This is a genomic window from Xylanivirga thermophila, assembly GCF_004138105.1.
In the GTDB taxonomy this organism is placed as follows: domain Bacteria; phylum Bacillota; class Clostridia; order Caldicoprobacterales; family Xylanivirgaceae; genus Xylanivirga; species Xylanivirga thermophila.
This window is the reverse complement of record NZ_RXHQ01000008.1, coordinates 57,672-107,698: the sequence shown is the minus strand read 5'-3', so window position 1 is coordinate 107,698 and position 50,027 is coordinate 57,672. Positions and strand designations below refer to the sequence as shown.

Annotated in this window: 41 protein-coding genes and 1 riboswitch (1 of these 42 only partly in view); of the genes, 30 read left to right on the top strand and 11 right to left on the bottom strand. The window is 35.1% G+C overall.

Features of this window, described 5'->3' with window-relative positions:
• Positions 1-152: 152 nt before the first annotated feature.
• Complete coding sequence (locus tag EJN67_RS06210; RefSeq protein ID WP_129723482.1) at positions 153-410, top strand: AbrB/MazE/SpoVT family DNA-binding domain-containing protein; 258 nt, start codon at positions 153-155, stop codon at positions 408-410.
• Between the two features lie 6 nt (positions 411-416).
• Positions 417-791 (top strand): type II toxin-antitoxin system PemK/MazF family toxin, encoded by a 375-nt coding sequence (locus tag EJN67_RS06205; RefSeq protein ID WP_129723481.1) that lies wholly within the window; start codon positions 417-419, stop codon positions 789-791.
• A 112-nt stretch (positions 792-903) separates the two neighbouring features.
• Here EJN67_RS06205 and EJN67_RS06200 read toward each other — a convergent pair whose 3' ends face one another.
• Positions 904-1,905 (bottom strand): nucleoid-associated protein, encoded by a 1,002-nt coding sequence (locus EJN67_RS06200; protein ID WP_165000770.1) that lies wholly within the window; start codon positions 1,903-1,905, stop codon positions 904-906.
• A 176-nt stretch (positions 1,906-2,081) separates the two neighbouring features.
• Positions 2,082-2,963, bottom strand: a complete 882-nt coding sequence (locus EJN67_RS06195) for a hypothetical protein (protein WP_129723479.1) — start codon at positions 2,961-2,963, stop codon at positions 2,082-2,084.
• Between the two features lie 180 nt (positions 2,964-3,143).
• On the opposite strand from EJN67_RS06195, the gene EJN67_RS06190 reads away from it, so the two are divergent.
• The gene (locus tag EJN67_RS06190) at positions 3,144-4,577 is read left to right on the top strand and encodes a phospholipase D-like domain-containing protein (protein ID WP_129723478.1); all 1,434 of its coding nucleotides are present in this window, start codon (positions 3,144-3,146) and stop codon (positions 4,575-4,577) included.
• Here the strand turns inward: EJN67_RS06190 and EJN67_RS06185 are convergent.
• Positions 4,549-5,010 carry a YaiI/YqxD family protein gene (locus tag EJN67_RS06185; protein ID WP_129723477.1) on the bottom strand — a complete coding sequence of 154 codons (462 nt, stop codon included), beginning with the start codon at positions 5,008-5,010 and terminating at the stop codon, positions 4,549-4,551. The genes EJN67_RS06190 and EJN67_RS06185 overlap by 29 nt on opposite strands.
• A gap of 71 nt (positions 5,011-5,081) precedes the next feature.
• Positions 5,082-5,163: riboswitch (ZMP/ZTP riboswitch) on the top strand.
• Between the two features lie 57 nt (positions 5,164-5,220).
• On the opposite strand from EJN67_RS06185, the gene pflB reads away from it, so the two are divergent.
• The 15 genes from pflB (at position 5,221) to EJN67_RS06110 (ending at position 27,647) form a co-directional block, all read left to right on the top strand.
• A complete protein-coding gene (pflB, locus tag EJN67_RS06180; protein WP_129723476.1) occupies positions 5,221-7,446 on the top strand; it encodes a formate C-acetyltransferase in 2,226 nt (741 codons plus the stop codon).
• Positions 7,447-7,465: 19 nt separating this feature from the next.
• Entirely contained in the window at positions 7,466-8,173 is a 708-nt protein-coding gene (pflA, locus tag EJN67_RS06175) for a pyruvate formate-lyase-activating protein (RefSeq protein ID WP_165000769.1), read from the top strand.
• A gap of 130 nt (positions 8,174-8,303) precedes the next feature.
• The gene (locus EJN67_RS06170; RefSeq protein ID WP_129723475.1) at positions 8,304-9,056 is read left to right on the top strand and encodes an exodeoxyribonuclease III; all 753 of its coding nucleotides are present in this window, start codon (positions 8,304-8,306) and stop codon (positions 9,054-9,056) included.
• 231 nt (positions 9,057-9,287) lie between these two features.
• Entirely contained in the window at positions 9,288-9,737 is a 450-nt protein-coding gene (locus EJN67_RS06165) for a MarR family winged helix-turn-helix transcriptional regulator (RefSeq protein ID WP_129723474.1), read from the top strand.
• Between the two features lie 20 nt (positions 9,738-9,757).
• The gene (locus EJN67_RS06160; protein ID WP_129723473.1) at positions 9,758-11,485 is read left to right on the top strand and encodes an ABC transporter ATP-binding protein; all 1,728 of its coding nucleotides are present in this window, start codon (positions 9,758-9,760) and stop codon (positions 11,483-11,485) included.
• Positions 11,482-13,362 (top strand): ABC transporter ATP-binding protein, encoded by a 1,881-nt coding sequence (locus EJN67_RS06155; RefSeq protein ID WP_129723472.1) that lies wholly within the window; start codon positions 11,482-11,484, stop codon positions 13,360-13,362. The genes EJN67_RS06160 and EJN67_RS06155 overlap by 4 nt, the downstream gene beginning before the upstream one ends.
• 167 nt (positions 13,363-13,529) lie before the next feature.
• Positions 13,530-13,799, top strand: a complete 270-nt coding sequence (locus tag EJN67_RS06150; RefSeq protein WP_129723471.1) for an ACT domain-containing protein — start codon at positions 13,530-13,532, stop codon at positions 13,797-13,799.
• A gap of 15 nt (positions 13,800-13,814) precedes the next feature.
• Positions 13,815-15,170 carry a PFL family protein gene (locus tag EJN67_RS06145; protein WP_207207977.1) on the top strand — a complete coding sequence of 452 codons (1,356 nt, stop codon included), beginning with the start codon at positions 13,815-13,817 and terminating at the stop codon, positions 15,168-15,170.
• A 105-nt stretch (positions 15,171-15,275) separates the two neighbouring features.
• Positions 15,276-17,630 carry an ATP-dependent DNA helicase gene (locus EJN67_RS06140; protein WP_129723469.1) on the top strand — a complete coding sequence of 785 codons (2,355 nt, stop codon included), beginning with the start codon at positions 15,276-15,278 and terminating at the stop codon, positions 17,628-17,630.
• 83 nt (positions 17,631-17,713) lie between these two features.
• A complete protein-coding gene (locus EJN67_RS06135; RefSeq protein ID WP_129723468.1) occupies positions 17,714-18,253 on the top strand; it encodes a DUF6512 family protein in 540 nt (179 codons plus the stop codon).
• An 81-nt stretch (positions 18,254-18,334) separates the two neighbouring features.
• Complete coding sequence (locus tag EJN67_RS06130; RefSeq protein ID WP_129723467.1) at positions 18,335-19,372, top strand: DUF2804 family protein; 1,038 nt, start codon at positions 18,335-18,337, stop codon at positions 19,370-19,372.
• Between the two features lie 119 nt (positions 19,373-19,491).
• Positions 19,492-21,024: a glycoside hydrolase family 31 protein gene (locus EJN67_RS06125; RefSeq protein ID WP_129723466.1), complete on the top strand. Its 1,533-nt coding sequence runs from the start codon at positions 19,492-19,494 to the stop codon at positions 21,022-21,024.
• Positions 21,025-21,374: 350 nt separating this feature from the next.
• Positions 21,375-24,065, top strand: coding sequence for a calcium-transporting P-type ATPase, PMR1-type (locus EJN67_RS06120; RefSeq protein WP_129723465.1), 2,691 nt, complete (start codon positions 21,375-21,377; stop codon positions 24,063-24,065).
• A 111-nt stretch (positions 24,066-24,176) separates the two neighbouring features.
• The gene (locus EJN67_RS06115; protein ID WP_129723464.1) at positions 24,177-25,205 is read left to right on the top strand and encodes a Gfo/Idh/MocA family protein; all 1,029 of its coding nucleotides are present in this window, start codon (positions 24,177-24,179) and stop codon (positions 25,203-25,205) included.
• A 66-nt stretch (positions 25,206-25,271) separates the two neighbouring features.
• Complete coding sequence (locus tag EJN67_RS06110) at positions 25,272-27,647, top strand: DNA internalization-related competence protein ComEC/Rec2 (protein ID WP_165000768.1); 2,376 nt, start codon at positions 25,272-25,274, stop codon at positions 27,645-27,647.
• 2 nt (positions 27,648-27,649) lie between these two features.
• Here the strand turns inward: EJN67_RS06110 and EJN67_RS06105 are convergent, their stop codons facing one another.
• Together EJN67_RS06105 and EJN67_RS06100 are read right to left on the bottom strand one after the other, a co-directional pair.
• Positions 27,650-28,183: a DUF4358 domain-containing protein gene (locus tag EJN67_RS06105; protein ID WP_129723462.1), complete on the bottom strand. Its 534-nt coding sequence runs from the start codon at positions 28,181-28,183 to the stop codon at positions 27,650-27,652.
• Between the two features lie 50 nt (positions 28,184-28,233).
• On the bottom strand, positions 28,234-29,505 hold the full coding sequence (locus EJN67_RS06100; RefSeq protein ID WP_129723461.1) for an HlyC/CorC family transporter: 1,272 nt from the start codon (positions 29,503-29,505) through the stop codon (positions 28,234-28,236).
• 283 nt (positions 29,506-29,788) lie between these two features.
• Here EJN67_RS06100 and EJN67_RS06095 point away from each other — a divergent pair, with 283 nt between their 5' ends.
• The 4 genes from EJN67_RS06095 to EJN67_RS06080 all read left to right on the top strand — a co-directional run bounded on the left by EJN67_RS06095 (position 29,789) and on the right by EJN67_RS06080 (position 34,709).
• Complete coding sequence (locus EJN67_RS06095; RefSeq protein WP_129723460.1) at positions 29,789-30,778, top strand: LacI family DNA-binding transcriptional regulator; 990 nt, start codon at positions 29,789-29,791, stop codon at positions 30,776-30,778.
• A gap of 22 nt (positions 30,779-30,800) precedes the next feature.
• Complete coding sequence (locus tag EJN67_RS06090) at positions 30,801-32,048, top strand: glucuronate isomerase (RefSeq protein WP_129723459.1); 1,248 nt, start codon at positions 30,801-30,803, stop codon at positions 32,046-32,048.
• A 283-nt stretch (positions 32,049-32,331) separates the two neighbouring features.
• Positions 32,332-34,047, top strand: coding sequence for an ABC transporter ATP-binding protein (locus EJN67_RS06085; RefSeq protein ID WP_129723458.1), 1,716 nt, complete (start codon positions 32,332-32,334; stop codon positions 34,045-34,047).
• A 14-nt stretch (positions 34,048-34,061) separates the two neighbouring features.
• Positions 34,062-34,709, top strand: a complete 648-nt coding sequence (locus EJN67_RS06080) for a carbohydrate-binding family 9-like protein (protein ID WP_165000767.1) — start codon at positions 34,062-34,064, stop codon at positions 34,707-34,709.
• A 39-nt stretch (positions 34,710-34,748) separates the two neighbouring features.
• On the opposite strand, the gene cls is transcribed toward EJN67_RS06080, so the two are convergent.
• From cls to EJN67_RS06065, 3 genes are read right to left on the bottom strand one after another with little or no spacing between them, the layout of a single operon-like run.
• On the bottom strand, positions 34,749-36,218 hold the full coding sequence (gene cls, locus EJN67_RS06075) for a cardiolipin synthase (RefSeq protein ID WP_129723456.1): 1,470 nt from the start codon (positions 36,216-36,218) through the stop codon (positions 34,749-34,751).
• Positions 36,219-36,230: 12 nt separating this feature from the next.
• Positions 36,231-36,824: a class I SAM-dependent methyltransferase gene (locus tag EJN67_RS06070; RefSeq protein WP_129723455.1), complete on the bottom strand. Its 594-nt coding sequence runs from the start codon at positions 36,822-36,824 to the stop codon at positions 36,231-36,233.
• Between the two features lie 19 nt (positions 36,825-36,843).
• Entirely contained in the window at positions 36,844-37,563 is a 720-nt protein-coding gene (locus EJN67_RS06065; protein WP_129723454.1) for a pseudouridine synthase, read from the bottom strand.
• 96 nt (positions 37,564-37,659) lie between these two features.
• Here EJN67_RS06065 and rpiB point away from each other — a divergent pair, with 96 nt between their 5' ends.
• Positions 37,660-38,115, top strand: coding sequence for a ribose 5-phosphate isomerase B (gene rpiB, locus EJN67_RS06060; protein ID WP_129723453.1), 456 nt, complete (start codon positions 37,660-37,662; stop codon positions 38,113-38,115).
• On the opposite strand, the gene EJN67_RS06055 is transcribed toward rpiB, so the two are convergent.
• Positions 38,116-39,261 carry an aldo/keto reductase gene (locus tag EJN67_RS06055; RefSeq protein WP_129723452.1) on the bottom strand — a complete coding sequence of 382 codons (1,146 nt, stop codon included), beginning with the start codon at positions 39,259-39,261 and terminating at the stop codon, positions 38,116-38,118.
• Between the two features lie 185 nt (positions 39,262-39,446).
• On the opposite strand from EJN67_RS06055, the gene EJN67_RS06050 reads away from it, so the two are divergent.
• Positions 39,447-40,577: a D-alanyl-D-alanine carboxypeptidase family protein gene (locus tag EJN67_RS06050; RefSeq protein ID WP_129723451.1), complete on the top strand. Its 1,131-nt coding sequence runs from the start codon at positions 39,447-39,449 to the stop codon at positions 40,575-40,577.
• Between the two features lie 41 nt (positions 40,578-40,618).
• Here the strand turns inward: EJN67_RS06050 and EJN67_RS06045 are convergent, their stop codons facing one another.
• Together EJN67_RS06045 and EJN67_RS06040 are read right to left on the bottom strand one after the other, a co-directional pair.
• Positions 40,619-41,971, bottom strand: coding sequence for a GTP pyrophosphokinase (locus EJN67_RS06045; RefSeq protein WP_129723450.1), 1,353 nt, complete (start codon positions 41,969-41,971; stop codon positions 40,619-40,621).
• 97 nt (positions 41,972-42,068) lie between these two features.
• Positions 42,069-42,890, bottom strand: a complete 822-nt coding sequence (locus EJN67_RS06040) for an AraC family transcriptional regulator (RefSeq protein ID WP_129723449.1) — start codon at positions 42,888-42,890, stop codon at positions 42,069-42,071.
• Between the two features lie 134 nt (positions 42,891-43,024).
• Between EJN67_RS06040 and melA the strand changes: the two genes are divergently transcribed.
• The 6 genes from melA to EJN67_RS06010 form a co-directional block, all read left to right on the top strand.
• Positions 43,025-44,320 (top strand): alpha-glucosidase/alpha-galactosidase, encoded by a 1,296-nt coding sequence (melA, locus tag EJN67_RS06035; RefSeq protein ID WP_129723448.1) that lies wholly within the window; start codon positions 43,025-43,027, stop codon positions 44,318-44,320.
• A 191-nt stretch (positions 44,321-44,511) separates the two neighbouring features.
• Positions 44,512-45,609 (top strand): GntR family transcriptional regulator, encoded by a 1,098-nt coding sequence (locus EJN67_RS06030; protein ID WP_129723447.1) that lies wholly within the window; start codon positions 44,512-44,514, stop codon positions 45,607-45,609.
• A gap of 77 nt (positions 45,610-45,686) precedes the next feature.
• Positions 45,687-46,055: a hypothetical protein gene (locus EJN67_RS06025; protein ID WP_129723446.1), complete on the top strand. Its 369-nt coding sequence runs from the start codon at positions 45,687-45,689 to the stop codon at positions 46,053-46,055.
• Between the two features lie 105 nt (positions 46,056-46,160).
• The gene (locus EJN67_RS06020) at positions 46,161-48,008 is read left to right on the top strand and encodes a helix-turn-helix transcriptional regulator (protein WP_165000766.1); all 1,848 of its coding nucleotides are present in this window, start codon (positions 46,161-46,163) and stop codon (positions 48,006-48,008) included.
• 178 nt (positions 48,009-48,186) lie between these two features.
• The gene (locus tag EJN67_RS06015; RefSeq protein WP_129723444.1) at positions 48,187-49,857 is read left to right on the top strand and encodes an extracellular solute-binding protein; all 1,671 of its coding nucleotides are present in this window, start codon (positions 48,187-48,189) and stop codon (positions 49,855-49,857) included.
• A 105-nt stretch (positions 49,858-49,962) separates the two neighbouring features.
• Positions 49,963-50,027, top strand: the 5' end (the start) of a protein-coding gene (locus EJN67_RS06010; RefSeq protein WP_129723443.1) for an ABC transporter permease. The gene runs 856 nt beyond the window's last position; 65 of the gene's 921 nt are visible here — the first part of the coding sequence; its start codon is at positions 49,963-49,965; its stop codon lies off the right edge, out of view.

Sequence of the window (50,027 nt, the reverse complement as noted above, 5' to 3'; positions counted from 1 at the left end):
AAGGGAAGTAATGGTAAGTAGAATTGGAAATTTTAAAGTGAATATTAATCAAAAAGTAGGGGTGAAGCTAAAAAGCCGAACCTTGAAATAAAGTAAGATTAAGCTCTTCGAGTTTTCGAGAGCCTACTAATTTGTTAAAAGAGGTGATCTGGATGAAAATTAATTTAGCTAAATGGGGTAATAGTGCGGCTATTCGTATACCAAAGATAATATTAGAGGAATTAAATATAGACAGTAACAATTTTGAAAATATAAGTTTCAAAATTGATATAGAAGGAGAAAAATTAATATTAATAAAGAAACAAGAAAAAACGAAATTTGAACTTTTAGCTGAACAATCTAAGGGAGAAAAATTAAATCCAAAATTAGATATAGACTGGGGCAATCCTGTTGGGAAAGAAGTGTGGTAAAAAAGTATGAATGAATTAGATAAAAATAATTTCAATAATTTAGAGTTTGGAGATATAATAAAAATTAATTTTTCTCCTTCTAAGGGACATGAACAAAGAGGGTACAGACCTGGACTTGTGATATCAGATCCTATTACACAAAAAGAACTAAATGGTATAGTAACAGTAGTTCCAATAACAAATTCAACTAGCACTTTTTTTACTAGAGTAAATCTTGATGAATACAATATTGAAACTAAAGGTGATATCCTAATGGATCAAATTAAAGTATTGGATTTAAGTGAAAGACAATTTGAATTTATAGAAAAGGCACCTAAAGAAGTATTGAGTAAGTGTAATGTTATTTTTAATGCTATTTACGAAAAAATGTTAAATTCTTAATTGTTTATTTGTAATACAATAAAAAGCTAACATATAATGGGGATATTTGGCTGCATAAATACTCTTGTGTCTTTTTTTTTATAAAAGTGTTTACACAGCCTTTTCATTTATTTTATTTGCTTTTTATGTTTCTAATACTTTTAAGAAGGATGGATATGGTTCCATCAGTATTGTTCACAAATTCTATTTTATTATCATTAGTTAGATAAGACACGGGAATTTTTATTTCTATGCCGTCATCTGTCACTAATTTTTGAGTTCTGGGAATTTTTTTATTCAAATCCTCATTTACTTCTATAGTTTTTTCTGTCAAGCCTCTTTTTTTTATCTCCTCTTCATATATATCTTGTAATTCTAGATTTTTTGTGAACGCCTCTCTTTTTATATGATCTATATCTATGGTATCGGTTTTTTCAATACTTTGAACCATGGCATTTTTTATTTCTGCCATTTTTGTTATATCATCTTCATAATAATCCTGTACTATTTTTTTTGAAACTTTAGCCACTATATTTACCTTTTCCTTATCTGATAATGTATCTTTTGATTTCAGTAAATATTTAGAGATATAGTATTCCTTTTGCCCACTAATTTCGTGTTTTTTTTCTTTTAGCAATATTGAATAGTCTTCCAAATCTATTATTATAAACTCATCTATTTTTTGATTTTCATTTGGCAGAGTTGTTCTTTGCTTTATCACCTTATTAATTCTTTTATTTTGGGTTTCTTCTACATAGTGTATATAGGAAGATTTATAATTTAATATAAAGAAGCCTAAGTATTTTTTACCATCTCCATTAAAAAGTGAACAAACTAGGTCACAAGGGGGTATGGTTATATTTTCATTCATTATATTATACATAAGTTGGGCAAATTCTTTAGTTTTTTCTATAAATGTAGTATTGTCATTTGAAATATCCATACATAGATCTTGCACTGTATTTTTCCCAACATCAAAAAAGGCCTTTTTAGCATTTATATCCTTGAATGCCTTTTCGATATGCCCTTCCATAAAATCTATTATATTTTCATCATAGGGGTGTTCTTCTTCGGATAAAATAGGTACTCCTAGTGAACTATCTAAAATATGTAATATTGTTTTTTCAATATACACTTTGTCTATTGTGCTCATCTCCTTTTAGAAATTTATATACTAATTATATCTGTATTATACTCTAAAAATAGAACTCTAATATGGCTTTAGATATTAATATATAAAGAAGTTTAAAAAAGCATGAAAAAGGATGAAAATATCCCCATTTCATGCTTGTATGGAAAACAATACTGAATTTAAGCGGAGAACTTCATGCCTTTAACATTACTTGTAACAAAGCTTAAATCCTTGGCCTTATTAAAATAGCTTTCTGCATTAAAAGGACTTAGTCTGTTATAGATAACTCCCGCCATGGGATTATGCAGCCCTTTATAATAATAGTATATCTCATCAGCTAATATATCTGTAGGATATTCCCTTCCCTGGAGTTTAAAATTTGATACATAAGGTTCAAAAAGATGTATATACTCCGGTGGTATATATACAAGTTTATCCTTATTAAAATGCTTGATACAATTTACATTTGCTACTGTTTCCCTAGTACTAAACCAATGTTTTTTAGCTTCTATGCAATTATAGGCACAATAGGAGTTTGCAAGCATTACATAGTTGTATTTTTTTGGCAGCTCACTTAACCGACATAGTGCTCTATTAAAAGGAAAATGCAGTACGATCTTATCATACATTGAATAATCGGATTTGACAATATCATCTGCACTGAGGGTCTTAGTTATAGAGGCGATGATATTACAATTTGGATTTTTATTTTTTATATCCAATGCAAGTTGATCGTTATTGACTATGAAATTATCTATACCCAGTTTAAAATAATAGTCTAGTTTTTGGCTTAGTACTAAGGTAGGCTCTTGCAATAATACGGCAATATTATAGCCACTTTTTTGTATCTCTTCTAGATATTTTGTATACTCGTTCCTTGTTTCAGGCACTTTATATAGCTGCCCCCTTACTTCTACATTTTCTACATGGCTTCTAGCATTTATTCCATCTTCCTTAAAAGGGGGTATATAGATAAACTCTATCCAATTTTTATCTATATTATCATCTAAAAAGCGTAACAGATCCATATCGAAATTAAAAGGTATTTCAAACTTCTTCATTGTCATCATCCCTTTTATATTGAGTATTACAAAATAATATTTTAATGTTTTTTTATAAAACGTCAATAGTGTTTGATTTGGATTTTTAGTTATATTTGGATATATATAAGGGGTTTTGTTACTGGTAAATCTGTTTATTTATATAATGATAGTTGTTAGACAGATGCTGGGGTGGTTTGAGTGAAATCAATAAACAAGATAATGAATTCCATTTTGCAATATTATATGATATATGCATTGATATTTGGCGTTTTGATATTTGGGTTTTATGGGCATAAGAAGAATAGATACAGGGATATATATCCTTCCGAGATGTTTTATGGAGAGGATGTATGCAGTGATAGGATTGTTTTAGTAGAAGAGCGCTATAGTGCAGGGCTTGCCAGAGTTAATCTTATTGAAAATGCCAAAGAATCTTTGGAAATATCTTATCATACTATAAAGGATGGAGTGGCTGCTAATATATTCTTTGGCTGTATTTTGGATGCTGCAGATAGGGGAGTACAAGTGCGTATTATCCTTGATGGGATATTTCATAATCTGAGGGGAAATTTGAAGGATGTCATATATGCTTTTTATGCACATCCTAATATTGAACTTAAGTTCTATGAGCCTTTTAGCATAATGCGTCCATGGACATGGAACAATAGGCTTCATGATAAATTTATTATAGTGGATGATCATATTGCGATGATTGGCGGGAGAAATATAGGAGATAAGTATTTTACACCAAAAGAGTATGGGAAAAAGATAACCAATGACAGGGATGTAGTTATTATAAATACGGATGAAAATAATTTTCCGAGCAGTGTTATTTATCATTTAAAAAAGTACTTTGATGATGTATGGAATCATAGGTTTTTAAGGTATCCGATAAAAAAGTTGACGGTTTATCGGCAAAAGAGGGCTGAAAGAAAAGCACAGGTTTTAAATGAATATATAAAAGCATTAGAAAACACTAACCCAGATATATTCCATAATAAAATTGATTGGATAGGTGCGTCCATATCTGCTAGGAAAATAACATTGGTACATAATCCTATTGAACATTTTAACAAAAATCCATGGTGTTGGTATGCCATTACTAATTTAATAAATGAAGCAGATAAATCCGTATATATCCAAAGCCCTTATATTATTCCTACGAGGTCTATGCTAAGGCATTTGAATTATAATAATATTATACCTGAGAAAATGCATATATTGACAAATTCTGAGGCTGTTACTCCAAATATACCGGCATATTCAGGACATATAAGGCATATAAAGGATATGGTGGATTTTGGCATTAATGTATATGAATTTCAAGGGCCGGGATCTATACATGCCAAGTCTTTTATATTTGATGATAGGATTAGCGTTGTAGGTTCGTTTAACATTGACTCTAGGAGTACCTATCTTAGTACTGAAACTATGATTGTTGTAGATAGTGAAGATTTTGCTAGGGTTTTGAAAAGAGAAATGGGAAAAGATTTTGATAGGAGCTTGATGTTAGATAATGATTATTCATATATATATAATCCCCTAGTAGAAGAACAGGAGATCTCATTTTTAAAACATTTTGTTATAAAAATTGTATCTTTTATTACCTATTTTTTTGATTATATGCTTTAGATTTTGTCTCAATCAAAGCGCTTAGATTTTTTTTAAACTCCATATCTGATTGGGAGCTCCTTTTTTTAATTTTTGTATATTTTTTATGCTTTCTTCTGAGTTCTTGATTAAAATGTCTATATCCTAGGAGCTGATCTATATTTTTTGGAGAAATTACGAGTCCATTTTGGGTTATACATAGGGCCTCTTTAGCAAGGACCATTGCAGAAAGTCCATAATCCTGAGTAACTACAATATCTCCTTTAGTAATATTATTGGCAATATAGAAGTCAGCACTATCAGGAGATTGATCAACGGTTATAATAGTAGCATAATCATCCCATAATTCATGGGATATATCTTTAACTACAATTACCTTTATGCCATATGATTTAGCTATTTTGATGGTCAGATTAACAACTGGGCAACCATCTCCATCTATAAAAATTTTCATAACATCACCTCATATGATTATACCATAAAAATTTTATTGACAAAAATCTAATGGCTTGCTATTATGATTGTAGAAGATCACATGACTGGCGGAAATGGAATTAACCATATGGAGTGTGATTCTTACGATAAGCCGACCGCCTGGGCGATAAGTCCAGACGGCATATGTATTTTTGGCCTTCTGGACGAAAAAAGTCAAGGAGGTTTTTTTATGCGAAAAGAATGGACAGGATTCAATGCAGGAAATTGGAATGATGAAATAGATGTAAGGGACTTTATCCAAAGAAATTATGAGCCTTATCATGGTGATCATAGTTTTCTAGAAGGTCCTACTGTTCGGACTCAGAAGGTATGGGATATTTGCAATGATCTGCTTAAGGAAGAATTAAAAAAAGGCGTATTAGATATTGATACAGATACTGTTTCCGGTATTGATAGCTTTAAGCCTGGTTATATAGATAGGGATAATGAAGTTGTAGTAGGTTTACAATCAGATGCACCACTTAAAAGGACTATTAATCCATTCGGTGGAATAAGGATGGTAAAATCTGAATTGAAGGCCTATGGATATGAGCTTGATGAGGAAAAGGATAAGATATTTAATGAATATAGAAAGACACATAATCAGGGAGTTTTTGATGCATATACCGAAGATATGAGGACAGCAAGAAGCGTTGGATTACTGACTGGACTTCCAGATGGATATGGCAGGGGTAGAATAATAGGGGATTTTAGAAGGATCCCACTCTATGGTATAGAGTTTTTGATAGCCCAAAAAAAGCAAGACCTTAAGAAATTAAAAGGATTCATGGATGATGAATTGATAAGATTAAGAGAAGAGGTATCTGATCAAATAAGGGCATTGGTAAAAATGGAGAATATGGCTAATGCCTACGGCTTTGATATATCACGGCCTGCAAAGGATGCAAAGGAAGCCGTGCAGTTTTTATATTTTGGGTATCTCGCAGGGGTAAAGGAGAATAATGGAGCTGCTATGTCTTTAGGTAGGACAAGCACCTTTATAGATATATATATACAGCGGGATATAAAAAATGGCATTATAACTGAAGTTGGGGCACAAGAGCTGATAGACCAGTTTGTAATTAAGCTCAGGTTGGTAAGGCAGCTTAGGACACCTGAATATAACGAATTGTTTGCAGGGGATCCTAACTGGGTTACAGAGGCCATAGGAGGAATGGGAGAAGATGGGCGTACCCTTGTAACCAAAAATTCATTTAGATTTCTCCATACATTGAATAATCTAGGTCCAGGGCCTGAACCCAACATGACGGTATTATGGTCCGAAAGGCTTCCTGAAAACTTCAAAAAGTATTGTGCAAAGATGTCCATAATGAGTGATTCCATACAATATGAAAATGATGAGGTCATGAGGCCTATATATGGTGACGATTATGGGATTGCTTGCTGTGTATCGGCCATGGAGATGGGCAAGCAGATGCAATTCTTCGGTGCAAGATGCAATCTGGCAAAGGCACTGTTGTATGCCATAAACGGTGGCGTGGATGAAAAAAGGGGAATATTGGTAATACCGGGCATTGAAAAGATAGAAGATAATGAATTGGATTATGACAAGGTATGTAAAAATTATTTTAAAGTCCTAGAAAATATAGCCGAACTATATGTAAATACCATGAATGTTATACATTATATGCATGATAAATATGCTTATGAAGCTGGTCTTATGGCACTCCATGATACACATGTTAAGAGATCTATGGCATTTGGAGTGGCAGGACTGTCCGTAGTTGCAGATTCACTGAGTGCTATCAAATATGCAAAGGTTAGGCCCGTAAGGGAGAATGGGATAGCAGTAGATTTTGAGATCGAGGGCGATTTCCCTAAATATGGTAATGATGATGACAGGGTAGATGATATAGCAGTTGAAATATTAAAGCGATTTATAGCTGAGCTTAGAAAGCATGGGACATACAGAGGTGCTAAGCATACTCTATCTGTTCTGACCATTACATCCAATGTAGTATATGGTAAAAAGACAGGCTCAACGCCAGATGGTAGGAAGGCGGGAGAACCATTTGCACCTGGTGCCAATCCAATGCATGGCAGGGATGAGAGTGGTGCACTTGCATCCTTAAACTCCGTAGCTAAGCTGCCTTATTGTAATGTATGTGAAGATGGTATTTCAAATACATTTTCAATTGTACCAGATGCGTTAGGCAAGGATGAGATCAATAGGGAAGATAATCTATGTGCCATATTGGATGGATACTTTTCTCAAGGAGCCCATCATTTGAACGTGAATGTAATGGATAGGGAAATGCTTATTGATGCAATGAATAATCCGGAGAAATATCCTACACTGACAATTAGAGTTTCAGGATATGCTGTAAACTTTAACAGACTTACAAGGGAACAGCAGCTTGAGGTTATAAAAAGAACATTCCATGAGAATATGTAACCCATGGGGAGGCATTATTATGACTGGAAAAATTCATTCTATAGAAACTATGGGTCTTACAGATGGTCCTGGCATCAGATCTGTAGTATTTTTTCAAGGTTGTAGACTAAGATGTGCATATTGCCATAACCCTGATACATGGAGCAGAGATGGCGGGAGGGAATTTACGGCAGAAGAACTGTTAAAAAAGGTATTGCGCTTTAAACCATATTTTGAAAGGTCAGGAGGAGGTATTACCTGCTCGGGCGGTGAGCCCCTTCTTCAGCCTGAATTCCTGGTTGAATTTTTAAAATTGTGCAAGGAGAATGGTATTAATACTGCCATCGATACAGCGGGATTTGGCAATGGACAATATGAGGAAGTACTAAGATATACAGATTTGGTGCTATTGGATATAAAGCATGTAAATGACGAAGGATATGAGAGGCTTACAGGTAGAGGCTTCAGGGATTTTTGGAATTTTGTAGATGCTTTAAACAATCTGGACAAGGCTATATGGATTAGGCATGTGGTTGTACCAGGGATTACGGATAGCAAGGAGCATATAGAAAAACTAAGGAAAATGATAAAGGGGTTTAATAATGTAAAGAAGGTTGAACTTCTTCCCTATCATGTGCTTGGAGTAAATAAATATAGGGAGATGGGTATACCATATAGATTAGATGGCATACGCCCGATGAGCAAGGACAAGATAGAAAAGCTTGAACATATATTAAAAGTAAGTTAGATAAAAAGTCTTATATGGGAGATTTTCCATGTAAGACTTTTTGTTTTGATACCCTCGTAAATTTACATTTTTATAAATAAAGATGGTATGGTATTATATAGCTATTATATATTTTGCAGGGGGTTATTATATGAAACTGGTTTCTTGGAATGTAAATGGTCTTAGAGCCTGTATTAATAAAGGTTTTTTAGAATATTTTACAGAGGTAGATGCCGATATATTTTGCCTTCAGGAGATAAAGCTTCAGGAAGGTCAAATAGATTTGGATCTGGAAGGATATAATCAGTATTGGAACTATGCAGTCAAGAAGGGATATTCGGGAACAGCAATATTTACTAAAGTAAAACCCTTATCGGTAAAGTATGGAGTGGGCATTGAAGAACATGATCAGGAAGGAAGGGTCATAACACTGGAGTTTGAGGATTTTTATTTAGTGACTGCATATACTCCTAATTCTCAGCGGGGTCTTACCAGACTTGATTACAGGATGAGATGGGAAGATATGTTTAGACAGTATCTCAAAGATCTAGATAGTAAAAAACCCATAATCCTATGTGGAGATCTTAATGTGGCCCATAGAGAAATTGATTTAAAGAATCCGCAATCGAATAGGAAAAATGCAGGATTTACCGATGAAGAACGGGGGAAGATGACAGCATTATTAAATTCAGGTTTTATAGATACTTTTCGATATTTTTATCCTGATAAAGAAGGTGCATATACTTGGTGGTCATATATGGCAAAATCCAGGGATAGGAATGTAGGATGGAGGATTGACTATTTTATCATATCTGAAAGATTAAAAGATAGATTAACTGATTCACAGATTCATTCTAATATATTGGGAAGTGATCATTGTCCTATTGTTTTAGAAATAGATTAAAAATTTAAGTGCTAAATGATGGCAGTCATAAATCTATTTGATTTGTGGCTGCTTTTATTAGTACAAGTATCTATTTAGATGGCTAAAGAATATAAATATATTATTTAAATTTAATACACAAAAAAATTAGTAACATATGATTTTTAACATTAAAAATGGATTGACTGATAAATATATTGATGCTAAAATATCTAATATATTTAGACATCTAAATAGTTAGGAGGGAGATAGATGGAGCCTTTTGAGGATGAATCGTTATACCATATATTTATGGATGTAATACGTTTGCACTACTACCGCACTCATACCTTACTAGATGAGATAGGGGTTTATCCTGGCCAGCCTCCCATGTTATTTGCTTTATCGAAAAAAGATGGTCAAAGCCAAACTGAGCTATCAGAAGAATTGAACTTAAAGCCTTCTACTATCACTGTAATGTTAAAAAGGATGGAAAAGGCGGAATTGGTAGAGCGAAGGGTGGATATGGAGGATCAACGTATTTCACGAGTATATATTACTGAAAAGGGGCGGACGGTTTTTGAAGAGGTAAATAGGCTAATGGATATTATAAAATCTGAATGTTTTGATAATTTTACTATGGAAGAGCTGGTGTTATTGAGGAGATTATTGATGCAAATGAGGGATAACCTTATGAAGGCAATTGATGATAAAGATATATAAAGGGCGGGAGATGAAATTTAATGCGAAAATTATTCAAAGGTTTAAAGCCATATATAAAATATGTCATTGGAGTTTTGATATTTACGTTTATAAATGCGTTGTCAGAGTTATATTTGCCAAACATGATGTCAAAGATTGTAAATAATGGCATAGTAAAAGGAGATACCAATTATATAATGAAGATCGGTGGAATTATGCTTATTGTGGCAGCTTTTTCAGCTGTGAGCATGATTTTTGCCAGCCTTTTGTCATCAAAGGCATCTATGGGATTTGGCAGGGATCTTCGTAGGAAAGTATTTGCCCATGTAGAGGAATTTTCACTTAGGGAATTTGACAGTATAGGAACTGCTTCACTTATCACTAGGACTACAAATGATATAACACAGGTTCAGCAGGTGTCTATAATGATGCTACGTATGATGGTGAGGGCACCTATGATGTGTATTGGAGGTATAATTATGGCCTTGTCCAAAAATGCAAGGCTGTCAATAATAATGTTATTTTCAATGCCTGTGTTATTTGCAGTTATATATATAGTCGGGAAAAAAGGATTTCCATTGTTCAAAATGATACAGAAAAAGATAGACCGGGTAAACCTTGTTTTACGGGAACAGCTCACAGGTATCAGAGTCATAAGGGCGTTTGATCGTACGCGTCATGAAGAAGAACGTTTTGATACGGCAAATAAGGATCTTACCGATACTAGCATAAAAGTAAATAGAATTATGACATTATTGATGCCCCTTATAAATATCATACTGAACTTTACAATAATTGCTGTTATATGGTTTGGAAGCAAGCACATAGATAGTGGTATTATGCAGGTGGGAGATTTGATGGCATTTATTCAATATGTAATGCAGATAATGTTCTCAATGGTAATGCTTTCTATGATGTTTATAATGCTTCCAAGGGCATCTGCTTCTGCGTCTAGGATAAACGAAGTACTTGATACGGTTCCAACTATTGAAGATAAAGAAAGTTTGAGTGTTATAGGTGATAAAAAAGGTTTTCTTGAGTTTAAAGATGTGACATTTAGCTATCCTGGTGCAGAAAAACCTGTCTTAACACATATCTCATTTAGTGCAAAGCCAGGAGAAACAACTGCCATAATAGGAGGTACAGGTTCGGGAAAGTCTACCCTTATAAACCTTATACCCCGTTTTTATGATGTGGATAGTGGCGCTATTTTAGTCGATGGAATTGATGTGAGGGATCTATCACAGGAGGAGTTAAGGTCTAGGATTGGCTTTGTGCCACAAAAAGCGGTTCTTTTTACAGGTACTATTGCAGATAATATCAGATATGGCAAGGAAGATGCTACTGATGAGGAGATAGGATATGCAGCGGAAATCGCTCAAGCGGCGGATTTTATATCAAACATGGATAAAGGATTTGATTCCTTTATCGCCCAAGGTGGGACTAATGTTTCCGGAGGTCAAAAACAGCGTATATCCATTGCTAGGGCTTTAGTTAGGAAACCGGAGATATATATATTTGATGATAGCTTTTCTGCCCTCGATTTTAAGACAGATGCAAGGCTTCGTAAAGCACTTAAAAAAGAAACAAAAAATGCCACTGTAATCATTGTTGCACAAAGGGTAAGTACTGTAATGGATGCAGATAGAATCATCGTTTTGGATGAGGGTAGAATTGTCGGTATAGGGAAACATAAGGAACTTTTAGCTGGATGTGAAGTATATAGGGAAATAGTATCTTCCCAGCTTTCTGAGGAGGAGATAGCATGAGAGAAGATAAAAGTAAAACAAGGCCTAATAAGAGAACAGGAAGGGGACCGGGCGGACCGAGAATGGGTATGCCTATAGAAAAGGCGAAGGATTTTAAAGGGACGCTTAAAAGACTGGTTAAGTATTTATCGCCCTATAGGGTACAACTGATAGTAGTGCTTATAATGGCTATTCTTAGTACAGTCTTTAGTATAATAAGTCCAAAGGTTATGGGTCTTACTACGGATAAGCTTTATGAAGGTATAAAGGCTAGGATGCAAGGGGTAGCAGATGCTAAGATAGATTTTAATTATATCGGTAAGATACTAGTGATTTTAGCCGGATTATATATTGCAAGTGCACTTTTTAACTATATTCAACAATTTATCATGGCTGGAATTTCGCAGAAATTAGTATATGAGTTACGAAAAGAGGTAAACTTAAAGCTCTCCCGCCTTCCACTAAAATTTTTTGACTCAAAGACCACAGGGGAGATCTTAAGCCGGGTAACCAATGATGTGGATAATATAAGTGCTACCCTGCAGCAGAGTATTACACAGCTTATTTCAGCAGCAATAACGCTTGTAGGTATAATAGCCATGATGCTTTCAATAAGTCCTATAATGACCCTTATATGTTTTGTAACACTGCCCCTTAGCATAATTGCAACAAAGGGAATAGCCTCACGCTCCCAGAGATATTTTAAAGGGCAGCAGGAAGCACTAGGGGATATAAATGGACATATAGAGGAGATGTATACTGGGCATAAGATAATAAAGGCATTTGGTCATGAAGAAAAGGCAATAGAGGAATTTAACGAGATCAATGAAAGACTTTATGAATCAAGTTGGAAGGCGCAGTTTATATCTGGTATCATAATGCCGATTATGAACTTTATAAACAATATAGGATATGTGTTTGTCTCAGTAGTTGGAGGTATATTTGTTACTAGAAATACAGTAAGTATTGGTGATATTCAGGCTTTTATACAGTATTCAAGGCATTTCACGCAGCCTATAGTACAGACTGCTGATATTGCAAATGTTATTCAGTCTACAATCGCATCGGCTGAACGCGTATTTGAACTACTGGATGAAGAAGAGGAAATACCTGATCCTGAGGATGCAAGGGTTATTGAAGAGGCTAAAGGCAGAGTGCAGTTTCAGGGTGTGCAGTTTGGATATGATGAAGGCGAAAGGCTTATAGAGGACATGAATATATATATACAGCCTGGTCAAACCATCGCTATTGTAGGTCCTACAGGTGCAGGTAAGACTACATTGGTAAATCTCCTTATGCGTTTTTATGAAATAGATGGGGGTCAAATTACTGTAGATGGGGTGGATATAAGGGAACTTAAACGTGGAAATCTTCGCAGCATATTTGGCATGGTATTGCAGGATACATGGTTGTTTAATGGCACTATAAGGGATAATATAGCATATGGGCGGGAGGATGCCACAGATTATGAGATCATTACGGCAGCGAAACTTGCTCAGGCGGATCATTTTATTAGAACCCTTCCAGATGGATATGAAACCATGCTCAATGAGGAGGCTTCAAATATCTCCCAAGGACAAAAACAGCTTTTGACCATAGCTCGTGCATTACTTGCTGATCCTAAAATTCTTATACTGGATGAGGCTACTAGCAGCGTTGATACAAGGACTGAGCTACTCATACAAAAGGCAATGGAAGAACTTATGAAAGGGAGAACCAGTTTTGTCATTGCCCATAGACTGTCTACAATACGCAATGCAGACATGATACTGGTCATGAATGACGGCCGCATCATAGAAAAAGGCACCCATGAGGAACTCATGGACAGGGGAGATTTTTATGCGGAGCTTTATAATAGCCAGTTTATAGGGGCAGATATTGAAGAAAAGGCAGTATAGAATAGTTTGAATTTTTAATATGCATCATATTGGTATCAAACTTACACCCACTTGGAGGAGTATAGAATGGGAGTTGTTTTATTCTACATTATAATATAAAATAACTTATAAAATATATGTTACTGAATATATGTCTAAACAATATAAAAGTATGGAGGTAGTATGGCATGAAGGCTATTGTCACGGTTATAGGAAAAGATAAGGTCGGTATTATATCAAATGTAAGTACCGCCTTGGCTGAATGTGATGTGAATATATTGGATATTACCCAGACTATAATGCAAGAATACTTTACAATGATGATGCTGATAGATCTGTCCAATATGAATTTGTCATTTGATGAATTGAAGGAAAAATTAGATGTTATAGGGCAACAGATGGGTGTTTCTATAAAGACGCAACATGAAGATGTGTTTAAATCCATGCATAGGATATAAGGGGTGTATTAGATGATAAATTCTTTGGAAATCTTAGAAACGGTACAGATGATAGAAAAACAAAAGTTGGATATACGAACCATCACTATGGGTATATCACTTCGTGATTGCTGCCATAGTGACGGTAATATTGCAAGACAGAAGATTTACGATAAGATTACCCATTATGCAGAGAATTTGGTTAAGGTGGGAGAAGAGATATCCATTCAATATGGCATCCCCATAATAAATAAAAGGATCTCAGTAACTCCAATATCCATGATAGCAGAATCTAGTGATGAGGAGGATTATGTAAAGTTTGCACAGACCCTTGATAAGGCGGCAAAGGAAGTAGGGGTAAACTTCATTGGTGGGTATTCTGCCCTAGTACACAAGGGTTATACAAAGGGTGATATAAAGCTTATAGAGTCCATACCGGAAGCCCTTAGTACCACTGAGAGGGTATGTTCATCTATCAATGTAGCTACTACTAAATCTGGTATAAATATGGACGCCGTAAAGAAGATGGGTGAAATCATAAAGGAGACTGCATGGCTTACTAAAGATAAGGATGGCTTAGGATGCGCCAAGCTGGTAGTGTTTGCAAATGCTGTTGAAGATAATCCTTTTATGGCAGGGGCATTTCATGGTGTAGGTGAGTCTGAATGTGTCATAAATGTAGGTATAAGCGGTCCTGGTACTGTAAAGGCGGCACTTGAAAATGTAAAGGGTGAGAGCTTTGATGTAGTGTCTGAAACCATAAAGAAGACTGCATTTAAAATTACCAGAATGGGGCAATTGGTTGCCCATGAGGCATCAAAGAGACTTAACGTGCCATTTGGGATTGTGGATCTATCCCTTGCACCTACTCCGGATGTAGGTGATAGTGTTGCGCGAATAATTGAAGAGATGGGTATAGAAAGCTGTGGCGCTCCAGGGACAACTGCGGCAGTTGCATTATTAAACGATGCTGTTAAAAAAGGTGGTATTATGGCATCTTCACATGTAGGTGGACTAAGTGGTGCATTTATACCGGTAAGTGAGGATGAAGGCATGATTGCAGCAGTAAACAATGGCTCACTTAATATAGAAAAGCTGGAGGCCATGACATGCGTGTGCTCAGTTGGCTTGGATATGATAGCAATACCGGGCGATACTCCCGCCACTACCATATCTGCAATTATTGCCGATGAAGCGGCTATAGGTATGATAAATAGCAAGACAACGGCGGTTAGGATCATCCCGGCGCCGGGCAAAAAGGCGGGAGATACTGTAGAGTTCGGTGGGCTTTTAGGCAGGGCGCCTGTAATGGAAGTGAGTCGATTTTCAAGCAGTGATTTTGCTAATAGAGGCGGGAGGATCCCCGCTCCAATACACAGCTTCAAGAATTAACAAAGAAATCCTCGTAGGGCTTTATCCTACGGGGTTTTTTTATGCGTTTCATATGATATAATTATGTTTAGACAAATGTAAAAAACACTCTAAAGGTGGATTGCTATGGATAATCAAATGGAAGTAAAAATTTCTGTTCGCGATCTAGTGGAATTTATCTTACGTTCAGGCAGTATAGATTCTAGCTTTATAGGTAGCAATAGGGCAGTAGAAGGCACAAGGATACACCAAAAGATACAAAGGTCTTTTAAAGAGGGATATGAGTCAGAGGTTGTGCTAAAATATACAGTTAACTACAAAGATTTTCTGTTGACTGTTGAAGGACGGGCTGATGGGATTATTCATCAGAATGATATGGTAATTATAGATGAGATCAAGACTACTACGGCTCCCTTGGAGATGATAGATGAGCATTTCAATCCCCTACACTGGGCTCAAGCAAAATGTTATGCCTATATTTATGCAGAGCAATATCATATTGAGGATACAAATGTTAGACTTACGTATTATCAACTGGATTTAGATGAGATAAAATATATAGACAAATGTTTTAGCTTTGACGAGCTAAAGACTTTTTTCCAAACCATTACCGATGAATATTATAAATGGGCTAAAAAAACATTTGACTGGAACGTAGAAAAAATTGCAGCTATTAAAGATCTAAAATTTCCTTATGAAGATTATAGGAAAGGGCAGCGGGAGATGGCAGTAGCTGTATACAAGACAATTGAAAATGAGAAGAAATTATTTGCCCAGGCACCTACAGGGATTGGCAAGACAATTTCAGCCATATTCCCAGCTATAAAGGCCATGGGTGAGGGTCATACATCCAAGATCTTTTATCTAACAGCAAAGACTATAACGAGGACTGCGGCTCAGGATGCCTTTTCCATAATGAGAGAGAAGGGTCTCAAACTAAAATATATTATCCTAACTGCAAAGGAGAAAATCTGCTTTAATGATGAAACCATATGCACACCTGAAGAATGTATATATGCAAGTGGTCACTTTGATAGGGTAAATGCTGCTATAGATGATATACTCTCAAACGAGGATGAATTATCAAGGGAAATTATAGAGGAGTATGCCAAAAAGCATAGAGTATGTCCTTTTGAATTTTCCCTCGATCTCACGTTATGGGCCGATGCTATAATATGTGACTACAATTATGTTTTTGATCCCAGTGTATATCTAAAGAGATTTTTTATGGACAGGGGAGGCGACTATACCGTATTAATCGATGAAGCACATAACTTAGTGGATAGATCCAGGGAGATGTTTTCGGCGGAGTTATACAAAAGGCCTTTTCTTGATTTAAAGAGAATGATGAAGGAAGAATCGCCTAAAATATCAAAGGAACTGGGCAAGATAAATAAGTTCATGCTTGATATGGGTAAGTTGTGTGGGGAAAATGGATATTTTATAGTAAAAGAGCCTCATGAAAAGATATATGCCTTGTTAAAAACATTTATGCATTTATCGGAGGAATATCTTTTAAAGCATAAAGATGGTGAAGTATATGAAAAGCTCCTCCAATTGTATTTTGATTGTGTATCTTTTACAAGGATATGGGAGCTTTATGATGAGAGGTATACTACATATGTAGAAAAGACAGATGATGATGTAAAGATAAAATTGTTCTGTCTGGATCCGTCATATCAATTAAGAGAGGTACTAAAAAAATGCAGGGCATCTGTATTTTTCTCTGCTACGCTGTTGCCCATGGGTTATCACAGAAATATACTAGGTGGTAGTGAAGAGGATTATGGCATATACTTAGATTCTCCTTTTAGTATCGATAATAGACGTATACTTATTGCAGATAACATATCTACAAGGTATCGGGATAGGGAACAAAGCTATGGGGTGATAGCAGATTATATAAAGGCGGTTATTAGTGCAAAGGCAGGTAACTATATGGTGTTTTTTCCATCATATCAATACATGGATGCTGTATATGATGTGTTTATAGAGAGATATTCTGGGATAAATGCCTATGCCCAACTGCCGGGGATGACTGAGAAAGAGAGGGAAAAATTTTTAGAATTTTTCCGGCCTAATCCAGAAGAGAGCGGCATAGGTTTTTGCGTTTTAGGTGGTATATATTCAGAGGGTATCGATCTTAAGTATGATAGATTGATTGGTGTAATAATAGTTGGGGTGGGTTTACCTCAGATATGTCTGGAGAGAAATATAATAAGGGAGTATTTTGAGGAAAGTCAAAATCTAGGGTATGCATATGCATATATGTATCCTGGTATGAATAAGGTATTACAGGCTGCTGGAAGGCTTATAAGATCTGAAGAGGATAAGGGTATAATACTTCTAATAGATGATAGATTTAAATATCAGAGTTACCAAAGGTTGTTTCCCAAGGAGTGGTTTCCGTATATGAGGGTTAATGAATTAAATATAGATAGATGCATAAAAAATTTTTGGCGGGAGAAATTGCCAGATTAAGACTAAAACTGTTTGATATATAAAAATAGTGTATATTTGGTTATAATATATATTAGGATAATATAGAAAGGAAAAATGAGAAAATGGGAAACATAAAGAAACGGGTCTTAATCTGGGAAATTATAGGAGTGTTTTGGATTATAGGCATTGGAAGCCTACTACATTTTGTATATGAATGGTCAGGTAATTCAAATTTGGTGGCATTCATTGCCCCAGTAAATGAAAGCTTATGGGAACATCTAAAATTGGGGTATTGGTCCCTTGTGTTATTCTCTTTAATTGAGTATTGGTTTATAAGATATGATGTTACGGGATTTTTTTTAGGTAAGGCTTTAGGTATAGCTACATTGGAGCTCTTTGTAGTAGCAGTATTCTATACATATAAGGCAATAACAGGTAAGAATATTCTATGGATAGATATAGTCTCTTATGTAGTTGGTGCTATTTTATGCCAGTTAGTTAGTCTATCAATTCTTAAAAAGAAGAGTGGAAAATCAGGCGAAGTTGCAGGGGGTATAATTCTTATAGTATTTGGCATATTATTCATGGTATTTACTTTCTATACACCCCATTTGCCTATCTTTAAGGATCCTGTAACAGGGGGATATGGGGTAATTAAGTGATACTTATAGGCAGGGGTTTTGTAACCCATGTAAAGATTGGAGGAATAGTATAAAAGATAAAAATATGGGGGAGGGTCTGGTGTGGGGGTATATCATAGGGAGATAAATGAACCTATCAATTGTTTGGTAAATACAGAGGGGTTATTTAACTTTGGGACATATAATACGGCAATTCCTAAAATAAACATGTTGGATGCAAAAAATCCATTAGGCTTTTGTAATTGTAATTGGTTTAAATCCTTTAGGCTCAAAGAATGGGAGGCATTTCAGTTAGGTAACGACGAGGTATTTGTATTTGGAGTCGTGTACAATGCTAAAATAGCAGTTTTTATATTATTGATCATATATGATAAGACAAATGACCAGACATATAAATATCAAAAAATAGTTAATCCATCTAAGGCTATTGTAGCATCTGGAATGCTAGATACATATACTAATTGCTCCACAAGTGGATATGGTTTATTTTTTCATAATAATCTTGAGGAAGATGAAATTGACATCTTCGCTAAATTTACTTCTAGTGATAAACTTCCTGAAGCGGTCATAGATATAACAGCATATCATATCACACAGCCAATAGTTGTATGCCATCCATTAGGAGAGAATAGGGCTATGTATTCACATAAAAATTTTATGCCTGTAGAAGGGTATATGTTCCTTAAAGATAGGGAGATAGCATTTGATCCAGATAAAGCATATATGATGATAGATGATCATAAAGGGTACTATCCATGGAATTTGAAGTATGACTGGGTAATGGGATGTGGTTATGATAATAAGGGACAATTATTTGGATTTAACTTGACACATAATCAGGTGATAGACCCTGAAAAATATAATGAGAATTGTATCTGGTTGGATGGGACAATGAATGTTTTGCCTCCTATAAATGTATACATGGGAAAAAAGGTCTGGATTATTAAAGATGAATATGGTATGGTAGATTTGCGGTTTTATCCTGTTACAGAGGCTAGTATAAAGTTCAATCTTTTGCTTATATGTTCAGATTATGAAGCACCCATAGGAAGATTTGAAGGCTTTTTTGATTTAGATGGCAGGTATATACAAATAGGGGAATGCTTTGGAATGGGGGAAAAGACAAGGTATAGGATTTAACGTAATAGGATATAGATCTTTTTTATTTTAAAATTCCATTAGATTTAGTAATCGATATTATTTATAAAAGATCGGTAAGTTGATTCTGAAGTTTTAAAATGTATACTGGAGGTAATAGAATGGGAGAGAATGGGGTTAAAGTAAAGTTATTATTAGGAGAGTACTGGTGGGGCGGAGCAGTTATGGATGGGATTTATATGCCCTATGGCGATAAAAATTTTAAACGGGAATTAAATCCGAACAAGACATTCAATCAGGCAGTACCATTTTTGGTATCAAATAAAGGCAGATATATATGGTCAGATGACCCATTTGATTTTAGAATTGAAGAAGGTTTTTTATATATTGAAAATTGTGAAGGTGAAATAATAAAAGAAGAAGGCTTTGATAGTCTAAAAGAGGCATACAAGGCGGCACAAAACAAGCATTTTCCTCCAAGCGGAAAACTACCAGAAGAATTGCTATTTACTGCTCCACAATATAATACATGGATAGAGCTTATGTATGATCAAAGGGAAGATAAAATATTAGAGTATGCCCAATCTATTATAGATAATGGATTTCCTCCGGGAATTTTAATGGTAGATGATAATTGGCAGGAGGACTATGGAGTTTGGAAATTTCATGCTGAACGTTTTAAAAATCCTAAGGGTATGATCAATAAGCTTCATGACTTAGGTTTTAAGGTAATGTTATGGGTTTGCCCCTTTGTAAGTCCCGATAGTGCAACCTTTAGGGATCTGGCAAAAAAAGATTTTTTTATAAAAGACGGCAATGGAGAGATTGCCATAAGAGAGTGGTGGAATGGTTTTAGTGCTGTGCTGGATTTTACAAATGAAGAAGTTTGTAAATACTTTTATGGACAGCTGAAAAGCTTAGTTGATGAATATGGGGTAGATGGTTTTAAGTTTGATGCAGGAGATCCTGTTTATTATAGTAAAGATGATAATTGTCATGTACCCTCCCATCCTAATGTGCATTGCGAAAAATATGGGTTATTTGGACTTGAATTTAAGTTAAATGAGTTTAGGGCGTGCTGGAAGAATGGTGGACAGCCATTGGTACAGCGACTTTCGGATAAGGCACATAGCTGGGGTTATGATGGGCTTGCCACACTTATTCCAAATGGTTTGGCTCAAGGTTTAATGGGCTATTCATTTGTTTGTCCCGATATGATAGGTGGAGGAGAATATCAAAGTTTTCTTGCAAGTTCAAATAATCTAGATGAAGAATTATTTGTAAGGTATGCTCAGTGTTCAGCATTGTTTCCTATGATGCAGTTTTCTGCAGCCCCCTGGAGGGTATTGAGTAAAAAGTACAGTGTCTATTGTTTGCAAGCGGCACTACTGCATAAAAAGATGGGTTTAGAGATACTTGAGATAGCAAAGAGATCTGCCATAACTGGTGAACCCATAATAAGACCTATGGCATATGAATTCCCAGAGGGGAATTATGAAAATATTCATGATCAGTTTATGTTAGGAGAAAATATCTTGGTCGCACCAGTATTGAAAAAAGGTATGACAAAGAGGAAGGTGATTTTTCCAAAAGGTAAATGGCAGGATGGGGATGGGGATATTATAGAGGGCCCTAAAATGGAGATGGTTGATGCACCTATTAATAAGCTGCCATGGTTCAGAAAGATAGACTAGATGAAAATATGAATATAAATATAAAGGGCATTATATCTATTATTTTATAAAATTCTTGGCGGTTTTCTATATTTAAGTTTTTATTGAAAATATATGGTATATAGTATATAATATTCATAAATAAAGGGGAGTAGCTGGCAGATGAGCTGCTATAATTAGTCGACATCACGGTTTTATGCCCGGCTAATTATCAAGAAAGCGAGACCTTTGTTTAGGCAATGCTGATTTGTTTAAACAAAGGTTTTTTTGTTTCTATTAAACATTTCAGTAGTTGCATGTAATAACTTATTAAATTCTAGTAAATCATGATATAAGAAGTTAAAATAATAACAAGAAAGGACGAAAGAAAAATGGAATGGTATACAAAAAGCATACAAGATGCCATTAAAGACCTTTCATCCGACAAGGACAGGGGACTTGGGAGCGAAGAGGCAGAAAAGAGGTTGGAGAAATTTGGATCAAATGAACTGGAAGAGGGAGGAAAGGCCAGTCTACTCTCAAAGATATTGGCTCAATTTAAGGATTTTCTCGTAATAATACTTATAGTGGCTAGTATAATATCTGCCTTTGTTGGTGAAACAAGTGATGCTATAGTCATAATAGCTATTGTAATAGTAAATGCAGTACTAGGCATTGTTCAGGAAGGTAAGGCGGAGAAGGCATTGGAATCACTGCAAAAGATGTCATCGCCAAATGCAAAGGTTATAAGAGATGGAGAGTTAACTACAGTACCTGCAACCACTATAGTTCCAGGGGATATTGTGGTTTTGGAGGCGGGAGATATAGTGCCTGCTGATTTAAGGCTTATTGAAAGTTCGAATTTAAAGATAGAAGAGGCATCCCTTACAGGGGAATCAGTCCCAGTAGAAAAGGATTTTAGCAAGGTTTTAATGGAGGATGCACCATTAGGTGATAGACAGAATATGGCGTATATGGGCACTGTGATTACCTATGGAAGGGGGAAGGGTTTAGTTATTGGTACTGGTACATCCACAGAGATGGGTAAGATAGCTCAAATGCTTAATACTTTTAAAGCCGAATCCACGCCATTACAGAAAAAGCTGGATCAATTGGGTAAATATCTGGGGATAGCCTGCTTGATAGTTTGTGGACTGGTATTTGCAATAGGTTTGTTGCAGGGAAGGGATATATTGGACATGTTTATGACATCCATAAGTTTAGCAGTAGCTGCCATACCAGAAGGACTTCCAGCCATTGTTACCATAGTGTTGGCCCTTGGTATGAACAGGATGGTAAAGCGAAATGCAATAGTAAAAAAGCTTTTAGCAGTAGAGACTTTAGGGGCTACCACAGTCATATGTTCGGATAAAACTGGTACATTGACCCAGAATGAAATGACTGTAGTAAAGATATATGCCGGAGGAGAAGTGCTAGATGTATCGGGAAGGGGATATGGTCCGGAAGGTAGTTTTACGCTTAACGATAAGGAGATAGACATAGATTCAAAGGGAGAGGCAAAGACTCTATTATGTATAGGAGGATTATGCAGCGATGCTTCATTGAATAATGATAAGGAAAATGGTACATGGAATATAGTTGGTGATCCTACAGAAGGAGCGCTTATTACTTTGGCAGGTAAGGGAAATATGACAAAGCAAGGCCTAAATGGGAAATATCCAAGGATTAATGAAATACCCTTTGATTCCGATAGAAAGATGATGACCACATTTCATGATAATTTTATGCAAGATAGGGTAGTATCCTTTACAAAAGGTGCCCCCGATATAATCATTAATAGATGTACAAAGGTACTTTTAAATGGTCGGGAGTTGCCAATGACTGATGAAATGAGGGAGAAAGTTCTGCATACCAACGCCTCCTTCTCAAAATCTGCCCTTAGGGTATTGGCATTTGCCATGAGGACTTATGATACTATACCAGATGTGATTACTTCGGAAGAGATAGAAAAGGATTTGACCCTTGTAGGTTTAGTAGGAATGATAGATCCACCACGTAGTGAGGCAGCAGAAGCTATAGAGGTATGCAAGCAGGCAGGAATCAAGACTATAATGATAACCGGTGATTACAAGGACACGGCCTTTGCCATTGCCAAAGAGCTTGGGATTGCAGAGCGGGAGGATCAGGTAATGGCGGGAGATGAGTTAAACAAAATTTCTGATGACGAATTGGCTGAACGGGTAGAGGATATCAGGGTTTTTGCCAGGGTTTCACCTGAACATAAGGTAAGGATAGTAGAGGCATTAAAGAAAAATGGTGAGATAGTTGCAATGACAGGTGATGGGGTAAATGATGCTCCCGCCCTTAAAAGGGCAGATATTGGTGTATCCATGGGTATAACAGGGACGGATGTAGCTAAAAATACTGCTGAAGTAATATTGATGGATGACAATTTTGCAACTATTGTATCTGCAGTGGAAGAAGGTAGAATAATATATAGCAACATTAGAAAGTTCGTATTCTTCCTTTTATCATGTAATGTAGGTGAGATATTAATAGTATTTTTGAGTATATTGTTTAATTGGCCGGTACCACTACTACCTATACAGCTTTTATGGCTAAATCTGATAACAGATAGTTTTCCTGCTTTGGCTTTGGGGATGGAAAGATCCGAACCTGATATAATGAAGGTAAGACCAAGGGATGCGGATGAGCCCATATTGGATAAAAACATGGGGATAGGCATAGCAGTGCAGAGTATAGCACTTACGGTTGCTGTACTTCTTGCTTATAATTGGGCATTTAGGGCATATGACGGCAATTTGGTAATAGCACGTACTATTGCCTTTTCTACCCTTATTACTGCTGAACTTATAAGGGCATACTCCAGTAGATCAGAACGATTTACGCTGTTTGAGATAGGTTTCTTTAGCAACAAGACCATGGTTTACGCTACATTGTTATCCTTTATGCTTCTTATTTTGGTACTATATGTACCTGTACTGCAGCCCATATTTAAGAGTTATCCACTATCCATTGGAGATTGGGGAGCAGTTATAAGATATTGTATTATACCTGTCATTGCAGGAGAAATCAGCAAATTGATACGAAAAAAGCGATAATTATTCTATAAAAACACAAATTTTATTTTAAAAAGTTAAAGCAAATGTTAGAATAGTTTTATAGAATTAGAAATAATAAAAGTGGTTCAAACTACTGAGAGGTGTATGAAAATGGGCAAAGGAAAGGTAAAATTTGCAGTTCTAGGGTGTGGTAGGATTTCAGAAATACATTTAAAAGCGATAAAGAATGCACCAAATGCGGAACTTGCAGCAGTATGTGACATAGTAGAGGAGAAGGCAAAACAAGCCGCTATAGCCAATGGTCTTGACAGATGGTATACCAACTTGGATGATATGCTTGCTAAAGAAGATATAGATGTGGTAAACATTTGTACCCCCAGTGGGATGCATTCAGAGCATGCTATAGCTGTTGCGAGAACAGGACGGCATGTATTATGTGAAAAGCCTCTTGACGTAACAAGGGAAAAGATGGAGGATATGATTGACGAGTGCAAAAGATCTGGTGTGCTCTTAGGCGGTATATTTCAAAGGCGTACCAGTAGTGCGGCAAACAATACAAAAAAGGCTATAGAGGGTGGCAAGCTTGGTAGCCTGATACTTGCAGATGCTTCTTTAAAGTATTATAGGAGTCAGGAATATTATGATGGTGATCCATGGAGAGGTACCTGGGAACTAGATGGTGGTGGTGCCCTGATGAATCAGGGGATACATGGGATAGACCTTATTCAGTGGATGATGGGTGGTATTGACAGTGTATATGCAAATTGTGCTACTCTAGCAAGAAAGATAGAGGTTGAAGATACTGCTGTAATATTGGTAAAGTTTAAAAATGGAGCATTAGGTACCATTGAAGGATCTACGGCAGTATATCCAGGGCAGGATACGATATTTTCCATACAAGGTGAAAAAGGTACGATTTCCTTTGGAGATAAGGGATTTTATTGTTGGAAGTTTATGGGCAAGGATGAAGAGGCACCAGAGGTCTCAGACAGTTTGGGTGGAATAAACTGTGGATGGAATGATTTGAATTTTGGACATACCATACAGGTACAGGATATGGCTGAAGCTGTTTTAGAGAACAGGCAGCCCATGGTTACCGGTGAAGATGCTAAAAAAGCGGTTGAAATTATACTTGCAATTTACGAATCTTCCAAGACGGGTAAGGAAGTGAAATTATAATATTGTCTTAACATGGCCATAAATATATGGTAAAATAGTAAAAAATGATAAATTGGGGTAATGGGTATGCAGGATATATGGGTAAAACGCCCTATGCTTTGGATAACTATGGCATACATATTAGGCGTACTTATAAGTATAAATATTTTTTTGGGCAGCTTGGTATTATTAATCATGGCTGCCTCTTTATTATGTATTTCTTTTATACTCATAAGGAAAAATAGATGGCAATACTCATTTCCCATAATATTAATTGTATTTATGTTAGTAGGGATATTAAATTGTAATAGAGTATGGTATAGAAAAAGTATATTGCCAGACTTTGCAGATAAAAATGTAACCGTGCAAGGACAGATCATAGATTTTCCCCGTTATGGCGGGGATAAGGACGTATATGTAATAAAGACCAGATCTATTGTTCATGGGCAAAAGGTCATTGCTGTAGATGATCGGATATACCTTGCCATATATAAAGACAAAAGCAAAATATCGCCAAGGTATCATAAAGGAGATATATTGGCGATCCGGGGATCAATAGCTATTCCACCGGGTAGAAGGAATCCGAAATGTTTTGATTACAGGGCTTTTTTAAAAAGACAAGGCATAAATGCTACAATGGGTGTCAGACCTTACAGCATATCATATATAGGAAAAGGGAAAATTAATCCTTTAGAAAAATGTATATATAATTCAAGGATTAAGATGGAAAGGGTTATAGATAGCTGTGTAGGTGATGTATATGCTAAGTTTATAAAAACTATCATATTAGGGGAGAGGTGGCTTTTACCATCGGATATAAGTGAGGATTTTGCACAGACAGGCCTTGCGCATATTTTATCCATATCAGGACTTCATGTAGGTTTTATTTTGGCGGGGATATCGTTTATTCTGGATAGATTTTATCTATCCAGAATATCTGCCTTTTCTATTAAGACATTTATAATTGTACTCTATTGTGCCCTTATAGGGGCACCACATGCAGCTATTAGATCTACTATTATGGCTATAGTGTATCTAGGGGGGCAAGTACTTGATAAAAAGGCTGATCCACTAAATACAATCTCCATAGCTGCGTTTTGCATACTACTACTAAACCCCCTTGCCATCATGGACGTGGGATTTCAACTTTCATTTATTGCCGTTTTAGGTATAATATCATTCTATGAACGTTTTAATCAAAAATTTATACATTTTCCCCGGTATATCAGGGTATCTATCTCCACCACATTAGCTGCTCAGATAGGGGTATGGCCTATCATTGCCTATAATTTTAATACCATATCTCCCATATCATTAATTGCAAATATTGTATTAGTACCTTTGGCAGGATTGCTCATTATTTTAAGTTTTTTATTCATACCCATTATTACAATTCTCCCCATTGCTGGTAACTCATTGGGCCTAATACTATCCAGTCTTTGTAATATGATAATTCAAATTAATAGATTTATGTCTAACATACCGCTAGGTTTTATGTATATAATATCACTGCCGGTTATATTTATAATATGCTATTATGTTTTTCTATTTGTAATGTCAAAGGGTGGAGATAGGTTTAAGATATATAGAAATAAATTGCTGATTTGTCTTATTTGTGTCATGATTTTTTCTGTTGTAATGCCATTTTTTGATCATTCATTCAAGGTAGTATTTGTAGATGTTGGACAAGGGGATTGTATATATATAAGGACGCCTGATAGAAAAAATATACTGGTGGATGGAGGAGGGCGTCCCAAGTGGCAGGGTGGAGATTTTGATGTGGGGAAGGATATAGTAGTTCCTTTTTTGCTAAAGAATGGGGTAGGAAGTATAGATTTAATGGTTGCATCACATGGACATGATGATCATATAGGTGGACTGGTGTCGGTAGCCGGTATGCTGCCAGTTAAAAATATAATGTATTATCCTTCAAGAGATAAGAGTGAAACATATAATAGCTTAATGTATTTATCAAATGAAAAAAAGATAAAACATATAAGGGCTTCTGCAGGTCAAAGGTATAAAATAGGGCAGAATGTGTATATGGATGTGTTATACCCACCAAATGATCAAGATATAGTAAACAGACTGTATGAGCAAAATGAAAATAATCTATCTCTTGTTCTACTCGTACAGTATGGAGATAGCAAACTGCTTTTAACTGGTGATATAGAACAGGGGGTAGAGAGATATTTAGCTTCTCAGGGTATGATACCAGTTGATATTTTAAAAGTGCCACACCATGGTAGTAGCACTTCCTCATCTGAGGATTTTCTTAATGAAATATCACCTAAAGGGGCGATTATTCAGGTAGGTAAGAATAATTTTGGACATCCCAATCCAGAGGTTATAAATAGGCTTGAGGATAGGGATGTCGCCATATTTAGAAACGATATAAATGGAGCTATAATATGCACATATAAAAAAGGAAAATGGGTTATACATTATATGCTGGATGATTAAGATTATTTTAGCATTTCATCAAATATAGTTTCAATTTTATCGGGATTGTCATAGGTTACATATAATAAATAGTTTCCCTTTTCTTTAATGATAGTATTCTCTACTTTCTTATATTGATCTGGCAGATAATGTTCCCAGATTTTCGCTTGATTTTTTCTTATATCTTCCAAGCTCTTTTTTAAATCTTGGACATTATTTTTATCTTTGGCTTTAAGTATTATGATCCTATCAGAGTTGATATTTATCACTGCCTGGAGAATTATCCCCTCTTCAATATATTCAATATCGAGCCCATTTGAATCAATAAGGGGGTCTGTTTTTTTTGCTTTTAAATCTCCTTCTAACATGGTTGGTAAATTTCCATCCTTAAGTTCATCTTCAGGCACTCCTCCTTCTTTGAGGTCTAAAGCGATTTGTTCTTTGATATTTAACATAATATCTGAAACTGTGACCTCTTTTGTTTCTGATTGGCTACTGCATCCTATAAAAATTATTATAATCAATATAGAAACCAGGAACATGTATAATTTTTTCATGACTCTCTCCTTCAATTAGATTTATTATAGTATTACAGACGGAGAGTTTGCTAAAAAGTTGCAGTTTCATTTTGGGATTTTCTGATAATTTTCAAGGTATCTATCCGGTTTTTCCTTACATTTTCGACTATGAAATTTACGTTTTTCCATTCTAAGTTTTCTCCCGCCTTCGGCATTCTTCCTAGTTGTCCTATTATAAAACCGCCTATTGAGTCTAAATCGTCTGACTCTATATTAAGGCCTAAAGTCTCATTTACAAGATCTATTTTGGTATTACCTTTAACTATATATTCATTATTATTTATTATTTCTATATCATCATCATAATCGTCATATTCATCATCGATATCACCAACTATTTCTTCTACCAGGTCTTCCATTGTAATCAAGCCTACCGTACCACCATATTCGTCCAAAACTATGGACATTGATACCCTGTTTTTTCGCATATCTTCAAATAATTCAGCGGTATTTTTAAATTCAAATGTATAAAAAGGTTCTTTTAAATATTTAGTTATATCAAAATTCTTACTTTCACCGTTTATTCCTACCAAATCTTTTATATGAATTATGCCAATTATATTATCTATATTATCTTTATATACAGGCATACGGGAGTAACGTTTTTCTTTTATAATATTTAATATCTCTTGATAGCTGGTTTCAACTTCTATAGCAATCATGTCTATTCGTGGTATCATTACATCTCCCACTTGAGAATCGCCAAACTCAAAAACATTATATATAAATTCTTTCTCATTATCTTCCAGTACGCCTTCTTCATAGCTGACATTCACAATGGTTTTGAGTTCATCTTCTGTAATAAAAGGATCCTGATTTTCTACTTTACCTCCGAGCAATTTTATAACTCCATTTGTTGCCTTAGTGAAGAGATTGACAATAGGAGCAAATATGACCGTTATAACATATATGGGCTTTGCGACCTTTAAGGCGAACTTTTCTGAATTATTAACTGCTAGAGTTTTAGGTGTAATTTCGCCAAATATAAGTAATAACAATGTCATTATACCGGTTGCTATACCTACTCCAGTACTGCCAAAGCGGTCTATTGCTATGGATGTTGCAATCGCAGAAGCGCCTACATTTGTGAGATTGTTACCAACTAAAATAGCACCTAATAGTTTATTTGGTTTTTCTATTAACTTTGTAACCAGTTCAGAACCTTTAACTTTCTCCTCTGTCATATGTTTTATGCGTATTTTGCTTATAGCCATAAGAGCAGTTTCCGATGCGGAAAAAAAAGCTGATAAAAATAAAAGGATGATTAAACTAATAATTTGCCATGTACCATCTGGGTCCAAAAACAATCACTCTCCTAAATATGATTAATTAGATATTATTCAAATAAAATTATACCATAAAACGATATGCTGGTTTATTAATTCGTATATCAAAAAAGGCGAAATATTGGGGAAATAGGCATCTATGTTAATATAGATGCCTATTTTGATAGATTAATAACGGTTTCAATGTAATTTTTATGCATTTTACAATAATTAAAGCTGGTTTATATATTGTACCTTTTATTAAGTTGATGTATAATATTACTGTAAGCGCTTACAAAATGTTGGAAGGGTGCGATAAGTGAATATTTATGAAATAGCTAAGAAGGCGGGAGTATCCATAGCGACAGTATCACGGGTGTTAAATAATAGTCCAAATGTAAAGCAAGAGACTCACGAAAAAGTGGAATTGGTTTTAAAAGAAGCAAATTATACGGTAAATGATATAGCAAGAAGCCTTGCTACCAGTGCAACAAATACCATTGGCGTTTTAACTAGTGATGTTAGAGATTCATATTATGCTAATGCCATATATACAATCGAATATAGATTTCAATCTTTAGGTTATAATGTAATTCTGTCCAATACAGGGGGAGAATTGGGTAGGAAAAAGACTTATTTAAATATATTATTGCAAAAAAAAGTAGATGGGATAATTTTAGTAGGTTCGGTATTTAAGGAACGTTTTGACAATAGCCATATATTAAAGGCGGCGCAACATGTCCCAGTAGTTATGTTAAATGGATATTTGGAGGGGAATAATATATATTCCATTGTTTGTGATGATGCATATGCTACGTTTAATATTGTAAAACATCTTCACTCCAAAGGTTACAAAGATATAGTATATTTTTATGATGTTGAAAGCTTTAGTGGTTTGGCCAAATTACAGGGATTTCAGAAGGGGTTGGAAGATTGCTTTGGTAAATTCGATTCCCCAACGGTATATCAGGTAGAATCGGGAATAAAAGGGGGATATAGCGGAATTGCAGCATTGGAGAGTAAGGGGAAAAAATATACAGCTGTAGTATGCAGTGACGATCTAATAGCTGCAGGGGCCATAAAAAAATTGAGGGAAATAGGTAAAGAAATCCCTGAAGATGTGGGAGTTACAGGTTTTAATAATTCTCTTATTTCCAATTGTACTTATCCCGAACTATTTACGGTAGATAATAAGGTGGGGGATATGGCCTGTATGGCGGTGGATATACTTTATAAGGTACTTAAAGGCGAGGATTTATCAAATAGCTATACAGTAAAGCCAGAGCTTATAATTAGGGCCAGCTGCTGACATTATAGAAAGGGGATATATTATGATTACGAGTTATAAACAATTAAGACAGGTTGTGGATACTACGGTGGCAAATACAAAAATAACGGATGTGCATACTCACCTTTATTCACCATGTTTCAAAGATATGCTTCTTTGGGGTATTGATGAACTTTTAAATTACCACTATTTAGTGGCTGAAACCTTTAGATGGCTTAATATACCCTACGAAGATTTTTGGTCAATGGATAAAAAGGCCCAGGCCAATCTTATATGGAAAACACTGTTTGAGGATAATAGTCCATATAGTGAGGCTTGTAGAGGCGTGTTGACTACTCTAAAAAAGTTGGGATTAGATGTTGGAAGCAGGGATATTGACTCATATAGATCGTTTTTTGCAGGGTTTAGCGTAGAAGATTATGTTGATAGGGTATTTGAAGTAAGTGGAGTAGAAAAGGTGATTATGACAAACAACCCATTTGATCAGGAAGAGAGGGATATATGGCTAAATAGCTATGTACCAGATAGTAGATTTAAGGCTGCTCTCCGTATAGATCCACTGCTTATTGATACTTGCAATGCACTTAATAAGCTTAAGGATTGGGGATATAACATAGGGGATGAACTTAATGATAACACATATAAGGAAGTAATAAGATTTTTATCCGAATGGATAGAGAGAATGGATGCATTATATGTTGCAGCTTCATTACCATATGATTTTTGTTTCCCGGATGATTCGGTAAGTACAAAGATAATAGAAAACTGCATACTGCCTGTATGTAGGGAATATAACATTCCTTTTGCCCTTATGATAGGTGTAAAACGGCTTATAAATCCTGACTTAAAGTTGGCTGGTGATGGGGTAGGAAAGGGCAGCATAGAATCGGTAGAATATCTATGTGCTAAATATCCCCATAACAAATTTATGGTTACCATGTTATCCAGGGAAAATCAACATGAACTGGCTGTATCAGCAAGGAAATTTAGAAATCTATTAGTATTTGGTTGCTGGTGGTTTTTAAATAACCCTAGTTTAATAGATGAGATTACTAGAATGAGATTTGAACTTTTAGGTGTAAGTGTTATACCACAACATTCAGATGCGAGAGTATTGGATCAGTTGATTTATAAATGGGAGCATTCAAAAAATATTATTGCAGATGTGCTATATGATAAGTATAAGGATCTAATGGATACGGGATGGCGTATTTCTGAAGATGAAATAGAGAGGGATGTTCAAAAACTTTTTGGAGGTAACTTTTGGACATTCTTATCAGCAAAATTTTAAAGAAAAGGCTGTTTCATTCAAGAAACAGCCTTTTCTTTAAAATTTCTAATATAAAAATATTAGAATGTTTGTTATGCTTTTTAAGTGTACATAAGTGTTAGACCAATATAATTTGCATTGAGAAATTAAGAACCTTTTTATAGGAATTGACTTATATAAAATATTATGATACAATATATGGTAATTTATTTTTTTGTATACACTATATATGGCTATAGCATGTATAAAAGTATTATAAATACATGCTTTAAATATTATAAGGATTTGGGGTGATTTATAGCTTATGATCAAACGATTTATGAAGTACTATAAACCGCATGTGAAGTTATTTTTATTAGATTTTATTTGTGCATTTTTTATGGCAGGTTTAGATTTGGTCTTTCCATCTGCAGTTAGCCATATAATAGATAATGTCCTTCCTGCAAAGGATATGAAACTTATGATACGTATAAGTATATTTTTGCTAGCATTATATATATTATATTATATTTTGCAGTATATAGTGGAGTATTATGGTCATGTTTTGGGGACCAAAATAGAATATGATATGAGGGAGGAACTCTTTCAACATATAGAGAAATTGTCATTTTCATATTTTGATGAAAACAAGACCGGTCATATAATGTCAAGGTTGGTAAATGATCTAAATGATATATCCGAATTGGCCCATCATGGACCTGAGGATCTTTTTATAGCCAGTGTTACTCTTATAGGTACATTCATAATACTCTTAAAGACCCATCTGTGGTTGGGGATTATTACATTTTCGATAGTACCTTTGATGATATGGTTTGCTGTAGACAAGAATAAGCGTATGCAGCTGGCTTTTAAGGATATGAGGCTTAAAATTGCTGATATAAATGCGCAAGCAGAAGATAGCATATCAGGCATAAGAGTGGTTAAATCATTTAATAATGAGGAATATGAGCAGGAAAAATTTAAAAAGGGTAATGAAGGTTTTACACGTTCAAAACAAAATGCATACAAAACTATGGCAGAATTTTTTACTGGTATTAGTTTCTTATCCAATATTATAAATCTTGCAGTATTATTTGCAGGAGGTATATTTTATTACAAGGGGCAGATCACCACTGGTGAGCTCATGGGATTTATTTTATATGTATCTATGTTTTTGCAGCCTATAAGGCGTATAGCTACTCTTATAGAGACTTATCAGAGGGGCATGGCGGGATTTTCTAGATTTATTGAGATAATGGATACACCTCCACTTATACATGATAAACCTGATGCCTATGATATGGGTGAGGTGACTGGACATATAGAGTTTAAGGATGTAGAATTTAGCTATAGTGATAATAGTCAGGTTTTAAACAATGTTACTTTCGAAATATATCCAGGAGAGACGGTTGCTTTTGTAGGGCCATCAGGGGCAGGCAAGACCACTTTATGTAGCCTCATTCCTAGATTCTATGAGATAGATAATGGTGCTATTACTGTAGATGGTATAAATATCCAAGATGTAACACAAACGTCTTTGAGAAAAAATATAGGAATTGTACAGCAGGATGTATTTTTATTTTCTGGTACTGTACGAGATAATATAGCCTATGGTAAAATAGATGCAACAGATGATGAAATAATACAGGCAGCAAAGCTGGCGAATGCCCATGATTTTATTACCCAACTAGATGATGGATATGACACATATATAGGTGAGAGGGGAGTCAAATTATCAGGGGGTCAAAAGCAACGGCTTGCCATAGCGCGTATATTTCTTAAGAATCCCCCGATCCTTATTCTGGATGAAGCAACATCTGCACTGGATAATCAGACTGAACGTGTTATACAAGAATCATTAGAAGCGTTGTCAAAGGATAGGACCACCCTTATAATAGCTCACAGACTGGCTACCATACGGCATGCAGAACGTATATTTGTACTTACAGATCAGGGTATAGTGGAGCAGGGTACACATAATCAGCTTTTGGATGCTAAGGGTCTTTACTATGGGCTATATACAGCTCAATTTCAAAATTGATGGAGGAAGGTACTGTGAAAAAATCATATGTAATAAAGCGGGTAGATAAGGATAATATAAATAGAGTTGGTTTTTGGGATGATATACCTAAAGCAAGTATAGACAATTATCCATGGGATAATAATGGTTATATGCCTGAGACATATGTTAAGTTATGCTATACAGAGGATGGACTTTATATACGATTTTTTTCCAAGGAACCTGAGATAAAGGCAATATACACCAAACCTAATGAATCGGCATATAAGGATAGTTGTGTGGAGTTTTTCATAAATCCAAATCCGTACAAAGATGATCGATATATGAATTTTGAAACCAATTGCATTGGCACTCTATTATTAGGTATAGGCAGAGGGCGACAGAATAGAGAACTAATCTCTCCTAAAGAGCAAAGGGTCTTTAATATAAGTACAATGCTTTCGGTTGATACCATGTCTGATTATGATGGTGAGGGTTGGGACATTATATATACCATACCCTTTTCATTCATTAAGAAATATTATGAACAAATTGAAATAGGTTCAGGACATGAAATGTTGGGAAATTTTTATAAATGTGGCGATGGAACTAAATATCCACATTTTGGATGTTGGAATAGGATAGAAAATGATATGCCGGATTTTCATAGACCAGAATGCTTTGGAAAATTAATATTAGAATAAAAAAAGATGGATTATTAATCCATCTTTTTTTATTTGGGTTTATAGTAGGGGAGATACCAACCTTGATACCGATTCTTTAAACTTTATAACAAGGGATCTATCCTTATAGGTTTCTTTAGTTATCTCTCTACAATAGGAAAGATCGTTTATAAATATTTGTTCCAAATCGTTTACTACATTAGGATCATATATGAATGCATTAACTTCAAAATTCACTTTGAAACTTCTGATATCCATGTTTGCAGTGCCTACTGATGCTATGCGTCCATCTACCATTACAGCTTTGCTGTGGAGAAATCCATTCATATAGGTATATGCCTTAGCTCCCGCCTCCAACAGCTCTCCTATATATGAAGTAGATGCCCAATATACAAATGGGTGATCTGGTTTACAAGGAATCATGATTTTTACATCTATCCCACCTAGTGCTGCTATTTTTAGCGCTTCAGCTATACTATCATCAGGTACAAAATATGGGGTTTGAATATATATATTTTTTTGAGCTTTGGTAATCATCTTAAAAAAACCTTGGCGTATGGATTCCCATTGAGAATCGGGTCCGCTAGAAACTATCTGTATATTGGTATTGCCCACCCTCTTTTTAGGGGGAAAATATTCTTCTGCGAATGGGGGTATATGTTGATTAGATACAGCAAACTGCCAGTCCATCATAAATCTAAGCTGTAGATAATCAACGCTATCTCCTGATAGCATAAGATGGGTATCCCTCCAGTACCCGAATTTTGGTATTTTTCCAAGGTATTCATCTCCTATATTAAACCCTCCTATAAAAGCAGTTTCTCCATCTATTATAGCTATCTTTCTATGATTCCTATAATTAACCCTTATATTTATGTATGGGAAAAAAGGTGGATAAAATTCATATGCATAGCCACCTGCCTGGGTGATGGGCCTAAAAAAATGCCTAGGCAGTTTACGACATCCTAGCCCATCGTACAATAAGCGTACCTCTATTCCTTCTCTTGCCCTTTGAGCGAGTAGATCCCTTATTTGATTTCCCAGTACATCATTACGAATTATATAATATTCCATATGTATGTGATGCTGTGCATTTTTTATACAATCAATCAACATATCAAATTTTTGTTGCCCATCAGCCAATATGGTTACATGGTTATTTTGTGTAAGGAGGGAACGGGAATTTTCAAAGTGCAAGTTTATTATATCTTTATCATCCAATATTATTGGGCTTAGGGTTATCACCCTTCCATCCTTTAATTTTTCTGCATGCCTTTCTGCCAGCTTTTTTATATCATCTTCTCCCTTTGCCTTAAAGAGTTTCTTTTTTCTAAGATCCTGTCCCATTAAAAGGTATAGCAAAAAGCCTATCACGGGGACAAACATAAAAACCAAAAGCCATGCCCATGTAACCGTTGGATTACGCCTTTCCAAGAATACCAGAACGAAGGCAAAACATATATTTATTATAAAGAGTAGGAGACTTATATTTACGTTGCTTATGCTAACGTTAAGTTGAGAAGTATTCATATACACTCTCCTTTATACTTTGATACTTTTAAGTATCCAATAACCTTTTTCCTTATTTATAACTTTACAATTTCCATATATGGATTTAAGTTTTTCTACAGCAGAGGAGGCCCCCTGTTTTTTTTGTATTACTATATATAAGCAACCTCCAGGTATAAGATAGTCAATACTTTGTTCAAACATGGGATATATTACTTTTTTTCCTGCCCTAATAGGAGGATTGCTTACTATTGTGCTGTATGTAGTATCCTTTATGTCTTGAAATCCATTACTCTGGAAGGCTACTGCATTTGGAATATTGTTTAATACAATATTGCCATGTGCCAATTTTACAGCGCGTTCATTTATATCGGACATAGCGACATTGGAATTACGGTTTAGATAGGCTATTGATATGCCTATGGCACCATATCCACAACCTAGATCCAATATATTGCCCTCAAGGGGTGGCAGGGTAGATATTAGTATATGACTGCCGAAATCTACATGATGCCTAGAAAAAACTGATGTATCGGTTATAAATACCAAGCTTTTGTTGTTTAGGTTATACGATATTTTTATAAGTTCATGGGATGATGTAGGGTTTTGAGAATAATAATGCTCCATAAAAATACCTCCCATATATTTATATATTATTCAAAGCTTCTATCTCTTGTGCTGTTAATTCCCTAAATTCTCCAAGTTCTAAATCTTGATCGAGGACCAATGGTCCTATGGATATGCGTTTTAAATACGCCACTTTTTTGTCTATATATTTAAACATCCTTTTTATTTGATGAAATTTACCCTCATATATGGTTACATAGACTTCGCTTTTATCTCCTGCTTTTATAATTTCAAGCTGTGCTGGGAGAGTGATAAAATCATCTTCTAGTTTTATACCATTTTTAAATATATCGATATCCCTTTGTGTAACGCATCCATCTATTATTGCAAAATAGGTTTTTCCAACCTTTTTTTTAGGCGATAGTAGGCTGTGGGAGAGTTTCCCATCATTAGTTAGTAATATAAGCCCTTCCGTGTCCTTGTCCAATCTGCCTGCAGGGAATAGATCGACATGTCCGTATTTAGGAGGTAGTAGGTCTATTACCGTTGTATCTGTGCTGTCCCAAGTAGCCGATATGACATCTTTAGGTTTATTCAGCATAATATAATAAAAATCTCTATATTCTACCTTATTACCATCAATATATATACTGTCTTTTTCGGGATCAACATGCATACCAGGATCAGAGGCCATATTATTATTTATCATCACAATCCCCTGCTTTATATATTGTTTCACTTCCTTACGACTACCTATACCGGTGTTTACCAGCAGTTTATCCAGACGCATATTTGCCATTATTTGCACCTCACCAAATTTATTATTTATATTATATCATAAGTATGGTATCCTAGAGACAGTATAATTCATTTATTTTATGAAAGGATGATAAGCATGATAGCTATAGGGAGTGACCACGCAGGTTATCATTTGAAAGAATCAATAAAAAAACATTTAGATAAAAAGGGTATTCAATACAAAGACTTTGGTTGTCATTCAGAAGAACGGGCAGAATATGCATCCTATGCAGAAAAGGTAGCAAATGCAGTATCGAGTGGAGAATATGAAAAGGGGCTACTATTTTGTGGGACAGGCATAGGCATGTCCATAGCTGCAAACAAGGTAAAGGGTATAAGGGCTGTAGTATGTAGCGAATGCTATAGTGCTATCATGTCTAGAAGGCACAATGATGCTAATATACTGGCTTTAGGAGGTAGAGTGGTAGGAGTGGATCTAGCTGCCATGATAGTGGATATGTGGCTTGATACTCCCTTTGAAGGCGGGAGGCATAAAGCTCGTGTGGATATGATATCAGAGATAGAAGGAAAGAATATACAAAAAGGGTGCTAATTATAGCACCCTTTTAAATTGTTCATCAGCTTCTTTTAGATGGTCAATTATTGATATGCTCTGCGGGCATACAGATTCGCAGTTGCCGCATTGTACACAGTTAGATGCATCTTTTCCTTTTTCTATCAGTTTTTTATATTCATCTTTGTATGCAGGGAAATCATCATACATGGATGCATCATTATAAAGACTAAAAATATATGGAATAGATACCCTTGATGGACAAGGCATACAGTATCTACAGTTGGTACATCTAACCTTTATTTTGCTGTTGTAGAGCGTTTGAACCTCATGTACTAGTTTTTGTTCTTCCGGAGTCATGGAATTTGGGGTAGCATGATGGAATATCTCCAGATTGTCCTTGAGCTGCTCCATATTGCTAACGCCGCTTAATATAACGGCAACCTCTGGAAAGTTATATACCCATCGGAAGGCCCATTCTACAGGGCTACGCTTCATGCTATATTTATTCCAGATCTGTGATACATCCTGAGGTACATTTGCCAGTTTGCCTCCCCGGAGGGGTTCCATTATGACCACTGGAATGTTTTTGCTACCTGCATATTTTAATCCTTTTACCCCTGCTTGATTGTTTTCATCCAATATGTTTAACTGTATTTGGCACATATGCCAGTCATATGAATCTATAATATCATTAAATACATCAAATTCGTCGTGAAATGAAAAGGCTGGATGTTTTATCTTCCCCTTTTTAACCATGTCATCTAAAAAATCCAACACTCCAAGCTTTTTTACCTTTTCCCAGGTTGATTTACTGAGGGAGTGGAGCAGATAGAAGTCTATATAATCCACATCTAATTTTTGAAGCTGTTCGTCTAAAATTTTTTCAAAGTCTTCATATTTTTTTGTTTGCCATACAGGAAGCTTTGTAGCTAGTTTTATCTTTTCCCTGTATCCATCCTTCAATGCCTTTCCTACGACTGGTTCACTTTGGCCATCGTGATAGGGATATGCAGTATCTATATAGTTTACTCCATGATCTATCCCGTATCTTATCATCTCTATGGCCTGTTTTTCGTCTATTTGTTCCTTACCATCTTCTGATTTTATAACTGGCAGGCGCATACAACCTATGCCGAATATTGATGTATCAAATCCCCATCTGTCAAAATGTCTGTATTGCATATGTAACCATCCTCCTTTTAGCATTATTATATCAAATGATTAAACGTATTGAAACTATAAGCTATTATTTATGTATATAAAAATGGAAATAAAAATTGATCTGTTTTGGTACAAAATGGGGGAATAAAAATGTTGCCCTCACAAATAATAATGTTATGCCAAACAAATAAACTGGGGGCATATATATGAAGAAGATTATTAGAATTTTAGCAGTATTAGTGTGTATATCTATTTTGGGTGGCGAAATGTGTTTTGCAGCTCCTCCTGAAATTGCTGCCAAAGGGGCGGTACTCATGGAAGTGGAAAGCGGCAGGATATTATATGAGAAGAATGCCCGCAAAAAGATGCCTATGGCTAGCACAACAAAGATAATGACTGCAATACTTGCCATTGAAAATGGTAGTATGGATGATATAGTGACCGTATCGGATAAGGCGTATGGAGTAGAAGGCTCCTCCATATATCTAGATAGGGGTGAAAAAATATGCTTGGAAAATCTATTGTACGGTCTTATGCTCCGTTCTGGCAATGATGCTGCTGTAGCTATAGCGGAACATATAGGAGGCTCATTAGAAAATTTTGTAGATATGATGAATAAGAAGGCTATTGAGCTTGGTGCTAAGGATACACATTTTGTAAATCCACATGGATTACATGATGATCTGCATTACACTACTGCTTATGATCTGGCGCTTATTTCTACCTATGCTATGAAAAATCCAATATTTAGAACTATTGTATCTACGAAATATAAAAAAATACCTTGGGAGAATCATGAATGGGATAGGGTATTGCAAAATAAGAATAAGATATTATGGGATTATGAAGGCGGTAATGGTATAAAGACTGGATATACCAAAAAATCACGCAGATGTTTGGTATCTTCTGCATTGCGGTCAAATATGCAGCTGGTATGTGTTGTACTTGATTGTCAGCCATGGTTTGAAGATAGCATGGCTATAATGGATTATTGCTTTGATACGTTTAAGCCATATACTGTTTTTTCATCTGAGCAGCTTTTAAAGCAGATACATGTTGAGGATGGTTTTGAAAAGGAAGTAGGTGCTGTAATAAAAGATGATATAATATTGCCTGTTAAAGAAGGTGAAGAGGAAAATATAAAAATAAAATTTGATCTTCCTGACGCGATAAAGGCACCTGTAAAGGCGGGAGATCAAATAGGGAATGTAGCGGTATCACTAGCAGATGAAGTGTCTATTATAAGGCCTTTATATGCAGATTCCGATGTAATGGAAAATACATTTATCTCAAATATTAAGAGAATATTTATGAAATGGATTACAAATGGATTATAATCAAAAGGGATCACCTTATATAAGGTGATCCCTTTTGAAGTCTATCCAATATTTATATTTACTTCATCGATTTTTTTTCTTAGATTTATCTGCTCCGACGGATCAAACCTTGTAATTAATTTTTCTATAACAGATTCTATCTTGTTGCCCCCATCTATAAGTTCCTGATCGGAAGGTACAAAATTTCCATGTATTATATGCATATTTATCTTTCTTATATCCTTTAACTTTTGTGCAATATCGTCATCGTTTACTACATTTATTATATTATTTAAATTGGTTTGAAAATTGCCAGCCATATCGGGATAAAACTTATCTATAAAATGGTTGATTATAAATTGTAGGTCAGCAAGCTTATCTATAAAATATAACATGGATTTTTTACTTTGTTCTCCATTATTATCTTCATATGAGTTGCTATACGGATTTTTATTTGACATCTGTTTTTTTATATCTAAAAAGACTCTATATAAGGAAGAGTCCTCTTCTATTATCATATCAATAATCTGTTCAACAACAGACGTATCTTTGCATTCAGGATCTATATCATCAATATATTTATTTATATATTCGGATCTATTGAACTGTGCTGCCTTCAAAAATTTAAACAGGAGATCTACCCTACCCATGGTAATATCCTCGCTTCTAATATTTGTTGAAGCACATATGCCGTCGTATATAAAAGCGGCCAATTCATAGTGGTTTGAAAAAGCAGTACCACTTTTTTTTATTCTATCCTGCATGGCCTTTTGTAGTCTTCTTAATGCCAATTCTCCTGCCAGTACCAATCCATTAAGTTCGTCTAAAATTTCATGCTCGTCCACAGATATATGACCATTCATCGGTTTATAGACCAGGTCATGTTCTACTTCGGCCCATGCGTGCATAAGGACGGATGCTACCTGGATTTCTATAACAGCCTTGGTATATTTGTCATTTTCAGGATTGTCAGCCTGATGCTTTAAATGAATTCTATAGTGTGTGGCATTATAACCTGAAAATACCTTTTTATATTCTCCATCTTTCTCATCATCTATATGATAATTGACGTTTGATTGTTCCGGAAATCTTTTAATTTCCTTTACATCAAACTTGTCCTTTATAAATCGGTCAATCTTGTGTATATCATTGGGAAAGTATATGGCGATCCTTACTCCCGCCAAATCTTTTATATCGTCATATATATGTTGAAGATTCTTGTAGTGTTTCACCTTGTTCCTTTTTATGAGTTTTTCCTTTAATCTATCTGCCCTTTTTGCCCGATAGGTTACAATGGCCCTTATGCCCTCTTTTTCCAATTCACTTTCACATATTTGGGCACATATTTTTGAAGCATTTTCATAAAAATCGATTTTCCGTATATATTGTTCTAAAAAAACATCAATTAAATTCATCGTTACTCCTCCTGAATATATTATGGGGAAAAGTAGTAACTTCTTTATTTATTGTATCAAATGCTAAGCACTTTTTCATTTAAAAAATGTTAAATATTTATGAATTTAACTTATTTCTATAATTACTAGGGGACATACCTTTTATATTTTTGAACATTTTGGAAAATAACAATGGATCTTCATACCCTACAGAACGGGATATATCTCCTATGGATAGGGAAGTATGCTCCATAAGCTCACAGGCTTTGTCCATTCGATATTGTAATAGGAACTGTTTAGGGGATGTATTTAAGAATTCTTTAAATAGGGCATATAGATATTTTCTATTTATCCCTATATATTTAGCTAGATATGATATGGTTATTTTCCTAGAATAATTCTTCTCTATGAATTCTACTGCCTTTTGCACATATAGTTCCTTTCTATTTTGCGGTTCTATTACATTGTTTGATGAATTATTTTCTATGAGTTTATATAAAAAAAGATATAAAAGACCAGTAACCTTCAATTCAGAATGGGGCTTAAATTGGCTTATACTATTCATTTTATCCAGACAATCCTTTATATAGCTGTCTTTATTATATAGAAATATGGGGTTTTTTTGATCAAGACCTGCAAGGCTAAGGTATTTTGTAGCCATCTTTCCTTGAAAGCCTACCCAGGAATAATGCCATGGAGTATCAAATGAGGCCTGATAATATGTAATTATACCTGGGCATATGAGAAATCCCTGGCCTTTTTTTAATGTATAAGATCTACCTTCCACCTCAAATTTTCCGCTACCTTCCATTATGTAGTGTATAAGATAATGGTCCCTAACTGCAGGTCCATAATGATGACGGGCTTGACATTTTTCAGTGCCCCATTGGTATATGTTAAGATCGCCTTTATTCAGTTTTGTATCTGTTATATAAGGCATAGAAACCTCCTTTAATATATAAAAGGTTATACGCATATAAGACATTATACCATATACTGATGACTTTTTTCCATTTACTTTACAGATATTTATAATAGAATCTATATTAAAGAGAAATGTTAGGAGGAGTAAATATGGCTAAGATTACTTTTATGGGAGCAGGTAGTACTGTATTTGCTAAAAATGTATTAGGGGATTGTATACTGACTCCCGCCCTTCAGGATTCCCATATAGCGCTTTATGACATAGACCTAGAGCGCCTTAAGGATTCGGAAAATATGCTTAAAAATATCAATCAGAACCATGGAAATTATGCTACTATAGAGGCATATACCGATAGGCGAAAGGCTTTAGAAGGTGCTGACTATGTTATAAATGCCATACAAGTAGGTGGATATGAGCCTTGTACAGTGATAGACTTTGAGGTACCTAAAAAATACGGACTTAGGCAAACTATAGGTGATACTTTAGGTATAGGAGGCATATTTAGAGCACTGAGAACCATACCAGTACTCTTAGATTTTGCCCGGGATATGGAGGATGTATGTCCGGATGCCTGGCTTTTAAACTATACAAATCCTATGGCCATGGTGACAGGTGCTGTGCAAAGATTTACAGATATAAAGACAGTGGGCTTGTGTCACAGCGTACAGGTATGTGCTCCTGGTCTGCTGCAGGGATTAGGTATGGATGATAAGAATGTGCAGTGGAAGATAGCTGGTATAAATCATATGGCGTGGCTTTTGGAGATAACACACGATGGTAAGGATCTATATCCTGAGATTAAGGAACGGGCATTAAAAAGGGAAACTCCCCATAACGATATGGTGAGATATGAAATTATGAAGCAGTTTGGCTACTATGTTACTGAATCCAGTGAGCATAATGCCGAATATATGCCATATTTTATTAAAGGCAAATATCCCGAGCTTATAGAGAAATTTAATATACCCTTAGATGAATACCCAAGAAGATGTATAAAACAGATAGAAGACTGGAAGCATATGAGAGACGATCTGGTAAATGACAAACAGCTAACCCACAACAGAACCCATGAATATGCATCTTATATATTGGAGGCTATGGAAACAAACATACCATATAAGATAGGAGGCAATGTAATAAATACTGGGCTTATAACTAATTTGCCTAAAGAGGCTTGCGTTGAGGTGCCTTGCCTGGTAGATAAAAGCGGCATTATACCATGTTATGTAGGAGATTTACCGGTGCAACTAGCTGCACTTAACAGAACAAATATAAATGTGCATTTGTTGACTATAGAGGCTGCTATCACCAGAAAGAAAGAGTATATATATCAAGCTGCTATGTTGGATCCCCATACAGCTTCGGAGTTATCTATAGATGATATAAGGAGTTTGTGTGATGATCTTATAGATGCCCATGGAGATTGGCTTCCTGAGTACAAATAATTTTATAAAAATGATAGAAGGGGCGAAATTTTTAATTTCGCCCCTTCTATCATTTATAGTACACTATTTATCTTCAAATTATGAATTAAAGTAAATGGTAAAAATAGTTTGACATTGATAATAGTATGTGCTACCTTAATAATAAGGTATAATCATTATTATACATAAAATTTTAATGGGAGAATGAAAAAATGTCTAAAAGTAAACCCCTATATTCTCAAATAGTAGATGACATAAAGGCTCAAATTTTAAGTGGACAGTTAGTACCGGGAGATCAGCTGTCTACAGAATTTGAATTGGCCCAAAAATATGGTGTAAGCCGTATAACATCTCAGAGGGCACTGGTGGAATTAGAGAGGGCAGGATTTATTTATAGGAAACAGGGCAAGGGTAGTTTTGTATTGCCTTTGGAAAACAAAGTAGTTCAAGGTATTTCCCATAAGGTTATATCCATGATTTTGCCTTCGGATGGTGCAGCAGGTAGGCGTATTGATTATATAAGAGGGGCTAATGATTGCTTAAAAGATAAAGGGTACTACCTTAATATATATACTACGAACAACGATATTGCCCAAGAAAGAAGAGCATTATTGGAACTACCCAGAAATGGAATAAGCGGTATAATCCATTACCCAATAGCAAGGGCAAATTTTGATGTTCTGTATGATCTATATTTACACAGCTATCCAATAGTGTTAATTGATAAATACTTCCAATCATTACCTGCATGCTCAGTGGTGTCGGATAATTTTGATGGAGGGTATAAGGCAACATCCTGTCTTATAGAGATGGGGCATAAGCGTATTGCATATTTGACCAACCTTTATATAGAGGATATAAGTACTGTGAGGGAGCGTTTTTTTGGTTATTGCAAAGCCTTAAAGGATCATGGTCTACCTATAAATAACGATATAATTCATTTTGCACTGGATTATAATGGTGATGCATTTGCGCCACAGACGATAGAACTTTTGAAAAGTTTAATAGTTAAAAATGTGACTGCTATATTTGCGGAGCATGATTATTTAGCTATGGCTATATATAGGGAATTGGGGAATATGGATATAAAGATACCTGAAGATATATCGTTGATAGGGTTTGACAATGTAGAGATATTGGAGAGTCTTGATATTCCATTAGCTACTGTGGACCAAAACTTTTACGAGATAGGAAGGACAGCAGCCGGTAGGGTAGTAGATATGATAGAACAATGTTCATATGAATCATCTCAGACTGTGATCCCTGTAGAAGTTATAACTAGGAATAGTATTGGGCCTGCTAAATTTTGAATTCAAACTATTTTATGATGATAATATATAATAGAAAATATTTTATTCTGATGTAAATTTATTTTTGGAGGGTTTAGATGAGGCCCGGTAAATTTTTTAGGAAACGAAGCATAGTTTTCTCTTTTTTAATTTCTTATATTTGTATTTTAATTATACCTATATTAATTGGTGGAATAATCTATTTTAAATCACTGGATATTGTAAAGAATGAAATAACTCAATCAAATACGGCTATGCTACGTCAGGTACAACAAACCATAGATAGTCGATTAATTGATGTAAACAACCTATTGCTTATGATTAGTTTAGATAATCGCGTATTGAGTACGATGAATGTAAGGAATAAATTGGATGCAATGAATCGATATACTATGAAGCAAATTATAGATGATTTGCATTCATATACTGTAGCCAACAGTTTTATAAATAACTTATATATTTTTTAAAAAAATACGGACTTAGTAATAACTCCCAATGTGTCGTTTGACTCGAAATATGCATTTGAACGATTTAATTATAGTTCTATGACGTATGATTATTGGTATACCTTGATGACAGAAAAATCTCCAAAACATGTATTTAAATTTTTGAAAAACGATAGATATAGAAAAAGTATAGCTTTTGTAAAAACTATTCCCATGCAATATAAAGCCGATCCTTTAGCTTCCGTAGTTATTGAATTGGATGATAAGGCTTTTAATAGTGCTATAAAGAATATTGAACGGGTTAGCCAGGGAGCAGTATTAATTATTGATAATGAAGATCAAATATTGTTTTCTACAGAAAAGATAGAACTGCCTGAATATGCCAAATACAAGGAATTATCAAATGCAAAAGAAACAATGCATGGTAAAATAGGGGATCAAGATGTGGTCATTTCACATATCAGGTCTAATGTTTGTGATTGGGAATACATTTCAATTATTCCTGTAAATATATATATGCAAAAAGCTAATTTTATAAATGGATTAGCTATTTTATGCCTGTCTATTTGTCTTACGCTAGGAATAATGCTGACTATATTCTTTTCTAAAAAAAATTATGATCCTATAGACGGACTTGTTAAAGCTTTAAGCAAAGAGGCCAGCTTATCTACAAATAGGGATATGAATGAGGTTAAATTTATACAGGATTTTATCGACAAGACCCTGGATGAAAAGAAAAAGTTGCAGAATAGATTGGAACAGCAAAGGCAGATGCTTAAAGATAACTTTCTTAAAAGGTTAATTAAGGGACAGGTTAATATAAATATACCTATTATAGATGCGTGTGAATCCTATGATATATATTTTTATAGCAACGATTTTGCTATTATGATATTTAATATCGAAGATATTGAAGAAAGTTTTTTTGATGATGACACAGGGACTAAAGATCAGGATCTTGCAATAGTCAACTTTATAATAAAGAATGTAATAGAGGAACTGATAGGGCAAAAAAATGTAGGTTATCTAGTTGAGATGGACAAGTTTCTTGTTTGCCTAGTGAATTTTAAACATGGGGTATCCCAAAATAGCGGGAAAGGGGAGCTGATCGATGTAGCTGCATATGCTATGTCGTTTATCAAAGAAAAGTTTGGAATTGTTTTTTCTGTAGCTGTTAGTGATATATATAAAACTGCTATGGGTATATCAAAAGCATATCAGCAGGCAATCGAGGTTGTTGAATACAGAAATTTAATGGGTGGAGAATTGATTACCTATTATGATGATATTAAGGAGTTGAGAGATGACACTGTAGGGATTGACAATTTCAATAATGCTCAAGAACAGTTTTCCAATTGTATAAAGGTTACGGATTATAATTTAGCCCAATCTACTTTAAATGATATTATACAGGACTATTTTGTCCAGTCATCGGTTTGTGCGTATTTAGCAAAATGTAGGATGTTTGCGCTGACCAGTACATTTATCAATGCTGTAGGAGAAGCAGGCAATATATATAATGAGAATTTACTGTGTAAATTTGATGTGTTGGAAAAACTCTCTAGCTGCCAAAATATAAAGGATTTACAATATATGATGGATGGTATTTTGGATGATATAGATAAATATGCACTAGAAAAGCAGGAAGGACTATATGTTGATCAAATTGAAACTATTAAGCAGATTATAAAGGATAGATATTTTGACCCGGATCTGAGCGTGTCATCATTGGCACAGGAAATGGGTATGAGCACTTCTTATCTATCTAAATTTTTTAGGGAAAGTACAGGTACGGGTTTATTGGATTATATTCATAAAACAAGGCTGGATAATGCAAAGGAATTACTGAAAAACCAAGATTTGACCATAAAAACCATAGCTAGGAACGTTGGTTACATAAATAGTGATTCATTTATACGTGTATTTAAGAGATATGAAGGTGTTACACCTGGAAAATATAGAGAAATACTATAGAAGTTAAAAAATACGGATATAAAAAAATTTGCCGATCCCTCTTATGCCCATTGTTATCGCACATTGAACAATTATCACTACGTATAAAAAAATACCGATTTACAATATTTAAATCATATATTAAACTAAAAATCACAAACGAAGCGCGCTTCCCTAAAAAATAAAGAGGGGGATTTCCATGAAAAAAAATAAAAAAAGACTTCTTTGCTTAGCTTTAGCGATTGTCATGCTCCTTGGTGTTTTTTCAGGCTGTACAAAGAAAGACACAAATAATGATGGTGAAGTAAGCAGTGACGAACAAACGGATATAAAGGATAAGACGGATAGTAAAGATGATAATAGCGAAGCAAGTGATGATGCTTTGAAGCTTCCTATAGTTGACAAACCTCTAAAACTATCACTTTATTCTTCATTACATCCCACTGAGGCTAAATACGTAAATAATTTAGATGAAAATGAGGCAATTAAAAAAGTTCAGGAGATAACTGGTATAGATATAGAATTTATACACCCGCCTGTGGGGCAGGAAGAAGAACAATTCAATATAATGGTTGCTTCCGGCGAATTGCCTGATATAGTAAAGGGCTTTTTTGACTCATACTATAAAGGTGGCGTCGAGGCAGCCATGAATGACGGATTGTTAATCAATGTAAATGATCTTGTAGAACAGCATGCACCTAATTTTAAAAAGGATGTACTGTCAAACGAACTATATAATAAGCTAGTAAAGGCCGATGATGGTACAATAATTAGATTTGGGGCTACAGTAATACCTACTTTAGATGGTGAAAAAGGCAGGGCCTATGTAGGACCTGTTCTTAGAAAAGATCTACTGGATGAATTGGGGCTGGAAGTTCCAGAGACCATAGATGAATGGTATAAGGTACTTACTGCCTTCAAAGAGAGCGGAAAAGTAAAGATCCCTCTGGCTTGGGCACATAAGGACTGGGACACAATAGTGCATGCCGGCAATTTTATAGGAGCCTATGGAGTAAATAATAGTTTTTATAGAGAGGGCGAAACGGTGAAATATGGTCCAATAGAGTCTGGATATAAGGATTTCTTGCTTACATTTAACAAATGGTATAATGAAGGACTTCTTGATCCCGACTTTGCTACACATGGATATTGGGATAACCTAACGCCTATGTTGATGGCAGGGGATGTGGGGTCTGCATGTATACACCTGTGGGAATACAGAACATATTATGAAACTGTAATACAAAAGGAAAATCCAAAGGCTGAATTGGTAGTGGCACCATATACTGTTTTAAATAAAGGGGACAAATTTAATTTTGCTGATAGTTATCATGGGCTTAGTGGAGGTTTATACATTACAACATCATGTAAACATCCTGTAGAGGCTACAAAACTCATTGATTTTTCATATACCCCGGAAGCAACCAGAATGATGAATTGGGGTATCGAAGGTGTCACCTATGATATGGTAGACGGTAAGCCGCAGAGGACCAAAGAAATGGAAGAAAATCATATGGAAATGACATATAAGTATACTTCATTTGTTTTTAGAGGGTTTGTATACTGGGATCAAAACGACTCTCAATATCCATATGATCTTCAGCACCAAGCATGGGATGTTTGGAGTGATTCTACAATAAAGGGAGTGCTGCCTCAGGGTATGATCAAGACAGAAGAGGAGAGCACAAAATTCGGGTCTGTAATGACCGAGATAGAATCATATGTGGATGAGATGTTTTTGAAGTTTATCATGGGCCTTGAACCTATCGATAAATTTGATGAATATGTTGCACAGGTTAAGTCAATGGGCATAGATGATGCTATAAAGATACAGCAGGATTCCTTAGATAGGTACAACGCAAGGAAGTAGCAATTTCTATATTGCCGGTCTAGGTTGGAATGGTTATACATCCTGTCTGGATCGGCAATATAATATTATGCCTCTAGGCTATTTAGAAGGGAGAGGTGTTTTGTAATGCATAAAGAGTCATTTAGAGAGAGAGCAGCCAAGGATTTTAAAAGGAATAAGTATATATATCT

Coding starts and splice junctions, on each gene's coding strand:
- EJN67_RS06210 (WP_129723482.1), top strand. CDS start 153: ATGAAAATTAATTTAGCTAAATGGGGTAATAGTGCGGCTATTCGTATA.
- EJN67_RS06205 (WP_129723481.1), top strand. CDS start 417: ATGAATGAATTAGATAAAAATAATTTCAATAATTTAGAGTTTGGAGAT.
- EJN67_RS06195 (WP_129723479.1), bottom strand. CDS start 2,963: ATGAAGAAGTTTGAAATACCTTTTAATTTCGATATGGATCTGTTACGC.
- EJN67_RS06185 (WP_129723477.1), bottom strand. CDS start 5,010: ATGAAAATTTTTATAGATGGAGATGGTTGCCCAGTTGTTAATCTGACC.
- pflB (WP_129723476.1), top strand. CDS start 5,221: ATGCGAAAAGAATGGACAGGATTCAATGCAGGAAATTGGAATGATGAA.
- pflA (WP_165000769.1), top strand. CDS start 7,466: ATGACTGGAAAAATTCATTCTATAGAAACTATGGGTCTTACAGATGGT.
- EJN67_RS06170 (WP_129723475.1), top strand. CDS start 8,304: ATGAAACTGGTTTCTTGGAATGTAAATGGTCTTAGAGCCTGTATTAAT.
- EJN67_RS06165 (WP_129723474.1), top strand. CDS start 9,288: ATGGAGCCTTTTGAGGATGAATCGTTATACCATATATTTATGGATGTA.
- EJN67_RS06160 (WP_129723473.1), top strand. CDS start 9,758: ATGCGAAAATTATTCAAAGGTTTAAAGCCATATATAAAATATGTCATT.
- EJN67_RS06155 (WP_129723472.1), top strand. CDS start 11,482: ATGAGAGAAGATAAAAGTAAAACAAGGCCTAATAAGAGAACAGGAAGG.
- EJN67_RS06150 (WP_129723471.1), top strand. CDS start 13,530: ATGAAGGCTATTGTCACGGTTATAGGAAAAGATAAGGTCGGTATTATA.
- EJN67_RS06140 (WP_129723469.1), top strand. CDS start 15,276: ATGGATAATCAAATGGAAGTAAAAATTTCTGTTCGCGATCTAGTGGAA.
- EJN67_RS06135 (WP_129723468.1), top strand. CDS start 17,714: ATGGGAAACATAAAGAAACGGGTCTTAATCTGGGAAATTATAGGAGTG.
- EJN67_RS06125 (WP_129723466.1), top strand. CDS start 19,492: ATGGGAGAGAATGGGGTTAAAGTAAAGTTATTATTAGGAGAGTACTGG.
- EJN67_RS06120 (WP_129723465.1), top strand. CDS start 21,375: ATGGAATGGTATACAAAAAGCATACAAGATGCCATTAAAGACCTTTCA.
- EJN67_RS06115 (WP_129723464.1), top strand. CDS start 24,177: ATGGGCAAAGGAAAGGTAAAATTTGCAGTTCTAGGGTGTGGTAGGATT.
- EJN67_RS06110 (WP_165000768.1), top strand. CDS start 25,272: ATGCAGGATATATGGGTAAAACGCCCTATGCTTTGGATAACTATGGCA.
- EJN67_RS06105 (WP_129723462.1), bottom strand. CDS start 28,183: ATGAAAAAATTATACATGTTCCTGGTTTCTATATTGATTATAATAATT.
- EJN67_RS06090 (WP_129723459.1), top strand. CDS start 30,801: ATGATTACGAGTTATAAACAATTAAGACAGGTTGTGGATACTACGGTG.
- EJN67_RS06085 (WP_129723458.1), top strand. CDS start 32,332: ATGATCAAACGATTTATGAAGTACTATAAACCGCATGTGAAGTTATTT.
- cls (WP_129723456.1), bottom strand. CDS start 36,218: ATGAATACTTCTCAACTTAACGTTAGCATAAGCAACGTAAATATAAGT.
- EJN67_RS06070 (WP_129723455.1), bottom strand. CDS start 36,824: ATGGAGCATTATTATTCTCAAAACCCTACATCATCCCATGAACTTATA.
- EJN67_RS06065 (WP_129723454.1), bottom strand. CDS start 37,563: ATGGCAAATATGCGTCTGGATAAACTGCTGGTAAACACCGGTATAGGT.
- rpiB (WP_129723453.1), top strand. CDS start 37,660: ATGATAGCTATAGGGAGTGACCACGCAGGTTATCATTTGAAAGAATCA.
- EJN67_RS06055 (WP_129723452.1), bottom strand. CDS start 39,261: ATGCAATACAGACATTTTGACAGATGGGGATTTGATACATCAATATTC.
- EJN67_RS06050 (WP_129723451.1), top strand. CDS start 39,447: ATGAAGAAGATTATTAGAATTTTAGCAGTATTAGTGTGTATATCTATT.
- EJN67_RS06045 (WP_129723450.1), bottom strand. CDS start 41,971: ATGAATTTAATTGATGTTTTTTTAGAACAATATATACGGAAAATCGAT.
- EJN67_RS06040 (WP_129723449.1), bottom strand. CDS start 42,890: ATGCCTTATATAACAGATACAAAACTGAATAAAGGCGATCTTAACATA.
- melA (WP_129723448.1), top strand. CDS start 43,025: ATGGCTAAGATTACTTTTATGGGAGCAGGTAGTACTGTATTTGCTAAA.
- EJN67_RS06030 (WP_129723447.1), top strand. CDS start 44,512: ATGTCTAAAAGTAAACCCCTATATTCTCAAATAGTAGATGACATAAAG.
- EJN67_RS06025 (WP_129723446.1), top strand. CDS start 45,687: ATGAGGCCCGGTAAATTTTTTAGGAAACGAAGCATAGTTTTCTCTTTT.
- EJN67_RS06020 (WP_165000766.1), top strand. CDS start 46,161: ATGACAGAAAAATCTCCAAAACATGTATTTAAATTTTTGAAAAACGAT.
- EJN67_RS06015 (WP_129723444.1), top strand. CDS start 48,187: ATGAAAAAAAATAAAAAAAGACTTCTTTGCTTAGCTTTAGCGATTGTC.